Origin of the sequence: Pseudomonas sp. MIL9 (assembly GCF_016887925.1) — a bacterium.
Taxonomy (GTDB): Bacteria; Pseudomonadota; Gammaproteobacteria; order Pseudomonadales; family Pseudomonadaceae; genus Aquipseudomonas; species Aquipseudomonas mohnii.
Window position 1 is genome coordinate 57672 of sequence record NZ_JAFEHE010000030.1, and the last position, 56755, is coordinate 114426.

At 58.5% G+C, this 56755-nt stretch carries 56 protein-coding genes and 1 pseudogene; 40 read left to right on the forward strand and 17 right to left on the reverse strand.

What is annotated here, in order from left to right; translation table 11 throughout:
• Window positions 1-54: 54 nt before the first annotated feature.
• Complete coding sequence (locus tag JQF37_RS27235) at window positions 55-1740, reverse strand: hypothetical protein (protein WP_130210280.1); 1686 nt, start codon at window positions 1738-1740, stop codon at window positions 55-57.
• Window positions 1741-1971: 231 nt separating this feature from the next.
• Between JQF37_RS27235 and JQF37_RS27240 the strand changes: the two are divergent.
• Window positions 1972-2162: pseudogene (locus JQF37_RS27240) on the forward strand (hypothetical protein); the annotation flags it as partial.
• On the opposite strand, the gene JQF37_RS27245 reads toward JQF37_RS27240, so the two are convergent.
• Window positions 2151-3305 (reverse strand): glycerate kinase, encoded by a 1155-nt coding sequence (locus JQF37_RS27245; protein ID WP_130210278.1) that lies wholly within the window; start codon window positions 3303-3305, stop codon window positions 2151-2153. The pseudogene JQF37_RS27240 and the gene JQF37_RS27245 sit on opposite strands and share 12 nt — an antisense overlap.
• A gap of 214 nt (window positions 3306-3519) precedes the next feature.
• Between JQF37_RS27245 and JQF37_RS27250 the strand changes: the two genes are divergently transcribed.
• Together JQF37_RS27250 and rarD are read left to right on the forward strand one after the other, a co-directional pair.
• Window positions 3520-4533 carry an aldo/keto reductase gene (locus tag JQF37_RS27250; RefSeq protein ID WP_130210276.1) on the forward strand — a complete coding sequence of 338 codons (1014 nt, stop codon included), beginning with the start codon at window positions 3520-3522 and terminating at the stop codon, window positions 4531-4533.
• A gap of 185 nt (window positions 4534-4718) precedes the next feature.
• A complete protein-coding gene (gene rarD / locus JQF37_RS27255; protein WP_130210274.1) occupies window positions 4719-5600 on the forward strand; it encodes an EamA family transporter RarD in 882 nt (293 codons plus the stop codon).
• 60 nt (window positions 5601-5660) lie between these two features.
• Here rarD and hppD read toward each other — a convergent pair whose 3' ends face one another.
• The gene (hppD, locus tag JQF37_RS27260) at window positions 5661-6737 is read right to left on the reverse strand and encodes a 4-hydroxyphenylpyruvate dioxygenase (RefSeq protein WP_130210272.1); all 1077 of its coding nucleotides are present in this window, start codon (window positions 6735-6737) and stop codon (window positions 5661-5663) included.
• A gap of 249 nt (window positions 6738-6986) precedes the next feature.
• Window positions 6987-7931 (reverse strand): EamA family transporter, encoded by a 945-nt coding sequence (locus tag JQF37_RS27265; protein ID WP_130210270.1) that lies wholly within the window; start codon window positions 7929-7931, stop codon window positions 6987-6989.
• 78 nt (window positions 7932-8009) lie between these two features.
• Between JQF37_RS27265 and JQF37_RS27270 the strand changes: the two genes are divergently transcribed.
• From JQF37_RS27270 to JQF37_RS27280, 3 genes are all read left to right on the forward strand, one after another.
• Window positions 8010-8882 (forward strand): LysR family transcriptional regulator, encoded by an 873-nt coding sequence (locus tag JQF37_RS27270; RefSeq protein WP_130210268.1) that lies wholly within the window; start codon window positions 8010-8012, stop codon window positions 8880-8882.
• Between the two features lie 110 nt (window positions 8883-8992).
• A complete protein-coding gene (locus JQF37_RS27275) occupies window positions 8993-10525 on the forward strand; it encodes a cyclic diguanylate phosphodiesterase (RefSeq protein WP_130210266.1) in 1533 nt (510 codons plus the stop codon).
• A 233-nt stretch (window positions 10526-10758) separates the two neighbouring features.
• Entirely contained in the window at window positions 10759-11124 is a 366-nt protein-coding gene (locus JQF37_RS27280) for a histone-like nucleoid-structuring protein, MvaT/MvaU family (protein ID WP_047529417.1), read from the forward strand.
• Between the two features lie 175 nt (window positions 11125-11299).
• Here JQF37_RS27280 and JQF37_RS27285 read toward each other — a convergent pair whose 3' ends face one another.
• Entirely contained in the window at window positions 11300-11824 is a 525-nt protein-coding gene (locus JQF37_RS27285) for a DUF4946 domain-containing protein (RefSeq protein ID WP_204149872.1), read from the reverse strand.
• Window positions 11825-11969: 145 nt separating this feature from the next.
• Here JQF37_RS27285 and gloA point away from each other — a divergent pair, with 145 nt between their 5' ends.
• Window positions 11970-12491 carry a lactoylglutathione lyase gene (gene gloA / locus JQF37_RS27290; protein ID WP_130210264.1) on the forward strand — a complete coding sequence of 174 codons (522 nt, stop codon included), beginning with the start codon at window positions 11970-11972 and terminating at the stop codon, window positions 12489-12491.
• Between the two features lie 144 nt (window positions 12492-12635).
• Here gloA and ahpF read toward each other — a convergent pair whose 3' ends face one another.
• From ahpF to JQF37_RS27305, 3 genes are all read right to left on the reverse strand, one after another.
• A complete protein-coding gene (gene ahpF, locus JQF37_RS27295; RefSeq protein ID WP_130210262.1) occupies window positions 12636-14198 on the reverse strand; it encodes an alkyl hydroperoxide reductase subunit F in 1563 nt (520 codons plus the stop codon).
• 129 nt (window positions 14199-14327) lie between these two features.
• Window positions 14328-14891 (reverse strand): alkyl hydroperoxide reductase subunit C, encoded by a 564-nt coding sequence (ahpC, locus tag JQF37_RS27300; RefSeq protein WP_130210260.1) that lies wholly within the window; start codon window positions 14889-14891, stop codon window positions 14328-14330.
• A 137-nt stretch (window positions 14892-15028) separates the two neighbouring features.
• Window positions 15029-15967: a site-specific integrase gene (locus JQF37_RS27305; RefSeq protein WP_130210258.1), complete on the reverse strand. Its 939-nt coding sequence runs from the start codon at window positions 15965-15967 to the stop codon at window positions 15029-15031.
• A gap of 178 nt (window positions 15968-16145) precedes the next feature.
• Here JQF37_RS27305 and JQF37_RS27310 point away from each other — a divergent pair, with 178 nt between their 5' ends.
• A complete protein-coding gene (locus JQF37_RS27310) occupies window positions 16146-17159 on the forward strand; it encodes a DNA-binding protein (RefSeq protein ID WP_130210256.1) in 1014 nt (337 codons plus the stop codon).
• Here JQF37_RS27310 and gorA read toward each other — a convergent pair.
• Both gorA and galU read right to left on the reverse strand, forming a co-directional pair.
• On the reverse strand, window positions 17156-18514 hold the full coding sequence (gene gorA / locus JQF37_RS27315; RefSeq protein ID WP_130210254.1) for a glutathione-disulfide reductase: 1359 nt from the start codon (window positions 18512-18514) through the stop codon (window positions 17156-17158). The two genes, JQF37_RS27310 and gorA, sit on opposite strands and share 4 nt — an antisense overlap.
• Before the next feature lie 131 nt (window positions 18515-18645).
• Window positions 18646-19485: a UTP--glucose-1-phosphate uridylyltransferase GalU gene (gene galU / locus JQF37_RS27320; RefSeq protein ID WP_047529432.1), complete on the reverse strand. Its 840-nt coding sequence runs from the start codon at window positions 19483-19485 to the stop codon at window positions 18646-18648.
• Window positions 19486-19778: 293 nt separating this feature from the next.
• Between galU and JQF37_RS27325 the strand changes: the two genes are divergently transcribed.
• Complete coding sequence (locus JQF37_RS27325; RefSeq protein WP_130210252.1) at window positions 19779-19967, forward strand: hypothetical protein; 189 nt, start codon at window positions 19779-19781, stop codon at window positions 19965-19967.
• Window positions 19968-20095: 128 nt separating this feature from the next.
• Window positions 20096-20377 (forward strand): hypothetical protein, encoded by a 282-nt coding sequence (locus JQF37_RS27330; RefSeq protein WP_047529436.1) that lies wholly within the window; start codon window positions 20096-20098, stop codon window positions 20375-20377.
• 12 nt (window positions 20378-20389) lie between these two features.
• On the opposite strand, the gene JQF37_RS27335 is transcribed toward JQF37_RS27330, so the two are convergent.
• Both JQF37_RS27335 and JQF37_RS27340 read right to left on the reverse strand, forming a co-directional pair.
• Window positions 20390-20620: a hypothetical protein gene (locus JQF37_RS27335; protein ID WP_047529438.1), complete on the reverse strand. Its 231-nt coding sequence runs from the start codon at window positions 20618-20620 to the stop codon at window positions 20390-20392.
• 72 nt (window positions 20621-20692) lie between these two features.
• Entirely contained in the window at window positions 20693-21049 is a 357-nt protein-coding gene (locus JQF37_RS27340; RefSeq protein WP_130210250.1) for a hypothetical protein, read from the reverse strand.
• 212 nt (window positions 21050-21261) lie between these two features.
• On the opposite strand from JQF37_RS27340, the gene JQF37_RS27345 reads away from it, so the two are divergent.
• The 5 genes from JQF37_RS27345 to ada all read left to right on the forward strand — a co-directional run bounded on the left by JQF37_RS27345 (window position 21262) and on the right by ada (window position 24407).
• A complete protein-coding gene (locus JQF37_RS27345; protein WP_057400164.1) occupies window positions 21262-21564 on the forward strand; it encodes a DUF1883 domain-containing protein in 303 nt (100 codons plus the stop codon).
• Window positions 21565-21599: 35 nt separating this feature from the next.
• Entirely contained in the window at window positions 21600-21770 is a 171-nt protein-coding gene (locus tag JQF37_RS27350; protein WP_189340466.1) for a hypothetical protein, read from the forward strand.
• Window positions 21771-21897: 127 nt separating this feature from the next.
• Entirely contained in the window at window positions 21898-22584 is a 687-nt protein-coding gene (locus JQF37_RS27355) for a 2OG-Fe(II) oxygenase (protein ID WP_130210248.1), read from the forward strand.
• 5 nt (window positions 22585-22589) lie between these two features.
• Window positions 22590-23255 (forward strand): DNA oxidative demethylase AlkB, encoded by a 666-nt coding sequence (gene alkB / locus JQF37_RS27360; protein WP_130210338.1) that lies wholly within the window; start codon window positions 22590-22592, stop codon window positions 23253-23255.
• A gap of 87 nt (window positions 23256-23342) precedes the next feature.
• On the forward strand, window positions 23343-24407 hold the full coding sequence (gene ada / locus JQF37_RS27365) for a bifunctional DNA-binding transcriptional regulator/O6-methylguanine-DNA methyltransferase Ada (RefSeq protein ID WP_130210246.1): 1065 nt from the start codon (window positions 23343-23345) through the stop codon (window positions 24405-24407).
• A gap of 60 nt (window positions 24408-24467) precedes the next feature.
• On the opposite strand, the gene JQF37_RS27370 is transcribed toward ada, so the two are convergent.
• Window positions 24468-25451 (reverse strand): MDR family oxidoreductase, encoded by a 984-nt coding sequence (locus tag JQF37_RS27370; RefSeq protein WP_204149867.1) that lies wholly within the window; start codon window positions 25449-25451, stop codon window positions 24468-24470.
• A gap of 314 nt (window positions 25452-25765) precedes the next feature.
• Between JQF37_RS27370 and JQF37_RS27375 the strand changes: the two genes are divergently transcribed.
• The 9 genes from JQF37_RS27375 (at window position 25766) to JQF37_RS27415 (ending at window position 32168) form a co-directional block, all read left to right on the forward strand.
• Complete coding sequence (locus tag JQF37_RS27375; protein ID WP_130208078.1) at window positions 25766-26830, forward strand: nitronate monooxygenase; 1065 nt, start codon at window positions 25766-25768, stop codon at window positions 26828-26830.
• A 174-nt stretch (window positions 26831-27004) separates the two neighbouring features.
• The gene (gene modA / locus JQF37_RS27380) at window positions 27005-27772 is read left to right on the forward strand and encodes a molybdate ABC transporter substrate-binding protein (protein ID WP_130208080.1); all 768 of its coding nucleotides are present in this window, start codon (window positions 27005-27007) and stop codon (window positions 27770-27772) included.
• On the forward strand, window positions 27773-28453 hold the full coding sequence (gene modB, locus JQF37_RS27385; protein WP_130208082.1) for a molybdate ABC transporter permease subunit: 681 nt from the start codon (window positions 27773-27775) through the stop codon (window positions 28451-28453).
• Between the two features lie 3 nt (window positions 28454-28456).
• Window positions 28457-29536, forward strand: a complete 1080-nt coding sequence (modC, locus tag JQF37_RS27390; protein ID WP_130208084.1) for a molybdenum ABC transporter ATP-binding protein — start codon at window positions 28457-28459, stop codon at window positions 29534-29536.
• Window positions 29537-29612: 76 nt separating this feature from the next.
• Entirely contained in the window at window positions 29613-30632 is a 1020-nt protein-coding gene (locus JQF37_RS27395; protein ID WP_130208086.1) for a DNA topoisomerase IB, read from the forward strand.
• 72 nt (window positions 30633-30704) lie between these two features.
• Window positions 30705-30926 carry a hypothetical protein gene (locus JQF37_RS27400; protein WP_130208088.1) on the forward strand — a complete coding sequence of 74 codons (222 nt, stop codon included), beginning with the start codon at window positions 30705-30707 and terminating at the stop codon, window positions 30924-30926.
• A gap of 131 nt (window positions 30927-31057) precedes the next feature.
• Window positions 31058-31288: a hypothetical protein gene (locus tag JQF37_RS27405; protein WP_008055683.1), complete on the forward strand. Its 231-nt coding sequence runs from the start codon at window positions 31058-31060 to the stop codon at window positions 31286-31288.
• Between the two features lie 208 nt (window positions 31289-31496).
• A complete protein-coding gene (locus JQF37_RS27410) occupies window positions 31497-31781 on the forward strand; it encodes a hypothetical protein (protein WP_130208090.1) in 285 nt (94 codons plus the stop codon).
• Window positions 31782-31961: 180 nt separating this feature from the next.
• Complete coding sequence (locus tag JQF37_RS27415) at window positions 31962-32168, forward strand: hypothetical protein (RefSeq protein ID WP_130208092.1); 207 nt, start codon at window positions 31962-31964, stop codon at window positions 32166-32168.
• Here the strand turns inward: JQF37_RS27415 and JQF37_RS27420 are convergent.
• The 4 genes from JQF37_RS27420 to JQF37_RS27435 form a co-directional block, all read right to left on the reverse strand.
• Entirely contained in the window at window positions 32165-32566 is a 402-nt protein-coding gene (locus JQF37_RS27420) for a fe2+ zn2+ uptake regulation protein (RefSeq protein ID WP_130208094.1), read from the reverse strand. The two genes, JQF37_RS27415 and JQF37_RS27420, sit on opposite strands and share 4 nt — an antisense overlap.
• A 68-nt stretch (window positions 32567-32634) precedes the next feature.
• Complete coding sequence (locus JQF37_RS27425; RefSeq protein WP_130208096.1) at window positions 32635-34875, reverse strand: TonB-dependent siderophore receptor; 2241 nt, start codon at window positions 34873-34875, stop codon at window positions 32635-32637.
• Between the two features lie 109 nt (window positions 34876-34984).
• The gene (locus JQF37_RS27430; RefSeq protein ID WP_130208098.1) at window positions 34985-35386 is read right to left on the reverse strand and encodes a ParB N-terminal domain-containing protein; all 402 of its coding nucleotides are present in this window, start codon (window positions 35384-35386) and stop codon (window positions 34985-34987) included.
• A gap of 25 nt (window positions 35387-35411) precedes the next feature.
• The gene (locus JQF37_RS27435; protein ID WP_130208100.1) at window positions 35412-36302 is read right to left on the reverse strand and encodes a CoA ester lyase; all 891 of its coding nucleotides are present in this window, start codon (window positions 36300-36302) and stop codon (window positions 35412-35414) included.
• A gap of 660 nt (window positions 36303-36962) precedes the next feature.
• On the opposite strand from JQF37_RS27435, the gene JQF37_RS27440 reads away from it, so the two are divergent.
• From JQF37_RS27440 to JQF37_RS27515, 16 genes are all read left to right on the forward strand, one after another.
• Complete coding sequence (locus JQF37_RS27440) at window positions 36963-38300, forward strand: Y4yA family PLP-dependent enzyme (RefSeq protein WP_130208225.1); 1338 nt, start codon at window positions 36963-36965, stop codon at window positions 38298-38300.
• 14 nt (window positions 38301-38314) lie between these two features.
• Entirely contained in the window at window positions 38315-39358 is a 1044-nt protein-coding gene (locus JQF37_RS27445; protein WP_130208102.1) for a cysteine synthase family protein, read from the forward strand.
• Between the two features lie 28 nt (window positions 39359-39386).
• Window positions 39387-40547 (forward strand): NAD/NADP octopine/nopaline dehydrogenase family protein, encoded by a 1161-nt coding sequence (locus JQF37_RS27450; protein ID WP_130208104.1) that lies wholly within the window; start codon window positions 39387-39389, stop codon window positions 40545-40547.
• Window positions 40457-42436, forward strand: a complete 1980-nt coding sequence (locus JQF37_RS27455; RefSeq protein WP_223272684.1) for an IucA/IucC family protein — start codon at window positions 40457-40459, stop codon at window positions 42434-42436. The genes JQF37_RS27450 and JQF37_RS27455 overlap by 91 nt, the downstream gene beginning before the upstream one ends.
• A gap of 13 nt (window positions 42437-42449) precedes the next feature.
• Complete coding sequence (locus JQF37_RS27460) at window positions 42450-43694, forward strand: MFS transporter (protein WP_130208106.1); 1245 nt, start codon at window positions 42450-42452, stop codon at window positions 43692-43694.
• Window positions 43695-43710: 16 nt separating this feature from the next.
• Window positions 43711-44895, forward strand: coding sequence for an aminotransferase class V-fold PLP-dependent enzyme (locus JQF37_RS27465; protein WP_130208108.1), 1185 nt, complete (start codon window positions 43711-43713; stop codon window positions 44893-44895).
• Window positions 44896-44979: 84 nt separating this feature from the next.
• A complete protein-coding gene (locus JQF37_RS27470; RefSeq protein WP_130208110.1) occupies window positions 44980-45495 on the forward strand; it encodes a sigma-70 family RNA polymerase sigma factor in 516 nt (171 codons plus the stop codon).
• Window positions 45496-46473: a FecR family protein gene (locus tag JQF37_RS27475; RefSeq protein WP_130208112.1), complete on the forward strand. Its 978-nt coding sequence runs from the start codon at window positions 45496-45498 to the stop codon at window positions 46471-46473. It abuts the gene before it with no gap.
• A 99-nt stretch (window positions 46474-46572) separates the two neighbouring features.
• On the forward strand, window positions 46573-48987 hold the full coding sequence (locus tag JQF37_RS27480) for a TonB-dependent receptor (RefSeq protein ID WP_130208114.1): 2415 nt from the start codon (window positions 46573-46575) through the stop codon (window positions 48985-48987).
• Between the two features lie 61 nt (window positions 48988-49048).
• Window positions 49049-50230 (forward strand): ABC transporter substrate-binding protein, encoded by a 1182-nt coding sequence (locus JQF37_RS27485; RefSeq protein ID WP_130208116.1) that lies wholly within the window; start codon window positions 49049-49051, stop codon window positions 50228-50230.
• Complete coding sequence (locus tag JQF37_RS27490; protein ID WP_130208118.1) at window positions 50227-51288, forward strand: iron ABC transporter permease; 1062 nt, start codon at window positions 50227-50229, stop codon at window positions 51286-51288. The genes JQF37_RS27485 and JQF37_RS27490 overlap by 4 nt, the downstream gene beginning before the upstream one ends.
• Window positions 51282-52037 carry an ABC transporter ATP-binding protein gene (locus tag JQF37_RS27495; protein WP_130208120.1) on the forward strand — a complete coding sequence of 252 codons (756 nt, stop codon included), beginning with the start codon at window positions 51282-51284 and terminating at the stop codon, window positions 52035-52037. Before JQF37_RS27490 ends, JQF37_RS27495 begins: the two co-directional genes overlap by 7 nt.
• A 1088-nt stretch (window positions 52038-53125) precedes the next feature.
• Complete coding sequence (locus JQF37_RS27500; protein WP_130208122.1) at window positions 53126-53656, forward strand: hypothetical protein; 531 nt, start codon at window positions 53126-53128, stop codon at window positions 53654-53656.
• Window positions 53657-54028: 372 nt separating this feature from the next.
• Window positions 54029-54841, forward strand: coding sequence for a hypothetical protein (locus tag JQF37_RS27505; protein ID WP_130208124.1), 813 nt, complete (start codon window positions 54029-54031; stop codon window positions 54839-54841).
• A gap of 500 nt (window positions 54842-55341) precedes the next feature.
• The gene (locus JQF37_RS27510; RefSeq protein WP_130208126.1) at window positions 55342-55887 is read left to right on the forward strand and encodes a hypothetical protein; all 546 of its coding nucleotides are present in this window, start codon (window positions 55342-55344) and stop codon (window positions 55885-55887) included.
• Window positions 55888-55899: 12 nt separating this feature from the next.
• A complete protein-coding gene (locus JQF37_RS27515; protein ID WP_130208128.1) occupies window positions 55900-56214 on the forward strand; it encodes a hypothetical protein in 315 nt (104 codons plus the stop codon).
• The last annotated feature ends 541 nt before the right edge of the window (window positions 56215-56755 follow it).

Here is a 56755-nt window from a genome sequence, read left to right on the forward strand (position 1 = left end):
GAGTTAGAAATCGTATACCCGCATGTGCGGGTATACGAATCGACCGGCTATCCGTTAATTTTGCTCCCATTGAAAGCGACCATCTCGCGCTCTTTTCTCTGGTTTGCGCAATCCTGTTATGCGTTTTTGCAGCCCAAAATAGGAGTCCTCGCCTGCAACAGCCTTGAGATTAAAAGTCTCCATCCCCCCTACCAACTTTGTGGATACGACTGCGCCTGGGGCATTTTCAGCTTGGACTCTTTTGTACATTTCCGGAAAATTAATTCTATTTTGTTCAAAAGCCCCTTTTACCAATTCCGGTCGCTTCCCTGCCGATGCGGTGGCCGGTTTCGAGGCTCGACTTGCTGATGTCGAAGATGTGCTTGCTAAAGCCCCATGCTCCACCGGAGTTGGCGGATTGATTTTTGGCGCGCTGCGCGGCGCAGCCACGCTTGCTTGAGCTGACGGAAGTGTGAACCGACTTTTAGCACCAAGGTCGACCATCTTTTTGGGAATTGGACTTGCACTTGTTGCAGTGCCAGCAGCCGACCTCGAAATCGAACTGGCTCCCGTTTCCAGCATTTCATCTCCCCCTACCATAAGTGCTGCAAGGAGAAGCTTAAACATCGAATGCCCCGTCGGATCCGTATAGTCGCCTCTCAATATCTTGTAATCCACCTTGACGGGTTGCACATGGGTGGCTGAATTGAAGTCGTACTCGCCGGCCATATGAGCCCAGGGCACAGAGATCATCAGATCAAACGGCAGGTGCGCACCGACAGAAGTCCGGGCGAGTTCCGTGTTCCCCCAACTCACCACAACGCCGTCGTCGGGGTTCCACCCTGTATACATCGGGATATGAACCTTGGTTGGAAAAGCCGCATCGGCCCGATCAATCACGCCATCAGCGGCCAGAGGCACCGTGCAGCGCTGCAAGCCACTGGGCAGCGTGCCCAGCGCAACGTTCACCGTCGCCGGTAACGACATTTCGCCACGGTTGCCGGCCTTGTCTTGCAAGAAGGCCACGGCGTATTGGGTTTTCGAGCCATATCGCCGCACAAAATCAGCCGGCACCAACACTTTGCGGTCGGGAGGCAGGGGAGTAAAAAGCACGACGAACTGGGTAATATCCTCGGTGGGCAAAGGCACTCTATCCAGCCAGGCGACGATAACCTGAACATCGGTCCTTTTAGCCTCGATAAAATCGGGAATCACGCAAAAGACCCCGTTATCGCGTGCCAGAACGGCATCGGTGATCACGGTTTTTTCGACGATATCGATCACCGCATGCTCGGGATCTGCCCACAGCGGCCCGGTCCTGTCGATGGTCAGCGGAGCCGCTGGAGATGCCCTTACAGAATTGTCATGCCAGTTCTTTACGAGGTAGCGAAACGAAATCTCACCCTCATAGTCTCTGAAAATATGGAGAGGGATCTCCTCTTCCAGCGGAAATTCGTCGTCAGGCAGATCGCCTGGCCAGGGAATATCTTTCGGAGCGCCGATACGTACCCATTCGGGTGAACTAGAAAGCAGACACTCCAGGGTCAACACATTGAAAACTCCTGAAAAAGGAGGCCGGTCATCCCACACCGGAATTTCAACTTTCAACGCTGCGCCAAGCTTGTCCTTGTGAATCAAACCGTCGGGATCCCCGGGCATGGCATCCACGATTTTAGGGACCTCCAAATCGGCGACAAAAAATTGCTTCCGATAATTGGCCCGCACCTGTTCGGCCGTCAGTCTTTTAAATGAACTTGCCATGTTTAACTCTCCACATCCGTTTCAGTTCAGCCATGAACAGGTTCATGGCTGGCAAAACTTTCTGGCAGGTCCAACATATGGCTCAACGACTGCGACGCCCCCTGTCTTTCTGCCCGGTCCCAAGACCTGGGCAAATTAAGCGCCGTTTTTTTTTAACGCGATACTGTCAAAGTTGACAGGTACCCGCGTTTTTTGCCGTCGTGTGCGCCGACATACAAGCCGCGCCGCGCACTGTTGAGTGTCCACCCCGAGGCCACGACCGAAACCCTGATGGGGTATCTGGACGAGGCCCTGGCGTTGGTCGACGTGATGGTTCAGCCGTTGGTGGATCATGGGGAGGGAGGTCGCGCCATGCGCTGCCGGGCATTCCCGACAGCGTGACGCTGGCGCAAAGTACAGCGAGCCGGGTGCTATACGCCTGAGTGTTTGCGCCGGGCCATCTGCCAGATCCGGGCAATGTCCGTGGCCCGTTCACGCAACAGACGCGGGGCTTCGATACAGGCCTGCTCCAGCGTCATCGGCCCGCTCGCCAGGGTGAACGCGGCGCCGATGCCGTGTTCGTACAGCGCCTGATAATCCTCGCCCAACGTACCGGCGATGACGATGACCGGCACGTCGCTCTGTCGGGCAATGCGCGCCACACCCAACGGTGTCTTGCCCCGCAGGGTTTGCGCGTCGAAACGCCCTTCGCCGGTAATCACCAGATCGGCGCCGGCCACGGCTTCAGCCAGCCCGATCAATTCGGCGACCAACTCGACCCCCGCCTTGAATTGCGCCCCCAGAAATGCCTTCGCCGCAAACCCCAGGCCGCCCGCTGCACCACTGCCCGGCTCGTCACGCAGGTCTTTTCCCAACACGTTGGCGCAGTGATCGGCAAAATGCCCAAGCGCACGATCCAATTGCTCAACCTGCTCGGGCGAGGCACCTTTTTGCGGACCGAATATTGCCGAGGCGCCGTCAGGCCCGCACAGTGGATTGTCCACATCCGCCGCAATCTCGAAACGCACGTTGGCCAGACGCGGGTCGAGGTCCTCCAGACTGATGCGTGCCAATTGCCCGAGCGCCAGGCCACCCGGTGCAAGAGACTGGCCCTGTGCGTCGAGCAGCTTCACGCCCAGCGCTTGCATGGCCCCGGCGCCACCGTCATTGGTCGCACTGCCACCGATGGCCAGGATCACCCGCTGCGCCCCTGCGTCGAGGGCCGCGCGAATCAACTCCCCGGTGCCGAACGTGCTGCTGATGCACGCATCGCGCTGATCCACCGGGACCAACTGCAAGCCGCTGGCTTCGGCCATTTCGATGATCGCGGTATGGCTGTCGGGGAACCAGCCCCAAGCGGGATTCACAAGCGCGCCCAACGGCCCGCGAACCGAGAAAGTACGGCGCGGTTCGCCATCGGTCGCCGCCAGCACTGACTCCACCGTCCCCTCCCCGCCGTCAGCCATCGGGGATTTGATCAACTGCGCATCGGGCCAGACTTGCGCCCAACCGAGGGCGATGGCATCGGCCGCGCATTGGGCGCTGAGGCTGTCTTTGAACGAATCAGGGGCGATCACGACTTTCATGGGCATTCTCCAGTTCCGATGCATCCAGGCGGCCAACCGCCACAAACAATAACGCCGGTCCCCCTGCACTGGCGGTCACACGATTATTGCTCATTTCCACAAAACCCGGTGGGTGCCGCGTGACTGGATTGGAAGTTGATCGATTTTTCATTTTGCTCCCTGCACGTGTTCTGGTATTTGATTGAGCCTTTCCACCGGTAAAAAGGACTTCGTCATGAGCTACCGCACGCTGGGTCATTCGGGACTGCAGGTTTCCACCCTGACCCTGGGCACCATGATGTTCGGCGAACAGACCAGCACCGAAGATTCCCTGCGGATCATCGACAAGGCCTGGGATCAGGGCATCAATTTCATCGACACCGCCGACGTCTACACCCATGGCCGTTCGGAAGAAATCGTCGGCGAAGCAATCGCCAGTCGCCGTCAGGAATGGGTGCTGGCCACCAAGGTCGGTTTCGGCCCGGTGGACGGCGTGCCGAACCGTAGCGGTCTGAACCGCAAACACCTCTTCAACGGTATCGAAGCCAGTCTGACGCGCCTGGGCACCGACTACCTCGACATCTATTACCTGCACCGCGAAGACCACAACACGCCCCTGGAGGTCACGGTGTCGGCCATCGGCGACTTGATCCGCCAGGGCAAGGTCCGCTATTGGGGCCTGTCGAACTATCGTGGCTGGCGCATCGCCGAGGTGATTCGCATTGCCGACCAACTGGGCGTCGACCGGCCGGTGATCAGCCAGCCGCTGTACAACATCGTCAACCGCCAGGCCGAAACCGAGCAGATCACCGCCGCACAAAACTACGGCCTGGGCGTGGTGCCTTACAGTCCGTTGGCGCGCGGCGTGCTCAGCGGCAAGTACGCACCGGATGTCACCCCGGACGCCAACAGCCGTGCCGGACGCCAGGACAAACGCATCCTGGAAACCGAATGGCGCGTCGAGTCGCTGCGCATCGCCCAGCAGATCCAGCAGTACACCCAAAGCCGTGGCGTCGGCATCGTCGAGTTCGCCATTGCCTGGGTGCTGAACAACAGCGCCGTGACGTCGGCCATCGTCGGCCCGCGTACCGAAGCGCAATGGGATGCCTACACTAAAGCCCAGGCAGTGAAGATTACGGCTGAAGATGAAGCGTTCATCGATTCGCTGGTGACGCCGGGGCATGCGTCGACGCCGGGGTTCAATGACGTGAGTCATTTCGTGTCGGGCCGTAAACCGCGTAGCCACTGACGGTACATTTCACTTGTGGGAGCTGGCTTGTCGGGTCGCTGCGATGCGGCGACCCGACAAGCCAGCTCCCACAGGGTTTCGGGTCTTGCCCAGAATGTTGTGAATATTGATCATACGGCCAATATTCTGCACAAAAACCGCGTATCCTCCGCACCCCGTTTCACCTTCAACCTCGCGAGGACAGTTTGTCTAAAGGTATCGCTCTATCGGTTTCAGCCTCGGTGCTGTTTGCCGTCATGTACTACTACACGTCGCTGCTCAGCCCCTTGAGTGGCGTGGAAATTTTTGGCTGGCGCATGTTGCTCACGGTGCCGTGCATGACCGTGTTCATGGTGGTGTCCGGGGAGTGGAAACGCGTCGTCGACATTGTGCGGCGAGTCGCAGGCCGGCCTGTTCTGGTGCTCGCCCTGATCCTCTCTTCGGCCTTGGTCAGCGTGCAGCTCTGGCTGTTCATGTGGGCGCCACTCAATGGCTATAGCCTGGATGTGTCGCTGGGGTACTTCCTGTTGCCGCTGACCATGGTCCTGACCGGCCGACTGGTCTATGGCGAACGCCTCTCCTACCTGCAAAAAATCGCCGTGTTTTTCGCCTGCCTCGGGGTGATCAACGAGGTGTATCAGGTCGGTGGATTTTCCTGGGCAACCTTGCTGGTGTGCATCGGCTACCCCACCTATTTCGTCCTGCGCAAGCGACTGGCAACGGACAACCTCGGCGGCTTGTGGCTGGACATGAGCCTGACCCTGCCGGTGGCATTCTGGTTCGTGCAGAGCGGTGAACAGGGCTTCAACGTGTTTGACCAGCATCCATGGCTGTCGCTGCTGATCCCGTTGCTCGGCGTGATCAGTGCGTCGGCGCTGGTGGTCTACATCATCGCCAGTCGCTTGCTGCCGTTCAGCCTGTTCGGACTGTTGAGTTACGTCGAGCCCGTGCTGTTGCTGGGCGTCGCGTTGCTGCTGGGGGAAAGCATCAAGGCCGGCGAATGGCTGACCTATATCCCGATCTGGATGGCGGTGCTGGTGCTGGTGTTCGAAGGGTTCAAGCATTTGATGCGACAACGCCGACCTTGACCTCACCCAGAACCCAATGTGGGAGCGAGCTCGCTCCCACAGGTTTATAGGCGTTATGGCTTAGTCGGTGGCCAACACACCACGACGGACCTGGTCGCGTTCGATGGATTCGAACAGCGCCTTGAAGTTGCCCTCGCCAAAACCATCATCGCCTTTACGCTGGATGAACTCGAAGAACACCGGCCCCATCAGGGTTTCCGAGAAGATCTGCAACAGCAGTCGCTTGTCACCCGACACCGACGAACCATCCAACAGAATGCCCCGCGCTTGCAGTTCGCCCACCGGCTCGCCATGGTCCGGCAAACGGCCTTCGAGCATTTCGTAGTAGGTGTCCGGCGGCGCGGTCATGAAACGCATGCCGATGCTTTTCAGGTGATCCCAAGTCTTGATCAGGTCATCACTGAGGAAGGCCACGTGCTGGATGCCTTCGCCATTGAACTGCATCAGGAACTCTTCGATCTGCCCGGCGCCCTTGGACGACTCTTCGTTCAACGGGATACGGATCATGCCGTCCGGCGCGGTCATGGCCTTGGAGGTCAGGCCGGTGTATTCGCCCTTGATGTCGAAGTAACGGATTTCGCGGAAGTTGAACAGCTTCTCGTAGAAGTTCGCCCAGTAGGCCATGCGCCCGCGATACACGTTGTGGGTCAGGTGGTCGATGATCTTCAGGCCCGCTCCGACCGGGTTGCGATCGACGCCTTCGAGGAACACGAAGTCGATGTCGTAGATCGAGCTGCCTTCGCCGAAGCGGTCGATCAGGTACAGCGGCGCGCCGCCGATGCCTTTGATCGCCGGAAGGTTCAGCTCCATCGGACCGGTTTCGATGTGAATCGGCTGTGCGCCGAGTTCCAGCGCACGCTTGTAGGCTTTTTGCGAATCCTTGACCCGGAACGCCATGCCGCACACGGATGGACCATGCTCGGCCGCGAAGTACGAGGCCACGCTGTGCGGCTCGTTGTTGAGGATCAGGTTGATCGCGCCCTGGCGATACAGGTGCACGTCCTTGGAACGGTGGGTCGCGACTTTGGTGAAGCCCATGATCTCGAAGATCGGCTCCAGGGTGTTCGGGGTTGGCGATGCGAATTCGATGAATTCAAAACCCATCAGGCCCATTGGGTTTTCGTATAAATCTGCCATTTTGGCGCCTCATCATGCTTTTGGAATTAACAAACGTTAGTTGCCAGCGATGCTGAGGCCGGAGGGTGGCGCGCAGGAGATACCCCGCACACTGCGGGCGAGGAAATCACCAAAGATCAATTGAAACCCGAATATCTTCATTGTCGACCCAAGGCTTTTGCGGGCGAGGCTTCTGCTGCCAGAAGTCGTTTATTCTTGTATGCGTAACCTGATTCTACACAGCGTAAATCAGTTTGTCCGCCTTCTGTATCAAATCCCCTTTTTCCCTGCACGCGCAAGGGGTTTATTGCACAGGAAAATCCCGGTCAGGATCAGCCCTCCTCCCAGGCACATGGCCAGTGTCAGTTGCTCACCCAACAGCAGCGCCCCGAGGATCACGGCCGTCAACGGGTTCAAAGCGATGAACACCCCGGAACGGGTCGCACCGATTTTGCGAATGCCGTCGTAATAGCCGATATAGGCCAGAGCCGAGCCAAAGACGCCCAGGTACATCAGACTCAACCACTGTTGAGGGCCAAGCTGGACAAGCGCGGCCACACTCAACTCGCCTCGGATGGCGCTGGCAATCCACAGCATCAATGTGCCCAGCAGAATTGACCAGGTCACCGTTTGCAATGGGCCCAGGCTTTGATTCAGCGCCTTGGAAAACAGCGAATACACGCCCCAACCGAGCACGCAGCCGAAAATCAGCAGATCGCCGATCCAGGCATCGGCCTTGCCGGCCAAGAGTTGCGGATGGCGGCTGACGATGACCAGGCACGCGCCGACGATACAGATCGCAATGCCGGCAATCTTCGCCCGGCCCAGACGCTCCTTGAATAGCAGCCAAGAGGCCAATCCGATAACGGCAGGGTTCAAGGCCACGATCAACGATGCTCGCGAAGCATTGATGTAGTGCAGGCCATAAAAGAAGCACAGGTTGTAGAAAAAGATCCCGCAAAAGCCCAGCAGTGCCAGCTGCAGCCATTGCCCTGGACTGGGTCGGGCCAATGGGATGCGGGACATCAACAAGAACAGTAATAGTGATGTGCTCGCCAGCAGGAAGCGCAAGCTGGCGGCAAACAAAGGGCTCAGGCTATCAGCCAGAAACCGCCCGGCCACGAAGGTACCGCCCCAGATCATGGTGACCGCCGCCAGTTTCAAATAAACCGGCGTATCCGTCGGGCTTGGCAGGTATTTCTCATGAGTAGTCATACGTCTCCGGAACGGGTGATGGGCGGTATGGCGTATGATTCGACTAATGCCAAGTCATCGTAAAATGAGTAAATACTCATGACCCTTACCCAACTGGAGATTTTCTCCCTCGTCGCCGAACTGCGCGGCTTCACGGCGGCAGCCCATCGCTTGGGGATCTCCCAATCCGCGGTTTCCCATGCCCTCAAGTCGCTGGAACAGGAATTGGGGGTCGAGTTGTTGCACCGCCATCAGTCAACGGTGGAGGTGAGTGACATCGGCCAGCAACTGCTGCTGCGCGCCCGTGCCATGCTGGGCCTGGCCAATACGTTGCGCCAGGAAGCGGCGGATGCCCGTGGGATGAAGCGCGGCACGTTGCGTATCGGCTCGTTCGGGCCCACGTCTTCGATCAAACTGTTGCCCGATATCCTGCGCCACTACCGCGCCGAGCACCCTGGCATTGAGATCCATATCGACGAAGGTCCGGACCGTCAGGTGATCCAGTGGCTGGAAGAACGGCGAATCGATGTCGGTTTCGTGGTGCTGCCGCAAGAGCGTTTCGACACCGTTGCGCTGGTCGAAGATCAAATGGTTGCGCTGCTCTCGGCTGGCCATCCTTTGGCAACCCGCAACAGCGTCAGCCTGAGCGAGCTGTGCGATGACCCTTTTGTACTGACCGAGGCTGGCTCTTCGGAGCTGGTTTCTCGCCTGTTCAATGCCGCGCGCCTGACCCCCAATATCCGCTATCGTTGCTCGCAATTGCTGAGCACGCTGGATACGGTTGGACGCGGCGACGGTTTGACCGTGGTCGCCGAGGGTTCGCTGCCCGAGCACGGTGACAATCGCCATGTTAAAAAACCGCTGTCGCCACCGGTGGCGCGGCAGGTCGGCCTGGCGGTACTCGACCGCCGCCAGGCGTCACCGGCGACGCTGGCTTTCATCAAACTCGCCGAGCGGCTGAGTAACCGGTGAGCGGCACAAGTGACAAGGGCCAACTATCATGGCTCGTACCCGAACTCTTCATGGGAGGCATTTCGCCCTGCCAGCATTTGAGAGCCCTTTCATCGCTACAGGTTTCTTGAATGCCACTGAGAGCCAAAACCCGCACACGCCGCATCAGGATGGCCGTCACTCTGCTGAGCGGATTGCTTCCGGTCTTGTTGGGCACCGCCATCCTCTATATCCAGGCTGGACGGGCGCTCGAACAAAGTGCTCAACAAACCGCCGAAGAGGCCATTCGCCAGTTCGACCTCATGCTCGACAACACCGCCCAGGCTGCCCGGGAATTATTGCCACTGGCCGGGCAAAGTTGTATCGACGTCAATCTGGCCCTGCGCGAACAAGTCACGCGACGCCCCTTTGTACGCTCGACCATCCTGATATGGGACGATGCCATTTATTGCAGTTCTTTGTTCGGCGACTATCACGAGAAGCTCGTTGCCGGGGACTTCAGCCAAGGCCGGTTACTGTTGATGAAGGGCAACCCTGTCACCCCTGATACCGCGCTGTTGGTGTATCGCCTCGGCAAAGGCAAACAGGGCGCGATGAGCACACTGGACGGTTATCACCTGAGTAACGTGTTGCGCCTGATTGGTCGCCAGACATTGCTGGTACTGCAGGTCGGGCCCAATTGGTTGACGGCCGATGGCCAGTTTCATGAAGACGCGCCACCCGCCATGCCAACTGCACAAAGCAATCTCGGCTCGTCACGGTATGGTTTCAGTGTGACGGCCGGATTTCCCAAAGGCGAAACCTGGCGTTACATGCGCAGCCAGTATCCCCCCCTGTTCTGTTTGTTGATCTTTTTCGGCGTGATTTCCGGATCGCTCGGGCATTTTCTACAGAAGCGTACGTCATCACCGACTCATGAAATGCAACGTGCGCTGGATGCGGCGGAGTTCGTCCCGTATTTCCAGGCGGTCGTGCATGGCGACAGTAAAAAGTTGTCCGGTATTGAAGTGCTGATGCGCTGGAACCACCCGAAAGAAGGCCTGGTGCGGCCCGACCTGTTTATTCCGTTTGCCGAATACTCCGGGCTGATCGTGCCAATGACCCGATCTTTGATGCAACAGACCGCCACGTTGCTCGCGCCGCTGTCGGCATCGTTCAAGGAACCGTTTCATATCGGCATCAACATCACCGCCAGCCATTGCCAGGGCCTTGACCTGGTCAAGGATTGCCGCCAGTTTCTCGAGGCTTTCGCCCCCGGCTCCGTGCACCTGGTACTGGAATTGACCGAACGCGAATTGATCGAACCGACAGCCATCACTCATCAACTGTTCGACCAACTTCGTGATCTCGGCGTAAAGATCGCCATCGACGACTTCGGCACCGGTCACTCCAGTCTCGGCTATCTGCGTCAATTCAACGTGGACTACCTGAAGATCGACCAGAGTTTCGTCGCCATGATCGGCATCGATACCCTTTCCAGCCATATTCTGGACAGCATCATCGAACTGGCGATCAAACTCGGCCTGGCAATGGTTGCCGAAGGTGTGGAGACCCAGCAGCAAAGTGATTACCTGACCGCTCATAACGTTAACTTTCTACAAGGCTATCTGTACGGCAGGCCGATGCCTGGCGTCGAGTTCATTAGTGCATTAAGCGACCATTAACTAGCGGCTTTAAGCGATGTGGTAACGTTGCCGTGCACCCATTTGAATCAAAAAACAACTCTTGTTACATGACAGAAAAGACATGATTTACTCTTGAGCAATTAACTACTACAATTTTTCATGCCTGCCGTAATTTGGCGGGTGAGCCGTTATCACCGGGTCGCTTCAAAGCTTTTGGCTTATAGCTTTGTTTGCGGTTGGTATCAGCCAAACACACTATTGGAGTAAAGATATTGTCCAGACTCGCTGAATTTCGTGCCGCTGAAAAGGCCCTTCAAGAACAGCTCAAGCAGCTTGAATCCCTGAAGAACGATGCCGGGCTCAAGAAAGAAATCGAATTCGAAGAAAAGCTTCAAGGACTGATGAAAACCTACGGCAAGAGCCTGCGCGACATCATCGCCATTCTCGATCCGAACCCGGCAAAATCCGGTCTGCAACAGGCCGTTGCGCCTAAAACCCGTCGCGCTCGCGTGGTCAAGGTCTATCAGAACCCGCACACCGGTGAACTGATTGAAACCAAGGGTGGCAACCACCGCGGCTTGAAAGCCTGGAAGGAACAATACGGTGCCTCGACCGTTGATTCCTGGTTGCGCGGCTAAGCACTCGCGCCGAGACAAAAAGCCCTGCGAATGCAGGGCTTTTTCATGAACACCCTCTAAATTCAGCAACGAGGGTCGCTCAACTCTCTACTTGCCGATCAACTTTATGCTTAATCCCTTTGGGTATCTAAACATTTGTGCACGTACTGAAAACCGCGTTTATTGAAGTCTTCAACTAAAGCTTCAAGCCGTTACGTGCCGCCTCTATTTCATCCTGGCTCGCTTTATAAGCGTCAGCCTGCCCCGCATAGGAAAGAACGTAGGCTTTATCGGCGTCCACCGCAGCGACCAATGTTTGCGAGAGCACATGACGACCGTTTTGCGTGATGGTGGAAGTCGTTTCCAAAGCCGGTAATCGACTCAAGGTTGTCGCATGAATCCGGCTGCACGCACTTTGATAGCCACTCTGATAAAAGCCTTTCTGCACGGACTTGCGCATCTCCAGCAGCACAGCTTCCAGATTGACCTGATGACCGGTTTCCACCTGGGTCATGGTCAGCTCCATCACCATGACCGGCTCGCCAGCCTGATTGTTTTTCACTGCGCGCTGGCGACTGACATCCGCTTTGCCGTCACCTTGCGGCACGTCTTCGATTTGCCAGCCGGCTGGCCAGGGCATGACCGGCGCATCGGCCTGAGCCATGGCGACCGTTGACAGCACACCCATCAAGAGGAACAACGTTTTACCGAATCGAATCATTGCAATGAACACTCGCCAATTGTGGCCGGAAGTCTGAGCTTCGACCGGCCGCCAGGCAATAGCCGACGGTGTTGGTTTGGTGATGTCAGAGCCCTTGCGTATCATTGTCGCCATTCTTCAGCCCCACTTGTTTTCCGGAGGGCCCATGAGCCTGCAAGAACTGAACAGCTTTCCCGGCGTGACCGCGCAGCCTGATACGGCGACCCAGAAATTCGTGTTCAACCACACCATGCTGCGGGTCAAGGACATCACCAAATCCCTGGACTTCTACACGCGCATCCTCGGTTTCTCACTGGTGGAAAAACGCGACTTCCCGAAAGCGGAATTCAGCCTGTATTTCCTCGCACTGGTCGACAAGAGCCAGATCCCGGCCGACGCCGCCGCACGCACCGAGTGGATGAAATCGATCCCCGGCATTCTCGAACTGACCCACAACCACGGCACCGAGAACGACCCGGACTTCGCCTATCACAATGGCAACACCGACCCACGTGGCTTTGGCCACATCTGCATTTCGGTGCCGGACATCGTGGCCGCGTGCGAGCGCTTCGAAGCGCTGGGCTGCGATTTCCAGAAGCGCCTGAATGACGGTCGCATGAAAAGCCTGGCGTTCATCAAGGACCCGGATGCCTATTGGGTCGAGATCATTCAGCCTGCGCCGCTGTGATGCAAAACCCCGTCTTGTGGGAGCTGGCTTGCCAGCGATGGCATCCTTGAAATCGCCATCGCCGGCAAGCCGGCTCCCACAATGATCGCGGACACAAAAAAACCCATGATTGCTCATGGGTTTTTTCGTTTCGGCGACTACCGTTTACGCCGGAGCCGACGTGCGAATCAAGTGATCAAACGCACTCAGGGAAGCCTTGGCGCCCTCGCCCACGGCAATCACGATCTGCTTGTACGGCACGGTGGTCACGTCGCCAGCGGCGAATATGCCCGGTACCGAGGTCTCGCCACGGGCATCGACGATGATCTCGCCACGCGGCGACAACTCGATGGTGCCCTTGAGCCAATCGGTGTTGGGCAGCAGACCGATCTGCACGAAGATCCCCTCCAGCTCCACGGTCCGCAGCTCATCGCTCTTGCGATCCTTGTAGTGCAGGCCATTGACTTTCTGACCGTCGCCGGTGACTTCAGTGGTTTGCGCATGAGTGATCACGGTCACGTTGGGCAGGCTGTGCAGCTTGCGTTGCAAGACCGCATCGGCGCGCAGCTGTACGTCGAACTCCAGCAGCGTCACGTGGGAGACGATACCCGCCAGGTCGATAGCCGCTTCGACACCCGAGTTACCGCCACCAATCACCGCCACACGCTTGCCCTTGAACAGCGGGCCGTCGCAGTGCGGGCAGTACGCCACGCCTTTGTTGCGATATTGCTGCTCACCCGGCACGTTCATTTCGCGCCAGCGCGCACCGGTCGCCAGGATCACGGTTTTGGCTTTGAGCTTCGCACCGCTGGCGAAGTGCACTTCGTGCAGCTCACCGTCCTTGCCGGGTAGCAACTTGTCGGCGCGCTGCAGGTTCATGATGTCCACGTCGTACTGCTTGACGTGTTCTTCCAGCGCTACCGCCAGTTTCGGTCCTTCGGTTTCCTGCACGGAGATGAAGTTTTCGATGGCCATGGTGTCCAGCACCTGCCCACCAAAACGCTCCGCCGCCACACCGGTACGAATGCCTTTGCGGGCTGCGTAGATCGCCGCCGAAGCACCGGCCGGGCCACCGCCGACCACCAGCACATCAAAGGCTTCCTTGGCGCTGATCTTCTCGGCTTGCCGCTCAATGCCGCTGGTGTCGATCTTGGCGAGGATTTCTTCCAGGCCCATGCGCCCCTGGCCGAAGTTCACACCGTTGAGGTAGATGCTGGGCACCGCCATGATCTGGCGCTCATCGACTTCAGCCTGGAACAGCGCGCCGTCGATGGCGACGTGACGGATGTTCGGGTTCAGCACCGCCATCAGGTTCAGCGCCTGGACCACGTCCGGGCAGTTCTGGCAGGACAGCGAGAAGTAGGTCTCGAAGTTGAACTCGCCCTTGAGAGAGCGGATCTGTTCGATCACTTCGACACTGGCCTTCGAGGGGTGGCCGCCGACTTGCAGCAAGGCCAGCACCAGCGACGTGAATTCGTGGCCCATCGGGATGCCGGCGAAACGCAGGCTGATATCGGCGCCCGGGCGATTGATCGAGAACGATGGCTTGCGTGCATCGTCACCGTTGTCGAGCAAGGTAATTTGGGTGGAAAGACTGGCAACGTCTTTCAACAGTTCGAGCATTTCCCGGGATTTCGCACCGTCGTCGAGGGATGCAACGATCTCGATCGGCTGGGTGACCCGTTCCAGGTACGATTTCAACTGGGTTTTAAGATTGGCGTCCAACATACGGGCGATTTCCTTTGTGTTTACTGGCATAAAAAAACGCCCGAGCGAATCTCGCCCGGGCGTTTTTATTGGGCGGTGCAGCTTGCTTAGAAGGTGCGGAAGTCCGCCCTGATGAAGCGCGTCACAGACTTAGATCTTGCCGACCAGGTCCAGGGACGGCGCCAGAGTGGCCTCGCCTTCTTTCCACTTGGCAGGGCAAACCTGGCCTGGGTGAGCAGCGACGTACTGGGCAGCCTTGATTTTGCGCAGCAGTTCGGAAGCGTCGCGGCCTACACCACCGTCGTTCAGCTCGACGATCTTGATCTGGCCTTCAGGGTTGATCACGAAGGTGCCACGGTCAGCCAGACCCGCTTCTTCGATCAGCACGTCGAAGTTGCGGGAGATGGCGTGGGTCGGGTCGCCAATCATGGTGTACTGGATTTTGCCGATCGCTGGCGACGTGTTGTGCCAGGCAGCGTGGGCGAAATGAGTGTCGGTGGAAACGCTGTAGATCTCGACGCCCAGCTTCTGGAAGGCATCGTAGTTGTCAGCCAGGTCTTCCAGCTCGGTTGGGCAAACGAAAGTGAAGTCAGCCGGGTAGAAGAAAACGACAGACCACTTGCCTTTCAGGTCAGCGTCCGAGACTTGTACGAAGTCGCCGTTTTTGTAGGCGGTCGCTTGGAACGGTTTAACTTGGCTGTTGATGATAGGCATCGTTGACTCTCCATCGGGGTTAAGAAGTTGATGGAGAGAACTTTACTCACTCGACGGACGGTTGGCTCATTGGCAAACCTCATGCCGCTGATTGGCTTTCGCTATTAGCCAACCTTATTAATAGAAGAAAACCGAATTTACGGCTCCAGCGGTTTCTCCGAGAGGCGGGCCATGCCCAGGAACGGACTGGCTTCGATGTAACGCATGGCGGACTTCATGTCCTTCCAGCCCACATAGCTCATCAACGACTTCAAGTCCCAGCCGCTCTGATGCGCCCACGAGGCAAAGCCGCGGCGCAACGAGTGACTGGTGTAGTGCTCGGCCGCAAGGCCCGCACGCCCCAATGCCTGGCGCAGCAGGGGAATGACGCTGTTGGCGTGCAAGCCCTCCTCGCTCAGATGCCCCCAGCGGTCGATGCCGCGAAACACCGGACCACGGACCAATGCCGCTTCACCGATCCAGTCGATGTAGGCCTGCACCGGGCATAACCGCTGCAATGCCGGCGTCTGGTAGGTCCGGCCGAGGTTTTCACGGTCACTCTTGCTGCGCGGCAAGTACAAGCTGATACCCGAACCGGCGCTGGCCTGCACGTGCTCGACCTGCAGGCGACACAACTCATCGCTACGGAAGCCACGCCAGAAGCCGAGCAAAATCAACGCGGTGTCTCGCCGGGCGCGGAGCAACCCCGGACGATCACACTCGGCCCTGGCCGTTTGCGCCTCTTGCTCCAGCCGGCCGATGACTTGCTCAAGGTGCTGCAGTTGCAGCGGCTCGGCCTGTTTCTCCTGAGCCGGATGCAGCGCACGAATCCCCTTGAACACTTTGCGCACCACAGGCGCCTTGGTCGGGTCGGCGAACCCCTGACTGTTGTGCCACTGGGCCAGCGCCGACAACCGCAACTTCAGGGTATTGATCGACAACACGCCAGCATGGGCCACCAGATACCGCGCCACGCTGTCGCCCGTTGCCGGCAGGAACCCGCCCCAACTGACTTCGAAGTGTTCGATGGCTGCGCGATAGCTACGGCGGGTGTTGTCGCGCGTCGCCGCTTGCAGGTAACGATCCAGCTCACTCATGGGTCCAACTCTCGAATGCGTACCGCTTTTACAGGTGAAACACCGGTTTTCCGGTTATCACACGGGGTAATACCAGTATATCCCGTGTCATTCGTCGCCTGTATTTATCTTTTAATATTCGATGGTACAATGCGTAATATGGCATTACGTACCACACATCAAAATCGCAGGAGTAATCATGGCCCGTGGCGGCGTTAACAAAGCAGTGGTTCAAGCCGCGCGTCTGGCGATCCTCGCCCGTGGCGAAAACCCGAGCATCGATGCAGTACGGATCGAGATGGGTAATACAGGCTCGAAAACCACGATCCATCGCTACCTGAAAGAACTGGGGGAAGGCACTCAACCTGATGACACGGAAGCGCCGGAGCCTATCGACGATGAGTTGCTGGCCCTGGTGTCACGACTGGCGCAACGCCTGAAGGAACAGGCACAAGAACCCATTGACCAGGCCCGCGAGCAGTTCGAACAGCAACGCAAGGACCTGGAAACCCGGCTGCACGAGGCCGAGCTGGCCAATACGCAATTGCAGCAACACTACGAACTCCAGAGCCTGGCACTGGCTCAGGAATCCGAGGCCCTGCACAGCACCCGCTCCATGCTGCAGACCGAACAAACCCGCAATGCCGGATTGAATCAGGCACTGGCAGATTTCGAATTGCGCTTGCAAGACAAGGACGAGCAGATCCGCTCGCTCGAAGAGAAACACCTGCATGCCCGAGACGCGCTGGAGCACTACCGCAACGCCGTTAAAGAGCAGCGCGAACAGGAACACAGCCGCCATGAAAGCCAGGTGCAGCAGTTGCAGATGGAGTTGCGCCAGGCCCAGCAGAGCGCGTTGGTGCGCCAGGATGAAATCACCCAGTTGCACCGCGACAACGAACGCTTGCTGACAGAAAACCGGGGAACCCTGCGCGAGCTGAGTTCGCTGCAAGAGCAGCTCAAGCAGAGCAACAGTCGCCAGGATCAGTTACTGGAACAGGCCAATCGCGTTGACGGCGAACGCACCCTCCTCCAGGAACGCCTGCGCGTCGCCCTGCTGGAAAGTCAGTCGCTGAAACAGAACGTCGATGAACAGCTGCAGATCAACAAGTCGCTGGAAATCGAATTGATCAAGGCACAGGCAGAATTGGAAGAAAGCGAGCGTCTGGCGGCTGCCGTTGCGACAGCGCCAGACACCGCCAAGGACGATTAGCCGGTAACCGGCGTGCGCATGGTGACGAACTCTTCGGCGGCCGTCGGGTGCACGCCGATGGTCTCGTCGAAGTGGCGCTTGGTGGCGCCAGCCTTCAAGGCAATCGCCAGGCCCTGGACGATCTCACCCGCCTCTGGACCGACCATGTGGCAGCCCAGCACCTTGTCGGTCGCGGCATCCACCACCAGCTTCATCAACGTACGCTCCTGGCACTCAGTCAGGGTCAGCTTCATCGGCCGGAAACGGCTTTCGAAGATCACCACATCGTGCCCCGCGTCGCGCGCTTCTTCTTCGGTCAAACCGACGGTACCAATGTTCGGCAAGCTGAACACTGCCGTCGGGATCATTTTGTAATCCACCGGACGATACTGCTCAGGCTTGAACAGGCGACGGGCCACTGCCATGCCCTCGGCCAGTGCCACGGGGGTCAGCTGAACGCGACCGATCACATCACCGAGCGCCAGAATCGACGGCTCAGCGGTCTGGTACTGCTCATCCACCTCAACGAAACCTTTCTTGTCGAGTTTCACCCCGGTGTTTTCCAGCCCCAGGTTATCCAGCATCGGACGCCGGCCGGTGGCGTAGAACACACAGTCAGCCTCCAGTTGCCGGCCGTCCTTGAGCGTCACCTTCAGGCTGCCATCGGCCTGTTTATCGATGCGCTCGATGTCGGCATTGAATTGCAGGTCCATGCCGCGCTTGGTCAGCTCTTCCTGCAAATGCTTGCGCACCGAACCGTCGAAACCGCGCAGGAACAGTTCGCCGCGATAGAGCAACGTGGTTTTCGCGCCCAGACCGTGGAAAATCCCCGCGAACTCGACGGCGATGTAGCCACCGCCGACCACCAGCACACGCTTGGGCAGCTCTTTGAGGAAAAACGCCTGGTTGGAGCTGATCGCGTGTTCGTGCCCCGGAATCTGCGGAATCTGCGGCCAGCCGCCGGTGGCGATCAGGATGTGTTTGGCACTGTGGCGCTCGCCATTGATCTCGACCGTGTGCGGGTCGACGATCATGGCGTGGCCTTCATGCAAGGTCACGCCACTGTTGACCAGCAGGTTGCGATATATGCCGTTCAGGCGATTGATCTCGCGGTCCTTGTTGGCGATCAGCGTCGCCCAATCGAACTGCGCTTCATCCAGACTCCAGCCAAAACCCGAAGCCTGTTCGAAGTCTTCGGCGAAGTGCGCGCCGTAGACCAGCAATTTTTTCGGCACGCAGCCGACGTTGACACAAGTACCACCCAGGTAGCGACTCTCGGCCACGGCCACTTTCGCGCCGAAACCGGCTGCAAATCGGGCAGCCCGCACACCGCCAGAACCGGCACCAATCACATAAAGGTCAAAATCGTAGGCCATTTTCTATCTCCTCGGCAGGCCATCAGCATACCCGCCGCGATGGGTTGGGCAAGCGCTGCTATCGATATAGGGCCAGAAAATGAAAAAGCCACCCGAAGGTGGCTTTTTCAGTACAAGCAGCAAAGGCGCTATCAGTAAGCCTTGCCAGTCTTGTAGAAGTTTTCGAAGCAGAAGTTGGTCGCGTCGATGTAACCTTCGGCGCCACCACAGTCGAAACGCTTGCCCTTGAACTTGTAGGCAATCACGCAACCGTCCTGCGCCTGTTTCATCAGGGCGTCAGTGATCTGGATCTCGCCACCTTTGCCTGGATCGGTCTGTTCGATCAGGCTGAAGATGTCCGGCGTCATGATGTAACGACCGATGATCGCCAGGTTCGACGGGGCATCTTCCGGTTTTGGCTTCTCGACCATGTTGCGCACGCGGTACAGATCGTCACCAATCAGGTCGCCTGCAATCACGCCGTATTTGCTGGTTTCTTGCGGGTCGACTTCCATGATCGCGACGATGGTGCAGCGATACTGCTTGTACAGCTTGACCATCTGCTTGAGTACGCCGTCACCTTCCAGGTTGACGCACAAGTCATCCGCCAGCACCACGGCGAACGGTTCGTCGCCGATCAGCGGGCGACCGGTCAGGATGGCATGGCCCAGACCTTTCATTTCCGTCTGGCGCGTGTAGGAGAACGAGCACTCATCCAACAGGCGGCGGATACCGACCAGGTATTTTTCCTTGTCGGTGCCCTTGATCTGGTTTTCCAACTCGTAGCTGATGTCGAAGTGGTCTTCCAGGGCGCGCTTGCCACGACCGGTAACGATGGAAATCTCGGTCAAACCGGCATCCAGAGCTTCTTCGACGCCGTACTGGATCAGTGGCTTGTTTACCACCGGCAGCATTTCTTTGGGCATGGCTTTAGTCGCTGGCAGGAAGCGAGTACCGTAACCGGCTGCTGGGAACAAGCATTTCTTGATCATAAAAGTCCTTGAAAGGGCTGTGTGTACGAGTTTCGGCGCAGTCTAATCAGGCGGAGAGCACCTTACAATGCCCCGCACTGGCTAACCGATGCCATCATAGAGAAATATTTCGGCGGATAGTTCCACCGGGAGCTCCGAAGATTGCTCAGCAGCCTGTTATTGATAGCAGACACCGCCAGACTTGCACGGTTTGTCATCTGAACGGGCAATCGGCCCACCATACGCCCATCCGCACCCGCTGCGTGCATTTGGCGTTATCATGGCGCCATTGAACCAGCCAACGAGGCAGATAGATGTCGGCAGCAAAGAGCGTCAACGGTTTCCTGATCAACAAGGCAATGGACGGACAATGGTGGGTAGGCAGTGTCGCCGGTGAGAATATTGCCGGACCCTTTCCGACCGAAGCCATGGCGATCGAAGTGGCGTCGGTGCTGGAGCTGGAGCACCCGGAGCCCAAGCGACGCGGCAAGGACAAGAACTGATCGGCACCCAAGCCCTGCCATTGCGCAGGGCTTTTTCATGAATATCGGCAACAAGTGGCCTATCGCTATAACCTTTTGCTGCCGACGCTGTCACAGCTTTTGCCCACCTCTTTGACGACGACAACGACATGACTAAATTCTTGCCACTGATCGCGGTACTGGCCCTGAGTGGCTGTGCGACGTCCCAAACCACGTACTTGAATAACGGCGAACAGGGTCTGGCCATCGATTGTTCCGGGGAAGCCAACTCCTGGGCCACCTGCTACGAAAAGGCCGACGCCTCCTGCGCCGGCACCGGTTACCGGATTGTGGGCACCGATGGCACGCCCGCCACCAAGGAAAGCGACAAAACCCTGGGCGTCGACGTCGGCAACTACAAGAATCGCAGCGTGGTGGTGGTCTGCAAGTAAGGCGTGCGGGCTTTACATGTGGATTTCGGCGAACTTGATACCCAGGCCCCGCACCGTTTCGATCAGGTCGTCGAGGCGACTGAAGGATTCCACTTCATCGTTGTCGTCCACCAGAAAAAAACTGCGCCCTCCGCTTTTCTTGAAAAAAACAATCCATTCGCCCGGATCTGCCGGGTTCTGAATCACGTGGGTGCCAGAGACCTGCCCCTTTGAATGGCGCTCCCGTACTTGCTCTCGCTTCATGCTCGACTCCAGAAATGACAATGCCGCCAAAGTCTTGCTTTGACGGCATCGGTGCTGACCGTTGGCATTGTATCAGCCGGAAATGCACTCGGTGGCAGCATCGCGCACATCCCGAGGGCGCAGGGGAACATTGGAAATACGCTCATGCAGCTTGATGCTGCTGCCGCCGGAACGATGTTCGATATCGAATACGGCGGCCGGTCCGGACGAGAACTTCTGCGGCACGATGACTCGTACGTCCTCCTTATGCGTTTCTATCTGCAAGGCACCACGGCTGCTGGCGAGCTTTTCGCTCAGGCATTGCGCGTACTCATGGGGCTTCTTGCCTGAAATCACGTTAATGGTAGGCAGTGTCTCGCTGATCTCCGCAACACTTGCACACCCACTGATTGCCAGAAACAACGGCAGGACCCACGCACCCCACTTCATATAAAACCTCCAATAAAGACCCTCCGACAGCACAGACGCTGTTTTTCTCCAAGGCATACTGCATTTAACGCCCAAGGATTGCCCGATATCGGTTTTTTATTGCCAAATCGGACCTCAACGACCCGATAATAACGCCTGCGGGCTGATAAACTGCGCCAATTGCCCATTGCTATCGTTTTGATTTTGTAGAAAAAGCCCTTCTGGAGGCGCCCATGAAATTTATCCACCAGCGCGAGCACCTCAATGAAGACGACATCGTCGTCATCCAATGCTCCCAAATGTGCAACATCCGCTTGATGAACGACGCCAACTTCCGCAGCTTCAAGAATGGCGGCCGTCACACCTACCACGGTGGCGCGTTCGACACCTTTCCGGCCCGCATCACCGCGCCGAGCACCGGTTTCTGGAACATCACCATCGACACCGTCAACCGCCGGGCGATCAGCGTGACCCGTAAACCGACCCTGACTCACTCGATCAAGATCATCCGCCGCTCCAGCTCGAAATTGAGCTGAGTGACACCCCAGTCCGCACACAGACAGGTATGACCGTGGCCCAAACGACCAAATACGTCATCAAATACAAGCTCAACGGCGAGCGTCGCTTCGAATTTGCCCAGCTCGAACACGGGACCCCGGAAGAGGCCAAGGCCGCGCTGGACGCCATTCATGGCCAGAGCGACGACGTCATCAGCGATATCAGCGTCAGCAAGGCGCTGTAACGCACTGGGGAGTGGCAGTATGGATGTCTGCTCCCGGCGTTGAAAATTCGACCGCAAGTGTCGGAGTGTTCGCGCCATCACCGCCCCCTAGACTGGCCGTCTCACCTTTATTCAAGGAGTCGGAACCATGTCCATCGACTGGGCGCGAGTGGAACAGCAACTCGATCAGGACGGTTGCGTCGTCCTGCGCTCGCTGTTTAGCCAAGACGCCTGTGACTCGATCAGCGACCTCTACCCTCGATCCGAGCCCTTTCGCTCGCAAGTGATCATGGCTCGCCACGGATTTGGCCGTGGCGAGTACAAATACTTCCGGTACCCGTTACCGGATCTCGTCGCCCGATTGCGCCAGGCGCTCTATCCACGACTGGTGCCGATTGCCAATCGCTGGCACGAACGGATGGGTTTGCCGAACCGTTTTCCCCAGGTCCATGAAGATTTCCTCGCCCTTTGCCACGCTGCCGGCCAGCAACGCCCGACGCCATTACTGCTGCAATATGGGCCCCAGGACTACAACTGCTTGCATCAGGACCTCTACGGCGAACACGTGTTCCCGCTGCAAGTGGCGATTTTGCTGTCAGAACCGGGGGAAGATTTCACCGGCGGCGAGTTCGTGCTGACCGAACAGCGCCCACGCATGCAAACACGCCCACAGGTTATAGATCTTAAGAAGGGAGACGGCGTGATCTTTGCGGTCAGTCAACGGCCGGTCAAAGGTACTCGCGGCGACTACCGGGTGACGATGCGTCACGGAGTCAGTCGCCTGCACAGCGGAAAACGGCATACCCTAGGCATTATTTTCCACGATGCAGTATGAACACCATGAAGCCGACCACCCCTGATCTGTTCGCCGACGCGGAACCCGTGCAGCAACCCCGGCGCGAGCAGATCGGCGAACAGTCATATGTATTGAGGGGCTTTGCCCTGCCCTGGCTGGAGCGTTTACTGCCGGCACTGGAGGCCGTGCTGGCAGCGGCACCGTTTCGGCAGATGATTACGCCTGGCGGTTTTACCATGTCGGTCGCCCTGAGCAGTTGTGGCACTTTGGGCTGGACCACCGACCGTAGCGGTTATCGCTACACGCGCCACGATCCGCAGACAGGCCAGCCGTGGCCGGACATGCCAGGGATTTTCTTGCAGTTGGCTCAGGCCGCCGCGCAAGAGGCTGGATTCAGCGACTTTCTCCCCGATTCCTGCCTGATCAACCGATACCTCCCGGGGGCGAAAATGTCTTTGCATCAGGACAAAAACGAAAGCACCTACGCCGCGCCGATCGTCTCGGTATCGCTCGGGTTACCGGCAATGTTCCTGTTCGGTGGCTTTGAACGCAGCGATAAAAGCCAGCGTGTACCGCTGCTGCACGGCGACATAGTGGTATGGGGCGGCGTTGATCGCTTGCGCTATCACGGTGTCCTGCCGATCAAGGAAGGCCAGCATTCACTGCTGGGCGAACAGCGGATCAACTTCACCTTCCGCACGGCGGGATAAACCTGTCGAATTTGACCGCAAGCACCGGAGTGTGACGGCACGCCGACGTGGTTAATCTGCCGTAAACAGGTCAACGGACTTCCAGCCATGACAAGCCATACGACAAAAAACACCGCTGAACTCGACCCACGCTGGGCCGCCGTCGTCGCTCGCGACCCACAAGCCGATGGGCAATTTGTCTATGCCGTGAAAACCACCGGCATCTACTGCAATCCCAGTAGCCTGGCGCGCTTGCCGAAACCTCAGAATGTCGAGTTCTTCGACACGGCCGAACAGGCACAAGCAGCGGGTTACCGTCCGAGCAAACGCGCGGCGAAGGATCAAAGCGCCGTGGCCGCGCAGCATGCCGCCACCGTGGCCGCCGCTTGCCGGCAGATCGAAAGCGCGGAAACGCTCCCGGCCTTGGACGAACTGGCCGAGACAGCGGGCCTGAGCAGTTTTCACTTTCATCGAGTGTTCAAGGCTGTCACCGGCCTGACACCCAGGGGCTACGCCGCAGCCCATCGTTCCCGCAGAGTTCGCGAGCGTTTGACGGATGGCGGTTCGGTGACCGACGCGCTGTACGACGCCGGCTTCAACTCCAACAGCCGTTTTTATGAAACGGCGGATCAACTTCTGGGCATGAAACCCACGGATTACCGCGCCGCCGGCCAGAACAACGACATTCGGTTTGCCGTCGGCCAATGTTCGCTGGGCGCGATTCTGGTGGCGCAGAGTGAGCGCGGGGTTTGCGCCATTCTGCTGGGGGACGATCCGCAGCAACTGGTCTGCGATCTGCAGGACAAGTTCCGGCGGGCCAATCTGATCGGTGCCGATCAAGACTTCGAGCAATTGATCGCCAGGGTTGTGGGTTTCATCGAGGCCCCGGCGCTGGGCCTGGACCTGCCTCTGGATGTGCGTGGCACGGCGTTTCAGGAGCGGGTCTGGCAAGCCCTGCGGGATATTCCCGTCGGCAGCACGGCCAGCTACGCCGATATCGCCCGGCAAATCGGCGCCCCAAAAGCCGTTCGCGCGGTGGCTCAAGCCTGTGGCGCGAACAGCCTGGCGGTAGCGATTCCCTGCCACCGCGTGGTGCGCAGCGATGGCAATCTGTCGGGGTACCGCTGGGGCGTGGAACGCAAGCGGCAGTTGCTGGAACGGGAAGCGCAGTAGCGGTAAACACGGTGACCGCATGCCCATATGGGATCTGCCGCAGGCGGGATCGCTGGTTTGTCAGCGATTCACGTCGACGACAACCCTGCCCCGCAGTTGGCCGGCGAGCAAGCGTGGCGCCGCATCAATCGCTTCGCTCAAACCGATTTCGTGGCTGATCAGTGGTAACAGGTCAAAGTCCAGATCCCGGGCCAGACGATTCCACGCCTCGACCCGCTTCGCTTTGGGTTGCGTCACGCTGTTGATGCCCGCCAGGGTCACGCCACGCAAGATGAACGGCGCGACAGAGGCCGGGAAATCCATGCCCTGGGCCAGACCACAGGCAGCGACCGTACCATTGGCCTTGGTGCTGGCGCAGGCATTGGCCAGGGTGTGACTGCCGACCGAATCGATGACCGCAGCCCAGCGCTCCTTCGCCAAAGGCTTGCCCGGCTCGGACAGCGGGGCGCGGTCGATGATTTCGCTGGCCCCCAGTTGCTTGAGGTAGTCGTGTTCCGAAATACGGCCGGTGGACGCCACCACGCGGTAACCAAGTTTGCTCAACAGCGCGATAGCGAAACTGCCTACGCCGCCATTGGCGCCCGTCACCAGGATTTCGCCTTGCCCGGGCGTCACACCGTTATGCTCCAGCGCGAGGATGCACAGCATCGCCGTGTAGCCCGCCGTGCCGATGGCCATCGCCTGGGCGGCGGTAAACGCCTTGGGCAGCGGAATCAGCCAGTCGCCATTGAGGCGTGCCTTCTGCGCCAGACCGCCCCAATGCCCCTCACCCACCCCCCAGCCATTGAGCAGGACGTTGTCACCCACCTTGTAGTCCGGATGCCCGCTGACTTCGACAGTGCCCGCCAGATCGATCCCTGGCACCATCGGGAATTTTCGCACCACCGGGCTGCTACCAGTGATCGCCAGGCCGTCCTTGAAATTCAGCGTGCTGTAGGCGACACGTACAGTCACATCGCCCTCGGGCAATTGGTCGTCATGGATCTGCTGCAGCGTGGCCCGGTAACCGCTGTCGTCTTTCTCGATCAAAATACCTTGGAACATGACTGTCTCCTGGTGTGATTATTTGTAGTGGCCTGAATTAAATACCACATCGCAAAAAAATGCCGCATTCGACTTTAAGCCAATCGATAAAACCTCGGGGCCTTTCCATGACCTGCGGCGATGCTTTTTTCGGTGGTCAGGTCCGCTGGCCCCACCCGCCGCGAATTGCTGCCAGCCCCATCGCGCATTTGGCGCCGGTGGCGGGCTGTTCCGCCGCTGATTCAGCGTCAAACAAGACTGGCCTCGGGACAGTCATTGCTGCTACAAAACCGCTTGAACCGCCCTGCCCGGTTTCAACGTCGGAGACCTCAAAAATGAGCCCATGGCCAGACACCCGTATTCTTGATCTGTTCGGGATCGAACTGCCCGTTATTCAAGCTCCCATGGCCGGTGCCACCCAGTCGTCCATGGTGATTGCGGCAAGCAATGCCGGCGGCCTGGGCTCGATGCCCGCCGCCATGCTGAGCACCGAGCAATTGCGCGCCGAGCTGACGACCATTCGTCAACACAGCTCGCGCCCGTTCAACGTCAATTTCTTCTGCCACCAGCCGCCGGCTGACGATGAGCAACGCGCACAAGACTGGAAAAACCTGCTGGAACCTTACTACCGGGAGTTGGGCGTCGACTTTGATGCGCCGACCCCAGTGTCCAACCGCGCGCCCTTCGATCACGCGGCCTGTGAGGTGATCGAAGCGTTTCGCCCCGAAGTCGTGAGTTTCCACTTCGGCCTGCCGGAAAAATCCCTGCTGGATCGGGTCAAAGCCACCGGCGCAAAGGTGGTGTCGTCGGCCACCACCGTCGAAGAGGCCATCTGGCTCGAGCAACATGGCTGCGACGCGATCATCGCCATGGGTTACGAGGCGGGAGGACATCGCGGGATGTTTCTCAGTGATGACCTGAGCAGTCAGGTCGGGACCTTTGCCCTGGTGCCGCAAGTCGTCGATGCGGTGCAAGTACCCGTGATTGCCGCTGGCGGCATTGCCGACGCGCGAGGCGTCGCGGCAGCCTTCATGTTGGGCGCTTCGGCGGTGCAAGTGGGTACGGCCTACCTGTTTACGTCGCAAGCCAAGGTCAGTGCGTCTCATCACCAGGCGTTGCGTACGGCCCGGGAGAGCGAGACCGCCGTCACCAACATTTTCACCGGGCGCCCGGCGCGCGGCATCCTCAATCGGGTCATGCGTGAACTGGGGCCGATGAGCGACAAGGCACCGGCCTTTCCCCTCGCCGGCGGCGCGTTGATGCCTTTGCGGGCGAAGGACGAAGCGGATTTCAGCAATCTCTGGGCCGGACAGGCGTTCCCTTTGGGCGTGGAAATGACCACGGCAGAGTTGACCCGGCGGCTTGCTGAAGAGGGGTTGGCAAAGTTGCTTCGGCGCTGACGATCCCTCAAGTCAACTCAAGATCTGTGGGGCTTGCCACAGAAAAGCTCCCCAGCCACAGGCAAGCTCCTCCACCCCAGCCGAGTACTCCTCATTCCGTTTGCAGGCATTTCGCTATATATTTTGATATATAGCGTTACCCCCCCTATGTAATGCCTGCCACGGAGCCGTTTCATGTCCCTTAGCGCCTCACGTTTCGCCCCCGCTTGCCTGACCGGCCTTCTCGCTGTGTTCGCCCTTGGCGCCGCCCAGGCGGACGAAGTCCAGGTGGCGGTTGCGGCCAACTTCACCGCGCCGATCCAGGCCATCGCGGCGGACTTCGAAAAGGACACCGGGCACAAATTGGTGACCGCCTTCGGCGCGACGGGTCAGTTCTACACCCAGATCAAGAATGGCGCGCCGTTCGAAGTGTTCCTCTCGGCGGACGACACCACCCCGAAAAAACTCGAAGACGAAGGCGACACGGTCAAGGGCTCGCGCTTTACCTACGCCGTCGGCACCCTCGCGTTGTGGTCGGCCAAGGAAGGCTATGTCGACGCCCTGGGCAAGGTCCTGAGCGACAATCAATACCAGCATCTGTCCATTGCCAATCCCAAAACCGCACCCTACGGCCTGGCGGCCACCCAGGTACTGGCCAGGGAAGGTCTGACCGACAAGGTCAAGGACAAGATCGTTGAAGGCCAGAACATCACCCAGGCCTATCAGTTTGTCTCCACGGGCAATGCCGAAGTGGGTTTTGTCGCGCTGTCGCAGATTTACAAGGACGGTAAAATCACCAGCGGTTCGGCCTGGATCGTTCCGGCCAACCTGCATGACCCGATCAAACAAGACGCGGTGATCCTCAACAAAGGCAAGGATAATCCGGCTGCCAAGGCACTGGTTGACTACCTTAAAGGGCCGAAAGCCGCCGCCATCATCAAGTCCTACGGTTACCAACTCTAAATGACGCTATCGAGTGCCGATTTTTCCGCCATCTGGCTGACCCTGAAACTGGCGTCCCTGACGACCGTCATCCTGCTGGTGATCGGCACACCGCTTGCGTTGTGGCTCTCGCGCACTCAATCCTGGCTGCGCGGCCCGGTCGGGGCGATCGTCGCCCTGCCCCTCGTGCTGCCGCCCACGGTGATCGGCTTTTATCTGTTGCTGGCGCTGGGCCCGAACGGCTTTGTCGGCCAATTCACCCAATCACTGGGGCTGGGCACCCTGACCTTCAGTTTTGCAGGGTTGGTCATCGGTTCGGTGCTGTACTCGATGCCGTTTGTGGTCCAGCCCCTGCAAAACGCTTTTTCCGCCATCGGCACCCGCCCGCTGGAAGTGGCCGCGACCCTGCGCGCCAATCCCTGGGACAGCTTCTTCAGCGTGACCCTGCCCCTGGCCCGCCCCGGCTTCATCACCGCCGCCATCCTCGGCTTCGCCCACACGGTCGGCGAATTCGGCGTGGTGCTGATGATCGGCGGCAACATTCCCGATAAAACCCGGGTGGTCTCGGTGCAGATCTACGACCACGTCGAAGCCATGGAATACGCCCAGGCCCATTGGCTGGCCGGCGCCATGCTGGTGTTCTCCTTTGCGGTGTTGCTGGCGCTGTACTCCAGCCGTAAAACCAAAGCGGGCTGGAGCTGATCGATGATTCAAACGCGCCTGGAATTGAGCTACCCGGGGTTCCACCTCGATGTCGACCTGCAACTGCCCGGCCGTGGTGTCACGGCACTGTATGGCCATTCCGGGTCCGGCAAGACCACCTGCCTGCGCTGCATCGCCGGTCTGGAAAAAGCCGATCAAGGCTTTATCCAGGTCAACGATGAAGTCTGGCAGGACAGCGAAAGGAAGATTTTCGTGGCGCCGCACAAGCGAGCCCTGGGTTACGTTTTTCAGGAGGCCAGCCTGTTTACGCATTTGTCGGTGCTGGCCAACCTGGAGTTCGGGCTCAAACGTATCCCGAAACCACAGCGTCGAGTCGACATGGCCCACGCAACCGAGCTCTTGGGCATCGGCCACCTGCTGGATCGCCATCCACAACACCTGTCGGGCGGGGAACGCCAGCGAGTCGGCATCGCCCGCGCCCTGCTCACCAGCCCGAAACTGTTATTGATGGATGAACCGCTGGCGGCGCTGGACGCCCAGCGCAAAGGCGAAATCCTCCCCTACCTGCAACGGCTGCACGACGAACTGGACATCCCGGTGTTGTATGTCAGCCACTCCCAGGATGAAGTGGCGCGCCTGGCCGACCACCTCGTCCTGCTCAGCAACGGCAAGGCGCTGGCCAGCGGCCCGATCGGCCAAACCCTGGCACGCCTGGACTTGCCACTCGCGCTGGGCGACGACGCCGGCGTGGTGATTGAGGGGCGCGTCTGTGCCTATGACAACCACTATCAATTGCTCACCCTGCAACTGCCCGACACGGCCTTGAACATTCGCGTGGCACACACGCCGATGGCCACGGGCCAGGCGTTGCGCTGCAAGGTTCAGGCACGGGATGTCAGCCTGAGCCTGCACAGCGCCGAGCACAGCAGCATCCTCAATCGCCTGCCGGTCACTGTGGTCAGCGAGATGGGCGCCGACAATGCCGCCCATGTACTGATCCGTCTCGACGCGGCCGGAACCCCTTTGTTGGCGCGTATCACCCGCTTCTCCCGCGACCAGTTGAACATCCGTCCCGGCCAGCAACTCTGGGCGCAGATCAAAGCCGTGGCGGTGCTCGCGTAAAGGCATTGGCACGACTGAGGCGGCGCGGGGTCAATGCCTTTAACGGCCCCCTGACTCCTCGCCAAGGACAATCGCCATGCCCGATGCGCTGCCGTCCGACCTGCACTACGTGGATGACACCCAACCCGGAATCCGCCGCAAGAAACAGCGCGGCAAGTTCTGCTATTTCGATCCGGCGGGACAACGCATCACCGACCCGGACGAGATCCGGCGCATCAACGCGCTCGCGGTGCCGCCGGCCTACACCGACGTGTGGATCTGCGCCGACCCGCGCGGGCACCTGCAAGCCACCGGCCGCGACGCCCGGGGTCGCAAGCAGTACCGTTATCACCCACGCTGGCGTGAAGTTCGCGATCTGGACAAGTATTCGCGCCTGCGGGATTTCGGCCTGGCCTTGCCTAAACTGCGCAAACGGCTGGAGGCCTTGTTGGCCGCACCGGGCTTCAGCCGCGACAAGGTCATGGCCACGGTCATCACCTTGCTCGATGCCACGCTGATCCGCGTCGGCAACACTCAATATGCCCGGGACAACCGCTCCTACGGCCTGACCACGCTGCGCAACCGGCATGTCGAGATCAACGGCAGTGCGATCCTGTTCCAGTTTCGTGGCAAGAGTGGCGTCGAACATCAGATCACCGTGAAAGACCGGCGACTGGCACGCATCATCAAGCGCTGCCAGGAGATCCCCGGACAAAACCTGTTTCAGTACCTCGATGAAAACGGCGAGCGACACAGCATTACCTCGTCCGACGTCAACGCCTACCTGCAAACCCTGACCGGTGCCGACTTCACCGCCAAGGACTACCGCACCTGGGCCGGCAGCGCCCTCGCCCTTGCGGTGCTGCGAGAGTTGCAATGGCAACCGGAATCGGAGGCGAAGCGGCACGTGGTGGAGATGGTGAAAAACGTCGCCCGACAGCTAGGCAATACACCGGCGGTGTGCCGCAAGTGCTACATCCATCCGGCGGTGCTCGAAGGCTTCGTGCTGGGTATGTTGGCGCAGTTGCCCAGGCCGCGGATGCGTAAAGGCCTGCGCGCCGAGGAAGTCGGATTGGCCATGTTGCTGGACAAGCTGGTGTCTGAGCCGACGAATTGACTTGTCTATTTTTTGCACGATTACAAATGACTTCTATAGTTGATGTGTAAACGAATCAGCTGCGGTGACGCCATGGAAGACATTTTCGTCGTGAAGCGATGCAACAAGATCATCATTCATGGCCGCCGGGCCGGAGAAACCGCTCACCCGCCTCCTGACGCCGCCGTCTGGTATCGCATCGCCGATACCCGAACCCACGGTTTCATCGGTGACGGTTACGATCTCGAGGAAGACGCCCGGCACGTTTGCCGGCAGCTCAATGCCAGGTCACACATCATGGCCCGACAAGGCTGATGAGCTTTAGCGTGCCCTGTAGGGGTCTATACTGAAAGGAGCTGAAGGACCAGCGATCCATCGGTAGAAAGCTCGCGCCCGGCGGGCTTTTTACTGCCAACTGCCAGGTTTCTCAAGCGGAGGTGTTTTCCATGTCCGAAAAAGAGTCCATCACCACCCTGCTCACCCTGCTCGATTCGCGCCAGGTTCGCTTGGCTGCGGCGTGCAAGGAAATTGCCGACTGGGTCGATCATCAAGGCGGACATCCGACAGCCCTCAGAATTCGTGATCGTCTGAACGACATCGAAAAGGATACGCCGCTGATTCGCAACACCCTGTCTTCGCTCAAACCCGTCGATCCGCCGCTGCCACGGTTCAGATGATTCGATCCGCACATTCGATGCGAAGACACGGCCCGATGCTGCAGGCATGATCGGCGACGTTATCGTCACCGGTTGCGTGCCTGCCTGATTGCCTTCCATTACCCCCCCCTGCCCAGCCCCGCGCCGGGATTTTTTGTGTCCGGGTCACGACCGAACGTCCCCGACCGTGAGTGGTCAAACACTTACACGTCACCAAGGAGGCGTTCTGATGGTCACTCACTTCAAAGTCAGCGGGCATTTGGCCTGCGGTCACAAAGGTACCAATCTCACCTCGACCCGCGAACTCAACCGGGTGAAATGCAGAAGCTGCCGCAACACCGAGGTTTTCAAAGAAGCACGCCGGAACGAACGTAACGCGGCACGTCGGGCCGCCCGCAAGGCCAAAGTCGCACACATCGTCACTGACTGGCGCCAGGCCTGGACCGAACGGTTGTCGGCCATGGCTGGTCGGCAAAGATTGCCACGGGGCTTTGGTAGTCAGGCTTTCGTCTAGACAAAAAATTCGGGCCGATCACATCGGCCCGAATTTCACGGGTCACAATCCGGCGGACTCGCGCGCCTGAGGCAGATGTCCGACACGCTGCAGTGGCGATAGTCAGCTTCCTCGACTAGGGTCTCAAACGTATCGAACTGCGGTGCCTTTATTGGCAGGAGCCTGATCAAGGAGGAAGCGATGTCACCCACGCGTAGTGCCGAACAAACCTATCGTCAGTGGTCCAGCCCCATCCTGCTGGAACTGAAAGCGCGAGAGCACCAGTTGAACCCGTCGGACCGCGAAGCGCTGCACAATATTCTGCTGGAAAGAAGGCTGATAAACACTGGCAATCCAGCAGGCCCGGATCGGCGCAAGGCGGCGCCACCCGATGATGCGAACCGTTAAAGACTGTTGATCTTGCAGGGCCCGCCACCGACGTCGGGCTTGAGCATTTCCCACGCCTCAGTGGTAAAGCGGTACGTTCTATCCGGCTGAAAAACGATGACGCCTACCCCGGCAAGGCGCTTGAGTACTTCGCGTACACTGACAATCGTCAGCTCCGAGGAGGACGCTTGCATGCAGGCATGCACACCCCGCACGCCTGGCGAGCGTCCCTCCCGAGTCGCCTGGACCAGTGCATTGATCACCTTCAAACGAAAGAGGCTGGTACGCAGTCCGTAAACTCGCAACATCTCACGGATATGGCGATTCGCACTGGAATCAAAAACCAGATCAAGTTGATGGGTCGTGGCCTGAAACGGACGACACCGGTCAACAGAGGTGAATCCATGGTTGTCCAGCATGTGAATACTCCTGTTCACAAATGACACAGGGCAGGCAGCAGCCCCGCGGCTGTGCCTGCCCTTGTGCGTCAAAAGTCGACCGTCGCAGACAGTTGCAAGGTCCGCGGATAACCCGGCGAAAACGCGCCATACGAAGCAACGCCCGACCAGTACTCACGATCGAACACGTTCTGCACCGTAGCGCGGAATGTCGTCGGCCGGCCTTCGATTTTCGTCGCATAACGGGCGCCGGCATCGAAACGGGTCCAGGCGTCGAGTTCCTGGGTATTGGCCTGGTTGACGTACTGGCTGTCGGTATAAATCGCACCGCCGGTGAGGGTGAACCCTTCAAGCCATGGCGTATCCCACTCAGCCCACAGGTTGGCCTGCACGTCAGGCACACCGACCGGTTTGTTGCCACGGTTGGCGGCTGTCGCCGAATCGGTCAATTCGCCGTCGAGCACCGTCACGCCGCCCATCAGGCGAGTGCCCGGTGCCACCTCGCCGAACATGCTCAACTCGATCCCACGGTTGCGTTGTTCGGCTTGTACCGAAAACACGTTACCGGCGCCGATTTCACCGCTCGGTTTCTCGATCTGGAACAACGCCAGGGTGGTCATGAAGGTGCCGTGTTCGTATTTCACACCGACTTCATGCTGCTTCGATTCGTAAGGTGCGAATGTCTCGCCGGCATTGGCCGCCGTCCCCGGTGCAATGTCACCTTTGCTCAAGCCTTCTACATAGTTGTAGTAGAGGGAAACGTCTTCCCAAGGCTTGACCACTACACCGACCAGAGGCGTCGTGGCGCTGTCGTTGTATTTCGAACTGACCGAGCCCGACGCATTGTAGTTGCGAGATTCGATGTCCTGCCGACGCACGCCAAGGGTCAACTGGAAACGATCATCGAGCATGGACAGTGTGTCGGTCAGCGCAACGCCTGACAGTTCCGATTCGGAGACGCGCAGCACCTTCGGTGAGTTGATGTATTGCTTGGGCACATCGATCGGGTGATAGATGTTCGAACGGATCTCGGTGCCATTGGTGATTCCCCGGGACAGCTCATCCTGATATTGGGTCGCCATCAGCGTGGTCGTGTGGGTGACCGGCCCGGTGGCGAACACACCACGGATACCGGCGTCCGCCGTTGAGCGATCAACGTTGAACTTGTAGTAGCCCGGAATATTGCTGGTATCGCCAGCGTCGTTGAGGATTCTCGGCACCTGGTCGGACAGGCGTTTGACGTCGGATTTGCCGCCACCGGCGTGGGCAAACACAGTGACCGTGTCGGTCAGGTCATATTCGCCGCCAAGCAAGGCCGACTGCTCTTTGGTGTCCGACCAGCCCCATTTCTGCGGCAGGTTGGTGCGGCCATTCGGCGCGGACGGGACATCGACGCCCGAGGCGACGGTGAATGGCCGCGAGGGCGCCTCGAAACTCTCTTTCTGACTGATGTAATCGAGGTTCAGGCGCAAGCGCTCGCCACGGTAATCAAGCGCGATGGCACCGATACCGAGGTCGCGGTGCTGATCGTCAATGGCCGTGTCGCCGCCCTGCAGGTTGCCGTTGAAGCGCACGCCAAATTGATTGTCCGTGCCAAAGCGACGGCTCAGATCCAGATGACCACCCACCTGGGAATCCGAAGCGTAAGTGGTGGTGACCCGCGTCAAGTCTTCATCCAGCGGACGTTTGGGCACGATGTTGATCACGCCGCCGACGCCGCTGTTGGGCGAGATGCCGTACATCAACGCCCCTGGCCCCTTGAGCACTTCGACCCGTTCGGCGTAGTCGGTAAACACGCGATAGTTCGGCGCCACGCCATACACACCGTCGAATGCCTGCTCGCCAAGATTGCCTTCGCCGATCGGGAAGCCGCGAATGAAAAACGAATCGACGATACCGCCGGTTTGACCGGTGGAGCGCACCGAAGGATCACGCTCCAGCGCATCGGCAACGGTCACGGTTTGCAGGTCGGCGAGGGTCTTGGCGGTGTAACTGGTGACACTGAACGGCGTGTCCATCACATCCTTGTTGCCCATCATGCCCAGGCGGGCTCCCCGTGCAACCTGGCCACCGGCGAAGGTTTCCGGCAACGAAGTCGGGCCGCTGTAGGAGGCGTTGATGTTAGTGGTGTCGAGCGTCAGCGCGTCCGGGCTGTCATCGGCCGGCGGGGCTGGCGCGACGTTAGAACGCGGCTCGGCGGCAACGTCTTGTTGCTCGGGGCTGGCGGCCCAGGCGCTGGCGCTTCCTGCGACCAAAATAAAATTCAGCATGGCGGTACGCATGGCAAGCGTTAGCACACGCTCACCGCAGGGACGACTGACAACAGGCATGACGTGGAGATCCTTTCATCAAGTGGAAATGGTAATCACTCCTATTGCCAGTCAATTCACGAAAAAGTATCACCCCCGGAAAAGTTTTTTTGGATGGGCCCGGCGAGGGTCAGGCGTACAGCCGCTCCAGCGGTATCGCGACCCTTGGTAACGCGGGGTCGAATGCATGCCGGGTGGTCTTGTACGGAAAGAGTTCACCGCGGGCGATGGTGGTGAATATCTGCGCCACTTCGAACGCCTGCCCTGTCTGCCAATGCCGCACACAGACCCGCGGATCGGTGTAATCGAGCTGGATGCAGGGCACCCGCTTCAAGCCCAGTTGCAACGCGGCGTTGAAGCGGTGATTACCGTCCATCACGATGCCGCGCGAACGCTCGACGATGATCGGTTCCAGCCAATGTCCCGCACGAACGATCGACTCACGCAACATCGTCACATTGGCCGGATCGACCTGCTCCGACTGCAGCACCTGGCACAGTGGCCGCAACGCAATCTGATAACCCTGTTCCATGGTGATCTCCTGGTTCGCCGGCGGTTCAGCAGGCATCGGCGCGGGCAATGGGCGTGTGCTGGCGGGCGACATCGAGCAGGCGCTGGGCGTGCTCGATCAGCGGCAAATCGACCATCTCACCGTCCACTTGCACCGCGTGACTGCCCGTGGCCACCGCGCTCATCACCCGATCGGCCCAGGCCAGCTGACGCGAGTCCGGCAGGAAAGCGCGCTGCACCGTCTCCAGTTGCGCGGGGTGGATGCACAGCTTGGCGCCGAAACCCAGCGAACGCGCGTAATGCGAGTCCCCGGCGACCACCGCCAAATCGCTGATCGCCGGCGTGACACCATCGATCGGCGACGGCAAATCGGCGGTGCGCGAAGCCAGCACGATGCGGTTGCGGGCGAACAGAAACGCCTCGGGTATCTGGCTGCAGTTGATATCGAGGGAAAAATCCAGTGATCCGAACGCCAGGCGTGCCAGACCGGGGATCGCCGCAATCGATTCGACCTGCTGCAGCCCTTTGGCGGTCTCGATGATCGCCACGATCTTCAGCGTCGGCTGCCACTGCCGCAGACGTTCGACCACTCGGCTCAAGGCCTCGGGGCACTCGGCCTTGGGCAGGAAAATCCCGTTGCAGCGCTGCGGGTAGCGCATGTCGTTGAGCCAGGTCAGGTCCTGACGAAACAACGCGCTGCTGACGCTGTTGAGGCGAATGTAACGCTCGCAGGCGACGCTCGGCGTTGCCTCCTGCCAGGCCCAGATGGCAGCGCGGGCGGCCGGTTTGCTGTCCGGGTGCACGGCGTCCTCAAGATCGAGAATGATTGCATCGGGCCCCGCTTCAACCGCTTTGGAAAAGCGCTCGGGACGATTACCCGGCACGAACAGGTAGCTGATCGCGAGTGGGGCCTTGCTGCTGAGTCGATCGAATTGCATGGCGTTGCTCCTTGGCGTGAACCAGTCGTGGTTTCTGAACATTTTCCGGCCCCGTCAGCGGCAGATCCGGGTGCTCGTCCGGGGCCTCTTGCAACAACCCTTAACGCCTTGGGGATCAAGGCATTAAAGGACTTTTTTATTTCCGGGCGACCGCTTCCTTGAGCGTGTAAATACACGTTCATTGAGTGGCCTTGCGCCTGTCGTTATTCAAAAATATTTGAAAACCATACTTGATAATAGTTCTCGTTCGCAATATTGTTCGCTCCGCCAAGAGGAACTACCCTCGCTTCAAAGCACGTTATCAGCACCTCGGGAAGTACAGGCCAGTGATGTCATTTGAATCTCAGTTGCCGGCCATCTACAGGGCATTACCCATAAACGGCTGGCCAATCGGAACGTCCGTACAAAACTTATGGAATGAGGTTCCAATGCAATATTTTTGTGATCCGTTTATTACGATCAGCGTTAATCACCCAACTTCAGACATCGCCTGGCATCCGCCTCCGAATGTCTAAACCCTGCTTTTGATGAGAAAAAGAGTCCGATAGCAAACAGTTATCAACCTATCAGTGGCGACGTTGTTTTCGACGCCAGGGGTTAACGATGCCTACAGCAAACTCACTGCCTGCTGAACAACTAACCGAAGTTCACCATCCACACATGTTAAAACCGCTGATCGACCCGGTTATTTCCACGTTGATCAACAAGTTCCCGGGGACGCTGGTCGACTTGGTCAAACAACACGGCTCACCCTTGAATCTGGTTTGGCCCCATGCCTTTGAATTAAATACACAGGCTCTCCTGGCCGTATTGAAACGCTACAACGTGCCTTACGCGATCTTCTATGGCGCCAAGGCCAACAAGTCCCAGAGCATGCTCGGCGCAGCGGCGAATTCGGGGATCGGCGTCGATGTGTCGAGCATCCACGAACTGCAAGCGGCGCTGCGAGCCGGTACACCCGCCGGCAAAATCTGCGCCACGGGACCGGCCAAAACCGCCGTATTTCATCAGGCACTGGTCAGCGCAGGTTCACTGATTTGCGTCGATTCGCAGGAGGAGTTCGATCATCTTCAACGCATTGTCGAAGCGCAGCGCCCCGTCAGCAAAGCCAGGGTTTTACTGCGTTACAGGCCGAAAATCAGCCCGAAGAGCCGCTTCGGCATGAGCTCGCAAGACGTGCTCGAAAGCCTTCAACGGCTGACCAGATGCACTGATGTTTTTCACTTCGAGGGTTTCCATTTTCACCTGGGCGGTTATGGATTCGAATCCCGCGCACAAGCGTTGCGCGAGGTCACCGGGTTCGTCGAGGCGGCTCGGGAAATGGGCTTGAATCCGCAGATGATCGATATCGGTGGCGGTTTGCCGATTCGTTATGTCGAGCCGCAGACCTATGCCCGATTCTTACAGAACGACAATCAACCGAGCCATTATCACAACCAGAAAGTGCCCGACGCCTATTATCCTTACGGCGCAGAACTGACGGCGCCACAATGGTTGACGTTATTGCTCGAGGCCGAGCATTCACCTGGACTGTCCATCTCCAATTATTTAAAGCTGCAGAATATAACCCTGGCTCTGGAGCCCGGACGGAGTCTCGTCGATCAGGCGGCGATATCATTGTTTCGCGTCACCCGCACCAAACAACTCGCCGACAACAAAACCGTCATCTTCGTTGAAGGCAGTAGTTTCAGCGCGTGCGAAACCTGGTTTGCCTCTGAATACCTGGTTGATCCGATACTGATCAGTTCACAAGCCCCGCCCCATACCCCGACGCAAGCTTATATCGCCGGCCATAGTTGCCTGGACGATGACGTTATCAGTCACCGCCTGATCAACTTCTCGACTGCACCACAGCCAGGCGACTTATTGATTTACATCAATACCGCCGGTTATCAGATGGACTTGCTGGAAAACGAGTTTCATCGCCATCCCCTGCCCCGGCGGTTGACGGCGACCTGTTGTACGGAAGGTAACTATGCGTTTTCACCTGACTACTAAAGGGAACAGTTGAAATGATATTGAATAAAACTTCGGATCTTATTGGTAACACACCGATGTTGGGCATTGAAGTTCCGGATTCCAATGCACGTTTGTTGTTGAAGATTGAAAAGAACAACCCCGGCGGCAGCATCAAGGATCGCATGGCACGCAATATGGTGCTGGCGGCGCTCAAGTCCGGTCGCCTGAAACCCGGCGGCGTAGTCGTCGAATCATCCTCCGGCAACACCGGGATTGGTCTGGCCATGGCAGCGGTGGAGTTTGGTTTGCACTTCATCGCCGTGGTCGATCATCACGCCGCACAAGACAAGATCGCCGTGATGAAGGCGCTCGGTGCCGACATCCGTTTCGTCAAAGGCACCTATCGGGAAGATGAAGTCGCGGTGGTCGAGCGGCAACGACTCGCCGCCGAACTGGCCAGCGACATTCCCGGTGCCGTGTTCATGAATCAGTCCGACAACGCGGCCAATGCCGGTGGCTACAGTGATTTCGTTCGCGAAACCATCGCCCAGGTTGAAGGCGTGATTGGCGCCTATGTCGGCTGCGTCGGCACCGGCGGCTCGATGACCGGCATCGCTCGCGGCCTGAAACTGCATAACCCGGACACCATCACCGTGGCGGTGGAACCGGCCGGCTCGATCGTGTTCGGCCATCCCGGTTATCCCTACTACCAATCAGGCACCGGCACGCCGGCCGGCGACACCGTCGGCCTGGTGCTCGACTACAGCTGCATCGACCTGGGTGTGCAAGTCACCGATTCCCAGGCCTTCGAAACCGCCCGCTATATCGCGCGCAATCTCGCCCTGTTGGTGGGTGGCTCAACCGGCGGTGCGATCTTCAAGGCGCTGGAACTGATCCACAAAGGCGTGCTGACCGGCAACGTGGTGGTGCCAATCGCCGACGGCGGCGAGAAATACCTGCACACGGTGTTCGACGAGAAATGGCTGCAAGAACGCGATCTGATCGATCCAGGCATTGCGCCGCAACTGGATGCCTGGCTGGGCAAGACCCAATGGCTGGAATCTTTCTCCGCACCGCTGCAATTGAGCGTCGCATGACTCACCCACCACACAGGAGCACCGCTCGATGAATGTGTTGAAAGTCGCCATCTGTGGTGGCGGCAGGACCGGACATCTCAACGCCATCCTGTTCAAACAGCTGCCCAATGTTCAGGTTTCGATGCTCACCGGCAATCTGGAGATCATCGAACGGCACGCCCGCCAGTCGCCGATGCGGGCGCTGTTGCCCGACGGTTCGACACTGGAGGCCCGACTGGATCGCGTGACCACCGATGCCAGGACAGCCGTCGAGGATGCCGACATCGTCATCATCACCGTGCCTGCCCATGCCCGACCGCAAACCTTGAAAGCCATCGCGCCGCATCTGAGTGCAAGCAAACCGGTGTACATCGGTGCGATTCCCGGTTTCTGCGGTTTCGACTGGCTGGCCGAAGCCACCCTGCCCGACCGTCCGAACCTGGTGATCTGGGGCATGAAGGATGTCCCGCATACCGCGTTCGAACTGGCGCCGGGACGCTCGATCAAAATGGGTGGCGGCAAAAGCCAGCTGTATGTGGCGACCCATGCCAGGGAGTCGCAGGCATCACGCCGACAGTTGCAGGACATGCTGACCCGGCTGTACGGCCCCTGCGTGACGATGCTGGACAATTACCTGGAGATCACCCTGACCCCGGGCAACCCGATCATGCACAGCTCGGTGATCTACGGACTGATCGGCCCCTACGGCCAGTGGCACCGCAAGATTTTCCCGCAACCGATGTGCTGGTGGACCGAGTGCCCGGAACTGGGCGCCTACTTCCTCGAACGCATGGATCAGGAAAGCCAGGATTTGTGTGCGGTCATCAGTCAGCGTCTGGGCATCGACCTGTCCTCGGTCAAATCCCTGAAACAGGAAATCGTCGACGCCTACGGCGGGCAAATCCGCGATCAGAGCAGCATGCTGGCGATCCTGCGCACCAATCAGGCCTACAACGACATCCTTGCGCCGATGGTGCCAGCCGCCGACAACCGCGCCGGCTACGTGATCGAACGCGAGAGCCGGGCGTTCAACGAAGACGTCGCCTACGGCCTGGTGCTGCTGGTGGAAATGGCCAGGCGCTTCGACCTCAAGGTGCCTTACATCGAAGAGGTCTTGCAGTGGAGCGTTGGCTACATGCAGGGCCTGCGCGACTCGGCACTCGACTACTTCCCCAGCCATTGGCCACGCCCGGCAACCGCCGCCGCCTGATCTATTCATTCAATTTTTTCGACGAGCAGACCGCTGATATGGATGACTTCAAGACACTGATCGCCTACTCCCGCAAAAACGCGATGCGACGCTTGATTCGCTGCCTTTTTGCCGAAAATATCCTCGACCGTTCGGCCCTGAGCTTTTCCGAAGAGAGCCACCAGGCCACTTACCCACTCAAGGGCGGCCGCGCTCACCTGGCCTTTTCCGACATCGCCCACGGTCCGGCCGACACCGTGGTCAACGACGGTGACGTGGTGCTGGTCACCGACGAAGGCGTTCGCCAGGTCATCACCAGCCATCAGGACATGCTTGATGTGCTGCGCGCCAGTTTCGACTTCGAACCCACCGACGAGGGCGTGGCCGGACTGAAGGCCGACATGGAAAACAGCCTGACCAACGACGCGCACGCCCGTCAGCATCGCCAGCAATGGAATGCCCGGTTGCAACAGGCCACCAGGGATCAGGGCCTCGCGAGTTTCACCGACTACCTGCGCCAGCATGCCAACACCAAGGACGCTGCGATCCTGCTCGACCAGTGGGGTTCGCTGGAAGGTCATCCGTACTACCCGACCTGGAAATCGCGCCCGGGCCTGACCGACGCCGAAGTCGAGCAACTGTCCCCCGAGTTCAATGCCCAGGTGCCGTTGCGTATCGCCTCGTTGCGCGCCGACAACGCGAAAAGCGAGAGCATGCCGCACGTGACCAGTTACCACGACTGGTTCGCCAGTAATTTCCCGGCGCAATGGGAACAATGGAAAGCCTCGCTCAACCGCAAAGGGCTGGATGAACGCCAGTGGCTGCCGTTGCCGATACACGCCTGGCACTTGCAGGCCTACGTCCTGAAGACGTTCGCGGCGGAAATCGAAGCAGGGATTCTGATCACCGACGGGCCGGATATTGCCACCCTGCCGACCATGTCCTATCGCACGATGATGCCGGTGCTGGACGACTGCGCGCCGCTGATCAAGCTGCCGATCGCCGTGTGGATGACCAGTGAGCTGCGCAGCCTGCAAGCCAAGTCGATTCACATGGGGCCACGCATCAGCACGGTGATCACCAGGATTCTTGAAGCGGAAAACGGCTTCGATCAGCGTCTGGAAATCTTCCCGGAAGAAGTCGGCGTGCGTTACAGGAACGCGAAAACCCAGGACGATCATCCCGGCCGTCATCTGTCCGTGGTCTATCGTGCCAGCCGGCCAGCGTTCGAGCGCGTCGACGATTGCCTGCCGATTACCGTGGCGTCACTGTTCACCCGCTTGCCCGGCAGTGGTCGGCCGCTGTTCACCGATCTGATCGAACGCGACGGCGTGCGGGCGAATGCCACCCAGGTTGAACACTGGTTCCGTGAGTACGCCACCGTGGTGACCCGCCCGGTGGTGGCGATCTATCTGATGTATGGCATCGGCCTTGAAGCGCATCAGCAAAACACCATGGTGCTGTTCTCCCCCGACGGCAAAGCACGTAGTCTCCTGATCCGCGATTTCGGCGATGGCCGCACGTACGCTCCGTTACTGGAAGAGCGTGGCTACAACCTGCAGCCCCACGTACAGCCGGGTATTCTGCCGACGGTGTTCCGCGGCGATATCGAGCCGGTGCGCATGTTCGTGCTCGACGCGGCGTTCCTCACGCATCTGCACGAGATGGCGCTGTGGCTGACCAAGGAATACGGGTTGAACAACACACGGCTGTGGGAAGTGTTGCGCGAAGAAACCGATCAGGCCTTCGAGGCTGTGCGCCACCGTGTTTCGCCGGCATTGTGGGAGGTCGAACACAAGGCGTTCGTCGAAGACCCATGGCCAACCCGGTCGTTGCTGCGCATGCACTTGATGCAATACAGCAACTATCGTTTGCAACACACCCTGACCAACCCGCTCGCTAGCGTTTAACCGAGGCTGACTCATGTCCCATGCAGGTGTCATCCAGGGTTCAAGAGTACGAATCCTGATTTATCTTCTATTTGCGATCCAATTGGTATCGATGGGTGCGATGGAAATGAGCGGGCCGTTCTGGCCTGTCCACCTGCGTGGGCTGATCACTTCGGAGTCGGTTTTCAGCTTCGCCAGCATCGCCGTGTACGTCGGGCCGATGCTGGGCATTATTCTGACCAGCGCATTCTGGGGCCGCATCGGCGATCGCTACGGCCACAAGTTGATGATGATTCGCGCCCTCGCCGGTTTGTCGTTGACCCAACTTGGGCTGGCGCTGTTCAGCGACATTTGGGTCATTCTGATCCTGCGTTTTTTGCAAGGCGCGTTCGCCGGCTACATCGCCCCGGCACAGGCTTATGGCGTCAGCATCGAGGCCCCTTCGCGGCGGGCGCGGTTGTTCGCCATCCTGCAGATTTCGACCAATGTCGGTTCGTTGCTCGGCGCCGTGGTCGGCGGATTGATCCTCGACTACGCGACGTTCTTCTGGATCAACATCATCGCCTCGGCACTGTGTGCGGTGTGCACCGTGATCGCCGCCGTGACCTTGCCGGACGTGCCGCCGGTGAAGAAAGCCCCGACCGCCGACAAGGCAACGCCCACCGGCCGTTCAGGCAGTGTGTGGCAAGGCTCGCCACTGCTGTCGTTACTCGGTGTGATGGGCATCCTGCTGCTGGCGCGGATGCTGCCGCAGACCGCCTTCTCGCTGTATGTCAGCTCGGTGTTCGAGGTCAGCAACTCGGTGGTCGGCCTGTGCTACGGCTTGCTGGCGCTGGGCTTCATTCTCTCGGCCACGGCCTGGTCGCGCTATTTCGAACACCGTGGCCAGCAGGAAACCCTGCAACGCATGACTTACGTTGTGCTTGGCTGCATCGCTCTCACCGCCGTGGCGGGCATCACGCGTAATCCGCTGGTGTTTGTTGTCGCCTACTTCATCTGGGGCGTGCTGCTCGGTGCGACCACGCCGGTGCTGATGGCGCTGATCTCAAAAACCGCCGACAGCTCGCAACAGGGTCACGTGCTGGGGATTGCCCAGGGCACGGCGCAATTTGCCTCCATCGCGGGGATTTCAGCCGGGGGCTTGCTCAGTCAGGTTTACGGTCTGCAATACACCTACCTGTTCGTGTGTCTGGCCTATGGGGTGGCGCTGATCCCGATTGTCGCGCTGCGCTACCGGCCGACGGTCATGCAACCGAGCCATGCCCCGCCGGGGGATTGATCAAGGAGTTCGTGCTTTGAACATTGAACAACTGCGCGCCGATACGCCCGCTGTCGCGCAACTGATCCACTTCAACAATGCCGGCGCGGCGCTGATGCCGACGCCGGTGATCGACACCGTGACCCGCCACCTCCAGCTCGAGGCACGCCTTGGCGGGTATGAAGCGGCCGCGCAATGTTCGGCCGAACTGGAAAACGTGTATGGCGCCATCGCCCGGCTGATCAACGCTCAGCCGGACGAAATCGCCGTGATCGAGAACGCGACCCGCGCCTGGGACATGGCCTTTTATTCGTTGCCGCTGCAAGCGGGCGATGTGGTGCTGACCTCGACCACCGAATATGCCGGCAACTACATTCCTTACCTGCAACTGAAGCAGCAGCGCGGCATTGAAATCCGCGTCATTGCCAACGACGAGCACGGCCAGGTGTCATTGCCGGCACTGAAAAAAATGCTCGAGGACGAGCGCGTCGCGTTGATCTCCTTGCCGGTGATCGCCACCAACGGCGGTCCCGTACAACCGGTCGAACAGATTGGCGCCCTGGCCCGCGCTGCCGGCGTGCTGTTTCTGCTGGATGCCTGCCAGGGGGTCGGACAGATGCCGATCGATGTGCAGAAAATCGGTTGCCACATGCTCGCCGCCACCAGCCGCAAGTACCTGCGCGGACCGCGGGGCATGGGATTCCTGTACGTCGAAAGGTCCTTGTGCCAGAACCTCGAACCGGTCTTTCTCGACCTGCACGCCGCATCGCTGCTGACATCCGACACCTTCAAGATCCGCGCCGACGCCCGCCGGTTCGAGAACTGGGAGTGCAACGTCGCCGCCAAACTGGGCCTGGGTGCGGCGGTGCAATATGCACTGGCCCAAGGCGTGGACCCCATGTGGTTGCGAATTCAACAGTTGGCCGGCTACCTGCGCCAGCGCCTGGCGGATATCCCGGGCGTCACACCGCGCGACGTCGGCAGCCTCACTTCAGGCATCGTGACATTCACTCATCAGGGCAGCAGCGCGGCGCAGGTTCAACAGTGGCTGGCGGCACAGGACAAGCGCATCAACGTGTCGACCTCGACCTTCCGTTCGACCTTGATCGATATGCAGCACAGGGACTTGCTGGAGGTCAGTCGCGCTTCGCTTCATGCCTACAACACCGAAGCGGAAATCGACACGATGATCGCCGCACTGAGCTGTCTGCCGGGCGCCTGACGGGGATACCAATCGGCGCTTGCGTCGCGGCCGGGTTGCAAACTAGAATTGGGAATACTTCTCAATCGCATAAAAGCTGCAGCCATGAGCGAAACCCTTCCCGCGAATAACGACAATCACCTGCGCGCGATCGAAGCCCTGTACAGCGGCCATCACGGCTGGCTGTACGCGACGCTGAGAAAAAAACTGGGTAACGCCATGGATGCGGCGGATCTCGCGCAGGACACCTTCACCCGTATCCTCGCCTCCCAGGTCACCGTCATCGAACAGCCCCGCGCCTACCTGAGCTGCGTGGCCAAGGGCATTCTGGTCAACTGGTATCAACGCAAGGCCCTGGAACGCGCCTACCTGGATGCCCTCTCCCACTTGCCTGCGCCAGAAGTGCCTTCGCCGGAGTTGCGCTTCATGGTCCTGGAGACCTTGCACGAAATCGACGCGATGCTCGACGCGCTGCCGCCACTGGTCAAACGTGCGTTCCTGCTCTCGCAGATCAGCGGCCTGAAATATGACGACATTGCCACGCAACTGGGCGTCTCGCTGATCACCGTCAAACGCTACATGAAGCAAGCCTTCGTGCAATGCCTGTTGCTGGTGGAATGAATGCTCACCCACCGCAACGCGCCGCCCCCCGATCGACAGGCCCTTGAAGAAGCGGCCGACTGGCTGATCCGCTTGAGTGAAGGCGAACTGAGTGACCCTGAACGCGCCGAATGGGACTGCTGGAAAGCCAGCACCCCCGAGCGCGGCCGGGCCTGGGCGCGGGCGCAGTTGTTACAGGGCAAACTCGGTGGACTGCCACCGTCTCTGGCGATGTCGGCGCTTGATCGCCCAAGCAGCCCGGAACGCCGTGCAGCGTTGGGCAAACTGGCCATGATCCTGGCGATCCTGCCAGTCGGCTGGGGCAGCTGGAAGCTGGCAGAGTCCCGACAATGGTCGGCCGACTATCGCACCGCTGTCGGCCAGCGACGCGAACTGACCCTGGCCGACGGTTCGAAAATCACCCTTAACACCGACACCGCCATCGACGTGCTGTTCGACACCCACCAACGCCACCTGCATCTGCGCGAAGGCGAAATACTGGTGCAGACCGCGCCGGACAATTCGCCGTCGCCCCGGCCGTTTCTGGTCAGCACCCGCCAGGGCCGCCTGCAAGCGTTGGGCACGCGCTTCACCGTTCGTGAACTGCAATCACGCACTCGCCTTGCCGTACTGGAAGGCGCTGTGAAGGTGGAGCTGGCAGAAGATCGCAAGGGAACACCGCTGATCGTCGGTGCCGGGCAACGCACCGACTTTTCTTCCAGCACCTTTGGCCAGGTCAGCGTCGCCGATCGCTCCGCCGGCGACTGGACGCAAGGCATGTTGATGGCGGACAAGATGCGCCTGGCCGACTTCGTCGGCGAGTTGACGCGCTATCACCGTGGTGTTGTGCGCCTCGACCCGGCAATTGCCGATCTGCGCATTTCCGGTGCCTACCCCATCAGCGACACCCAGCGCACCTTGAACATGCTGGCGCAAACCTACCCGATCCATGTCAGCGGCCATTTGAATGGCTTCTGGGTCATGCTTTCCCCCACTTGAGTCGCCGAAAAATATTGCCTCGCCGGTGATACTTTTTTTGATCTCGACTGGCTATGGGGGAGAAGCACTTTACCGTCCTGTTTATAGGTCCATCCATTCATGCCTGCTGCACGCCTCCTGCGCCCGGATCGTCAGTTCAAACCAGTGATTCGCAGTGCGTTGCTCAGCCTTGTCCTGATCGGTGTCGTTTGCCCGTTTGCCTTGGCCGTCGTGCCTGTCCAACTGGACTCTGTCGCGGTCCGTGCCTACGACATTGCCTCCGGACCGCTGGGCGCCACCCTTTCCAGCGTTGCCGTCGAGGCCGGTATTGCGCTGTCGTTTCAGCCTTCCCTGACCGAAGGCCTGACCAGCCCTGCACTGATCGGCCATTTCACCGCGCAAGAAGCCATCACTCGCTTGCTGGACGGCAGTGGCCTGGACATGGTCTTGCTCAGCGATGGCAGCTACACGCTGGTGCAGCGCCGGGTGACGCTGGATGAGACGGCAGTCATCGGTACCGACCAACGCGCCGATGCCCTGCCGCAGGTGTATGTCGGTGGCCAGGTGGCCAGCGGCGCCCGTCTGGGCATTCTCGGCAATACCGACGTGATGGATGCTCCGTTCAGCGTCAGCACCTACACCTCGGCGCTGATCAAGGATCAACAGGCCGTCACTGTCGGCGATGTACTCGAGCGCGACTCCTCGGTGCGTTCCACGGGGCAGGCCGGGGGCATCGTCGACTCGTTTTTCATCCGTGGTTTTCCCGTCGGTGAAGGCAACCTCGGCGAATTGGCGTTCGACGGCGTCTACGGAGTCGCGCCCAACTACCGGGTATTCACCGAGTACGCCGAGCGTGTCGAACTGGTCAAGGGCCCCGGTGCCCTGCTCTATGGCATGTCGCCCAACAGCGCAGTCGGCGGTGTCATCAACGTGGTGCCCAAGCGTTCCCTCGATGAAGACCTGACCCGTTTCACCGCCAGCTACGCCTTGGACTCGCAGCTAGGCGGGCACCTCGACGCGAGTCGACGCTTCGGTGAAGAACGCCGCTTCGGCCTGCGCTTCAATGGCAGCACCCAACTGGGCGACACCGCGATCGACGATCAATCGCGGCATGTCGATATCGGTGCCCTGTCCCTTGATTATCAAGGCGAACGCCTGCGTACCAGCTTCGACTGGCTCAATCAGGAAGAACGTTTCGACGCTGCTTCGCGCCCCTTCCTGATCGCCTCGGGCGTGGACATTCCCTCGGCGGCCAATGGCCGTATCAATGTGAGCCAGGCATGGGGCTGGTCGCGAACCCGTGACAAATCCGCCCTGCTCAGCGGCGAATACGACCTGAGCGACGCACTGACTGTTTTCGCCCATGCCGGCGGCGGCCAGTCGGATGTCGCGCGGATGTCCGACCAGACGCCGACCCTCATCAATGCCGCCGGCGATACTTCTTCGATTCCCGGCTATTACAAGTTCGAAGTCGAGCGATACACCCTCGACGCCGGTGCACGCCTGCGTTTCGACACCGGGCCGGTCAGTCATCGCACCGCCCTGCAAGTCAGCCGTTATCGCGATGTGCTGTCGCGCGGGATCATTTCCGGCGCGCCGATCCTGTCGAATATCTATCACCCGGTGGATCGGCCGAAGCCGTACATCGCCAAGCCGGACACGCCGAAAGTATCCGAAAGCGAACTGACCGGCGTGGCGCTGGTGGACACACTGTCGGTGCTCGATGACCGGGTGCAGCTAACCGTCGGCATACGCCGGCAGAACATCAAATCCGACAACTACAACGCCACCGGGGTGGTCACTACGTCCTACGATGATGGCCGGACCACGCCGCTGTACGGCGCGGTCATCAAGCCCTGGGATCACGTTTCGTTCTACTACAACTACATCGAAGGCCTGAGCAAGGGCGACATTGCGCCGTCCACCGCCTCGAACGCCGGCGAGATCTTTGCCCCTTACGTGTCCCGTCAGCACGAACTCGGCGTCAAGGCCGACTACGGCACCTTCACCTCCACCCTTTCCCTGTTCCAGATCACCAAACCCAGTGGGGAACTGGCCTCCGGGGTGTTTGCGGTACAGGGCGAACAGCGCAATCGCGGCCTGGAGCTGAATGTGTTCGGCGAAGTCGCCCCAGGCACGCGACTGCTCGGTGGCGTGACCCTGCTCGATGCGCAACTGAGCAAAACCTCGGTGGCTGGCAACCGTGGCAATAAACCGGTTGGCGTACCCGAAGTGCAAGCCAACCTGTGGGCCGAACGGGATACCTCGTGGCTGGAGGGACTGACGCTGACCGCTGGCGCGATCCATACCGGTAGCCAGTACGTCAACCAGGCCAACACCCAGAAACTGGATGACTGGACCCGCTTCGACGTCGGCGCGCGCTACACCACGCTCATCGATGAGCTACCGACCACGTTTCGCGCCACCGTGCAGAACGTGTTCGACCAGGCGTACTGGTCGGGCGTGGCCTCCTACGGCGCGTTCTCCCAGGGTTCACCGCGCACTTTATTACTGTCGGCAACTGTCGATTTCTGAAACGTTCAGCCGGCTGACGGTGTGAACCGTTGACCGACCTGACTTTGCAAAGGCTTTGACCATGGTGATTTTCGATAGACGCAGCTATGCATGGGTTGCACTGCTACTGGCAGGACTGCTGGGGCTGATTTCCTGGGTACCGCGCCCTGCGCACGCCGCCGAGGCGGACACGGCGCGCACCGAGGTCACCGATCTGCTGGGGCGCAAGGTCAAGGTTCACCTGCCGGTCAGGCGCGTCATCCTTGGCGAAGGTCGACAGTTGTATCTGGTCGCCGCCCTTGACGTGCAAAACCCGATCGAGCGCATCGTCGGCTGGCGCAAGGACCTGATCCAGTCAGACCCGGACACCTACAACGCGTACCTGCGCAAATTTCCCGGCATCGCCAAAATCCCCACCTTCGGCGGTTTTGAAGACGGCACCTTCGACATCGAGCAGGCCATTTCTCAGCGCCCGGACGTGATCATCCTCAACATCGAGGCACAGCACGCCACTGAAGATGCACGCTACATCGAAAAGCTCGACGCGCTGGGCATTCCGGTGGTGTACGTCGACTTCCGTAACAACCCGATGCAGAACACCGAGCCGACCATGCGCCTGTTCGGTCAACTGTTCGGCAAGGAACAGCGCGCCGAAGCCTTCATCGATTTCCGCAACCGGCAGATTCACCGCGTCACCGACGTCATCGAGAAAAATCATCCACCGCGTCCCAGCGTGTTCATCGAGCGAATCGGCGGCTACACCGATGATTGCTGCCTGAGTTTCGGCAACGAGAACTTCGGTCTGTTCGTCGAGATGGCCGGTGGCAACAACATCGCCCGGCGCATCATTCCCACCACGTTCGGCCAGTTGAATCCCGAGCAAGTCATTGTCGCCAACCCGGCCCACGTGGTGATCACCACCGCCAACTGGGAAGCCTTTGCCCCCGGCGGCCATTGGGTCGGTGTCGGTCCTGGCGCAGACATGACCCTGGCGCGAAAAAAACTCGCCTGGTACACACAGCGTCCGGCCTACGCCGGCATCAAGGCTCAGGACAACCAGGCTTTTCACGCCATCTGGCATCAGTTCTACAACAGCCCCTATCAGTTCGTGGCCATCCAGCAATTGGCGAAATGGTTCCATCCCGAACTGTTTGCCGACCTCGATCCGGAGGCGTCATTTCGTGAACTGCACGAACGCTTCCTGCCCGTGCCCTATGAGCCCGGCTACTTTGTCAGCTTGCCGCAACCGGAGGTCAAACCATGAGTTCGTTGACTGACGCCGTGGTCGTACAGGGCGAGACCTATCGCCGCCTGGTGTTGCGCAAGCGCCTGATCCTGGCGGGGCTGGTGGCCCTGTTGTCATGCAGTGTGCTGCTCGACCTGGCTCTGGGGCCGGCGAGCTACAGCTTCAGCGAAGTCCTCGGCGCGTTGTTTTCGCCGGACAGCGCATCGCCGCAGGTTCGCGTGGTGATGTGGGACATTCGCCTACCGGTGGCGCTGATGGCCGTCGCCGTCGGGGCGGCGCTGTCACTGGCCGGCGCGCAAATGCAGACCATCCTCAACAACCCGCTGGCCAGCCCGTTCACCCTGGGCATTTCCGCCGCCGCCGGTTTCGGCGCCGCGTTGGGACTGGCGTTCGGTGTCGCGCTGTTCCCGCTGGCGGCGCAATTCATGGTGCCGCTCAATGCGTTCATCATGGCCATGCTCTCGGCGCTGTTGATCCATTTCCTGAGCATGCGTCGCGGCGTCACCGCCGAAACCATTGTGCTGCTCGGCATTGCACTGGTGTTCACCTTTAACGCGTTGTTGGCACTGGTGCAGTTCTTCGCCACCGAGCAAGCGGTCGCCGCCGTGGTGTTCTGGACCATGGGCAGCCTGACCAAAGCCACCTGGCCAAAACTCGGGGTTATCTGTCTGGTGATCCTCATCACCCTGCCGATCTTCGCCAAACGCGCCTGGGCTTTGACCGCCCTGCGCCTGGGCGACGACAAGGCCGCCAGTTTCGGCATCAACGTACGCAGCCTGCGTTTTCAGACACTGATCATGGTCAGCCTGCTGGCCTCGTTTCCCGTGGCGTTCGTCGGCACCATCGGTTTTATCGGACTGGTCGGCCCGCACATCGCCCGCATGCTGATCGGTGAAGACCAGCGTTTCTTCCTGCCCGCCTCGTTGCTGACCGGATCATTGATCCTCTCGGCCAGCTCGGTGGTCAGCAAAACCCTGATCCCCGGCGCGATATTCCCCATCGGCGTGGTCACGTCGCTGATCGGCGTACCGTTCTTCATATCTCTGATTCTCGGCGGGAAGAAAAACGCATGGTGAAGCTGCAGCTGGACAATCTCGGTGCCCGCTATGGGCAGCGCGAGATCATTAGCGGTGTGTCGTCTACCGTATTTTCCGGCGGCCAGGTGGTCGCCGTGGTCGGCCCCAACGCCGCAGGCAAATCGACGCTGTTCAAACGCATGGCCGGACTGATCGACGGCCCTGGACAGGTGATTTTGCAGGACTCGAAAAAAGGTCCGACAGGCATCAGCTACATGCCGCAGGGCCTGAACGCCAGTGCGCGGTTGACGGTGTATGAGTCGGTGCTGCTGGCGCGCAAGCAACTGACGCCGGGCTGGGTCGTACACGATGATGAGTTGAAACGGGTCGATGAGATTCTTGCGGCGTTGGGCATCACCGGATTGTCCTTTCGCAACCTCGGTGAACTCAGTGGCGGGCAGCAGCAGTTGGTGTCCATCGCGCAAACCCTGGTGCGCGAGCCGGAAATCCTGCTGATGGACGAACCGACCAGCGCCCTGGACATGCATCGCCAGGTCCAGGTGCTGAACTTCATGCGCACACTGGCCCGCCAACGCGAGGTGATCGTGTTCATCGCCATCCATGACCTGAATCAGGCAATGCGGTTCGCTGATCAGGTGCTGGTCATCGCGGAGGGCACCGCGCAAGGCAGCGGCCCAAGCTTCGAGGTGATTACCGAGCAAATGTTGCGCAACGTTTATAAGGTCGAAGCGCGGATAGAACAGTGCAGTCGCGGGCTGCATCACATACTGATCGACGATATCGTTTAACGTCGGATGTGCGGCCCGTCATGACGTTTCTTCAGGCGAAATAAACCACAGGCATCGGGCTGGATAAATGAAATTTGTAGTCGTTAGTCGGAGTGATTCAATGCGGTGGCGTTGATACCATTGCGCCCACGTTCTCCATGCATTAAGGGATGTGGGGGAAAATAGAAGCCCCGGCGATTGCGAACCGCCGGGGCTTTGCTTTTTCATTCCCGCTGAGTGTCTGGCGCCGTCCATTCGGAAGCCGCCCCAGGGCATGACGGAACAGTGCATCCGCCATCGCGAACGCAAGAAGACATCACCAACGCAATAAATTGCGGGTCAACACCAAAATGGCGGCCCGGAAACAAACAAGGGTTTGCATCAGCTTTCGCCCGCAAACCCTTGATTTAAGATGGTGCCGAAGCCGGAATCGAACCGGCACGCCCTTACGAGCGGGGGATTTTAAGTCCGACAGTTAATCCTTTTAAATCAGATAGTTACATATGCTGTTTTTCCGCATCCTGTAAATTTCAGCGCCGTAGAGAGCCAATAAAATCAGCGCCTCTAAAAAAATTGCGGAAAGGTTTTTTACTGCCTTGACGATCGCCTTTGCCCCCAAAAAACGTTATCTGAAAACACAGCCGAAAAATGGCAGGTCACAAACTTGAAGACACCCCACTCACCCCCCCATTCCTCGTACCCCATGTGGCAAGCAAAAAGCGCAGTTGAGTTGCCCATCGTGACAGGCAGAAATCGGCCGAGGCTGTGTAAAAACGTTTTAGAGCAAGTGTGGCAGTCAGAACCGGGACGAAAAAGGCGTTCCTGTGCAAATTTTAGGTCTGCGGATTAACCAAACACTGGCAAATTTTACGTAGCAACGCAGACTTCAAAATGACGGATGCGTTTTTACACACTCTGGGCCAAAAGCAGCCGGTGGACGGAGCAACGGCAAAAGAGTAGCTATGCTTCCTCCAACAATCGGCCCTAATGGAGCAGATTGGGCTTTCCGCCCATGCTGTGCGCCCACACCTCTATCGATCACTAGGATGTCACAACGCCGATTTGGTCAGAGAGCAGCAATACCACAAGACCCGCCCCGGGAAGTTGAAATGGACCAAAATCCACTGAGAACAACTATGATGGCACTAATCTATCCCGCCGTTCACGGTGCAGGGCTTGTTTGGCTTGTCTCAAAATGGGTAGAAATCGGCTCCCCTATTGCGGTTGCAACAGAGCCGAGGAGCTATCTAGCGCTGTGGCTAATACTCTTCTTCGGCGTGTCATACATTGTTATTAATGCTGCGCCGCCCGAAAAGTACACATGGGAGGCCTTTACCCTTGATTTCCTCGAGATCATCCTCGTGTTCTTATGCTTCGCTGCATTAGGGTACGTTAAACCCGGCCCTCCATCCTTTTCCTGGGCATTTGGCCTTCTCGCAATAGTCCCAATAGTACAGTCACTTTGGAATCATGCGATGGGGCGTACGCGTCTCTGGAAGCTTTCGATAGTTACCACTGCTGTTTGCCTCTCGGTTGCGTTTTCCACGAAGAACTGCACTGGACCTGTTTATGTCGGCATTATAGTTCTCTACATCTTGCTCATTCACTACTTCACGAAAAAACGCTATGTAGAGGCTTAAGCTTTGACTCAAGCAAATCCGACTACGATGAACCCACGGTTGTATTCCCGATTCTAGTATCCGCCGTGCGTTATCACCCGAGCCAATCGTTGAGTCCCCCTTCGCAAGCGGCAGAAATCGGTAACAGTAGAAAGCAGCTCTTCATAACAGGCAGAATTCGACCAGAAGTGACAGATAAATGAAGCAATCAGCTTCCTTTTCCATTTCAGACAACCCGGTTTGCGGGCACCGTTACGATTGTTTCACCTCCCGGCGCCGGTTACTCTCAACGCAACAGAAATCCACGCGCTAAAGGCCCTGCTGTCATAGTGCATAACCACCTTGCACCTCAGCTCCCTAATCGCGAACGCATTATTCTTGAATAAAGAGCCTATGTCCGAATCGATCATTAGCGAAGAAAATGAGACGAAGACTCTCACCGCGTACTGGAGTAGCGCTTACTTCTTCGCAGTCGCGGTTCTGTATCTCTGGGGGTACTGGTCACCGTTCAAGGTGAACATACTTGAGTACGTAAGCCTATCGGATGTACTCAAGGCTGCCGCGTACCCAATCGCATCAGTCTTCATTTTCCTGGCGCTTGGAGCGCTCTTGGGCGAGGTCATGTTTCCTCATGGTTTATTACCAAAAAGTAGTGGCGTAACTAAGGTCGGGCGTTGGTTGCATCGTATTGTTCCGCACATTGAAACCTTCTACGTAGCCGGGGCGTTACTGTATGCCATTTTCGGCTCGGTGGATAAGTGGCGAATCGTTCCTGTGCTGATTGCCATTCCAGTATCCTTAACGCTGAAAGAGCTAGGCGTTCTACAGAATTTTCTTAAGTCAGACCGCAGCAGAACTTTTGTGCTCTTTCTGCTTACGGCGCTACCCCCGATGGCGTACGGGCAAGGCGCGCTTAAGGCGAATGACATAATTTCCGGCAAGACATATACCTACGTCATATCCGAAGTCGCCGGGCATAGCTTTGACCCCGGGAGCAAAGTTAACGCGCGCCTTCGTTACGTGGGGAAGGCTGGCGATCAGTACTTCTTATATGCGCCAGAGACAAATTCAGTGCTGATACTTTCGATTAGCGAAGCAAAGTTTCTTGAGCTAAAGACTGTGGAAGTAAATGTTCGTACTGAGTCACCCCTACCAACTAGTGCACCGGCCAGCGGTATTCATACTCCAGAAGGTGCTAAAAATTGAAGCCCAATCAATAGCTTAACCTGACCCACAATGGGCATACCGGTTAATTTAAATGTTCCCGAATGCCCGCTCCGGGTCGATTTCAGCCGGTCGCGACAGGCAACAACCGGCCAAAAGCGGACGGTGGTAGAAGTGAATACTTCCCACGGATACAAATGAAAGTGAGACGTATCCCCATTATAACTGTGCAGATCTCTTAGCATTTTAGGCGCCAATACCTCTCATTCAACCATTCTATTATGATTAGCAAAGCAGTTATATCGTTACACAAGCCATAGAAAATTCAGATTGTCGCCGGAGTAAACGCTCTTGCAAAAGTGTAAACCTATGCACTATGCACAACCTTTATCTTTCGTCGCAAAAGGCACAACGAAATTAAAACTTTTATTTTAATTCAATATTCGTCTTGAACTATTCGAATTTGGTTGAGCAGCTCAAATTGACGGAATCCTTGCCTACAGCTACACCTCTGACAGGCATACCTTCAGATAGGCAAAGAAATGGATGCGCAAACAAGATCCTTGGTAGTCGATAACGCTAAACGGGTACCGAAACGGCAGGACCCGTCATGGCATCAATATATTTGGATGGGGGCTGGTGCTGGATTATTTTTTATACTTCTTCTTCTGTTAGGTTTCGTCGGCGTGACAGTATTAAAAATTATGGAAATAATCTCCACTCAACAAAATGCTGACCTTGGATTTGTTTTTTCTGGCGTTGTTTTGGTTAATTTAACTTTATTGCGACTTATTGCACTATTAATTGGCGGGGCGATTGCTTTTGCTGGGCTGGCAGTTTCTTTTTTTGCACATGACAAGGCCACATCCTTATCAGCACAAGGAAAATTATCAGAGGAAGTTTCTACGGGCGGGGCGCTGAAGACTTTCTCACCAGGCGTTGTGGGAGTGGCAGTAGGAGCAATTATAATTATGACCTCGATTCTGTCGACAGCGACGCATAGATATTTCCCCCCTACGGTAACGTTCGAATACCAAAATTTAGAGAAGACTACAAAAACCGACTCCCTATCGAACAAAGAAAAATAAACGGAGACGAACATGGTCATTTCAACAAAAAAGACATCTCGCTTAATCTTCGCAATCAGCGCTATCTTTATTTTGTCAAACAATACTCTCGCGGCAACAGAGAGTACTGCAAGTGAAAAAAATAACGCAAAATCTTATGAAAGTATCCCACAGCGCTTCCCTTGCGATCCAGGCTATCGTTGCAAAGTTGTCATTTCTCCAACTCAGTCAACCGGTGTAGGTAATGGTGGCGATGGTAGAGAAGGACCAGGGTCCGAAGCCACAGGAGCGAAATCCAATAAAAATATGATTCAAATGGATCAGCAGAGTCATCAGCTCGGCAGATAAATAATTACTCTATTTGAATTTTTTGTTTTTCCTTACTACTTCGAGGTCAGAAAAGCAGACTTTAGTAGACAACCGCTAGGCCCAGACAGTGCAAGATCGCATACCACCGTTTTGAAGGCAGTGACGCCAGCTGATGGACAACTCCCATCGTTGCTCACCGGCTGCTTTGGGTCGATTTTGTTGAAAAAGTCGGCCATGGTTTTCGCAGCTGAAAGTACGCGTCCGAGATTGAAATCTTTACTTTCGCCAGAGGTTTCCAGACGCAGATTTCACGTAGCAGCGTGTAAAAAAGGCGTTTTCACCGTTCAATGATCAGGCCGTTTCGGATGACCGAATTTTTCAACAGAATCGGTCGATTGCGGCCCTTCACGACAGGCAGAAACCGGCCGATTCTGTTGAAAAAGTCGGCCATGGTCTCCACGGCAGAAAAGTACGCGCTTGAGATTGAAATCTTTACTTTGAACAGAGGATTCCCGGGCTCAGATTTCGCGTAGCGGCGCGCAAAAAACGCATTTTCAGCGGTCAGTTCGTGGGCAGTCAG

Bases quoted from the DNA above. Each gene is read 5' to 3' on its own strand.
- JQF37_RS27235 (WP_130210280.1), bottom strand. From the start codon at position 1,740: ATGGCAAGTTCATTTAAAAGACTGACGGCCGAACAGGTGCGGGCCAAT.
- JQF37_RS27245 (WP_130210278.1), bottom strand. From the start codon at position 3,305: ATGAAAGTCGTGATCGCCCCTGATTCGTTCAAAGACAGCCTCAGCGCC.
- JQF37_RS27250 (WP_130210276.1), top strand. From the start codon at position 3,520: ATGAGCTACCGCACGCTGGGTCATTCGGGACTGCAGGTTTCCACCCTG.
- hppD (WP_130210272.1), bottom strand. From the start codon at position 6,737: ATGGCAGATTTATACGAAAACCCAATGGGCCTGATGGGTTTTGAATTC.
- JQF37_RS27265 (WP_130210270.1), bottom strand. From the start codon at position 7,931: ATGACTACTCATGAGAAATACCTGCCAAGCCCGACGGATACGCCGGTT.
- JQF37_RS27270 (WP_130210268.1), top strand. From the start codon at position 8,010: ATGACCCTTACCCAACTGGAGATTTTCTCCCTCGTCGCCGAACTGCGC.
- JQF37_RS27275 (WP_130210266.1), top strand. From the start codon at position 8,993: ATGCCACTGAGAGCCAAAACCCGCACACGCCGCATCAGGATGGCCGTC.
- JQF37_RS27285 (WP_204149872.1), bottom strand. From the start codon at position 11,824: ATGATTCGATTCGGTAAAACGTTGTTCCTCTTGATGGGTGTGCTGTCA.
- gloA (WP_130210264.1), top strand. From the start codon at position 11,970: ATGAGCCTGCAAGAACTGAACAGCTTTCCCGGCGTGACCGCGCAGCCT.
- ahpF (WP_130210262.1), bottom strand. From the start codon at position 14,198: ATGTTGGACGCCAATCTTAAAACCCAGTTGAAATCGTACCTGGAACGG.
- ahpC (WP_130210260.1), bottom strand. From the start codon at position 14,891: ATGCCTATCATCAACAGCCAAGTTAAACCGTTCCAAGCGACCGCCTAC.
- JQF37_RS27305 (WP_130210258.1), bottom strand. From the start codon at position 15,967: ATGAGTGAGCTGGATCGTTACCTGCAAGCGGCGACGCGCGACAACACC.
- JQF37_RS27310 (WP_130210256.1), top strand. From the start codon at position 16,146: ATGGCCCGTGGCGGCGTTAACAAAGCAGTGGTTCAAGCCGCGCGTCTG.
- gorA (WP_130210254.1), bottom strand. From the start codon at position 18,514: ATGGCCTACGATTTTGACCTTTATGTGATTGGTGCCGGTTCTGGCGGT.
- galU (WP_047529432.1), bottom strand. From the start codon at position 19,485: ATGATCAAGAAATGCTTGTTCCCAGCAGCCGGTTACGGTACTCGCTTC.
- JQF37_RS27325 (WP_130210252.1), top strand. From the start codon at position 19,779: ATGTCGGCAGCAAAGAGCGTCAACGGTTTCCTGATCAACAAGGCAATG.
- JQF37_RS27330 (WP_047529436.1), top strand. From the start codon at position 20,096: ATGACTAAATTCTTGCCACTGATCGCGGTACTGGCCCTGAGTGGCTGT.
- JQF37_RS27335 (WP_047529438.1), bottom strand. From the start codon at position 20,620: ATGAAGCGAGAGCAAGTACGGGAGCGCCATTCAAAGGGGCAGGTCTCT.
- JQF37_RS27340 (WP_130210250.1), bottom strand. From the start codon at position 21,049: ATGAAGTGGGGTGCGTGGGTCCTGCCGTTGTTTCTGGCAATCAGTGGG.
- JQF37_RS27345 (WP_057400164.1), top strand. From the start codon at position 21,262: ATGAAATTTATCCACCAGCGCGAGCACCTCAATGAAGACGACATCGTC.
- JQF37_RS27355 (WP_130210248.1), top strand. From the start codon at position 21,898: ATGTCCATCGACTGGGCGCGAGTGGAACAGCAACTCGATCAGGACGGT.
- alkB (WP_130210338.1), top strand. From the start codon at position 22,590: ATGAAGCCGACCACCCCTGATCTGTTCGCCGACGCGGAACCCGTGCAG.
- ada (WP_130210246.1), top strand. From the start codon at position 23,343: ATGACAAGCCATACGACAAAAAACACCGCTGAACTCGACCCACGCTGG.
- JQF37_RS27370 (WP_204149867.1), bottom strand. From the start codon at position 25,451: ATGTTCCAAGGTATTTTGATCGAGAAAGACGACAGCGGTTACCGGGCC.
- JQF37_RS27375 (WP_130208078.1), top strand. From the start codon at position 25,766: ATGAGCCCATGGCCAGACACCCGTATTCTTGATCTGTTCGGGATCGAA.
- modA (WP_130208080.1), top strand. From the start codon at position 27,005: ATGTCCCTTAGCGCCTCACGTTTCGCCCCCGCTTGCCTGACCGGCCTT.
- modB (WP_130208082.1), top strand. From the start codon at position 27,773: ATGACGCTATCGAGTGCCGATTTTTCCGCCATCTGGCTGACCCTGAAA.
- modC (WP_130208084.1), top strand. From the start codon at position 28,457: ATGATTCAAACGCGCCTGGAATTGAGCTACCCGGGGTTCCACCTCGAT.
- JQF37_RS27395 (WP_130208086.1), top strand. From the start codon at position 29,613: ATGCCCGATGCGCTGCCGTCCGACCTGCACTACGTGGATGACACCCAA.
- JQF37_RS27400 (WP_130208088.1), top strand. From the start codon at position 30,705: ATGGAAGACATTTTCGTCGTGAAGCGATGCAACAAGATCATCATTCAT.
- JQF37_RS27405 (WP_008055683.1), top strand. From the start codon at position 31,058: ATGTCCGAAAAAGAGTCCATCACCACCCTGCTCACCCTGCTCGATTCG.
- JQF37_RS27410 (WP_130208090.1), top strand. From the start codon at position 31,497: ATGGTCACTCACTTCAAAGTCAGCGGGCATTTGGCCTGCGGTCACAAA.
- JQF37_RS27415 (WP_130208092.1), top strand. From the start codon at position 31,962: ATGTCACCCACGCGTAGTGCCGAACAAACCTATCGTCAGTGGTCCAGC.
- JQF37_RS27420 (WP_130208094.1), bottom strand. From the start codon at position 32,566: ATGCTGGACAACCATGGATTCACCTCTGTTGACCGGTGTCGTCCGTTT.
- JQF37_RS27425 (WP_130208096.1), bottom strand. From the start codon at position 34,875: ATGCCTGTTGTCAGTCGTCCCTGCGGTGAGCGTGTGCTAACGCTTGCC.
- JQF37_RS27430 (WP_130208098.1), bottom strand. From the start codon at position 35,386: ATGGAACAGGGTTATCAGATTGCGTTGCGGCCACTGTGCCAGGTGCTG.
- JQF37_RS27435 (WP_130208100.1), bottom strand. From the start codon at position 36,302: ATGCAATTCGATCGACTCAGCAGCAAGGCCCCACTCGCGATCAGCTAC.
- JQF37_RS27440 (WP_130208225.1), top strand. From the start codon at position 36,963: ATGTTAAAACCGCTGATCGACCCGGTTATTTCCACGTTGATCAACAAG.
- JQF37_RS27445 (WP_130208102.1), top strand. From the start codon at position 38,315: ATGATATTGAATAAAACTTCGGATCTTATTGGTAACACACCGATGTTG.
- JQF37_RS27450 (WP_130208104.1), top strand. From the start codon at position 39,387: ATGAATGTGTTGAAAGTCGCCATCTGTGGTGGCGGCAGGACCGGACAT.
- JQF37_RS27460 (WP_130208106.1), top strand. From the start codon at position 42,450: ATGTCCCATGCAGGTGTCATCCAGGGTTCAAGAGTACGAATCCTGATT.
- JQF37_RS27470 (WP_130208110.1), top strand. From the start codon at position 44,980: ATGAGCGAAACCCTTCCCGCGAATAACGACAATCACCTGCGCGCGATC.
- JQF37_RS27475 (WP_130208112.1), top strand. From the start codon at position 45,496: ATGCTCACCCACCGCAACGCGCCGCCCCCCGATCGACAGGCCCTTGAA.
- JQF37_RS27480 (WP_130208114.1), top strand. From the start codon at position 46,573: ATGCCTGCTGCACGCCTCCTGCGCCCGGATCGTCAGTTCAAACCAGTG.
- JQF37_RS27485 (WP_130208116.1), top strand. From the start codon at position 49,049: ATGGTGATTTTCGATAGACGCAGCTATGCATGGGTTGCACTGCTACTG.
- JQF37_RS27490 (WP_130208118.1), top strand. From the start codon at position 50,227: ATGAGTTCGTTGACTGACGCCGTGGTCGTACAGGGCGAGACCTATCGC.
- JQF37_RS27495 (WP_130208120.1), top strand. From the start codon at position 51,282: ATGGTGAAGCTGCAGCTGGACAATCTCGGTGCCCGCTATGGGCAGCGC.
- JQF37_RS27500 (WP_130208122.1), top strand. From the start codon at position 53,126: ATGGACCAAAATCCACTGAGAACAACTATGATGGCACTAATCTATCCC.
- JQF37_RS27505 (WP_130208124.1), top strand. From the start codon at position 54,029: ATGTCCGAATCGATCATTAGCGAAGAAAATGAGACGAAGACTCTCACC.
- JQF37_RS27510 (WP_130208126.1), top strand. From the start codon at position 55,342: ATGGATGCGCAAACAAGATCCTTGGTAGTCGATAACGCTAAACGGGTA.
- JQF37_RS27515 (WP_130208128.1), top strand. From the start codon at position 55,900: ATGGTCATTTCAACAAAAAAGACATCTCGCTTAATCTTCGCAATCAGC.